The following is a 57,671-nucleotide window of genomic DNA, read 5'->3' on the forward strand; positions in this document are numbered from 1 at the left end:
ACTGTGTGTTTTTGATCACCACCGGTACCGCAGGTATCTATCAAGTCATGAGGATAGTCCAACATGACTGCCTCATCAACCATGGCATTCGCCATGGCTGTCATCTCTTGGACGGTCTCTCCCTTGGCTCGAATCGCCACCAAAAACGCTGATGCAATAATCGGACTGAGCTCTCCATCAAGCAACGAAATCATCGCACTGTATGACTCTTCATAGGTCAAAGATTGACCCGCCATCAAGGTTCCGAGGATATTTTTCCAATCAATTGAAGGACTGGAAGCAGAACTACTAATTTTTGAACCCTGGGACATGAATCCAGACTAACGGTTTTATGCAAGTTGTTCATCCAAACTTTCACGCCATGGCTTATTTGTGCCATGAAAACCAACGTGGAAGGCTCCCAGTTGCCCCAGAGGGCCTTTGGCCAATGGCTAAAGCAGCCAATTGGTGCGATTTTCCGGGAATTTGTCGAGTGGCGGGGAGGAACTTCCCCTCCCCGCTCTCACAGAACCGTGCGTGAACCTCTCAATTCACACGGCTCCTAGCGAACCGACTTTTGGTATTACCCCAAATGACCAGTGAGCCCAAAGATTGGGTTCACGTTCGGCTATTTGAGATAGGTATTTCCAAGCATTTGCTCGTATGCTAAGTCGCCTGTACTTTTTGCGTGCCCATCTAATCAAATAGATATTGATACGTCGGAGGAGTTGGCCTAATCTGGATTTGTAGAAGCGTCCATAGTAGTTGATCCAGCCTAAGATCACCGGGTTGTAAAGCCTGGCGAGTTCGGCTATGGTTTGGCCTGTTTGGAGGTGAATACGAAACCGCCTAAGTTCTCTGCCCATTTCTTCTACCGCTTTATCTGAAGCCGCTGGCAGGAAGTTGTTAAACTGCTGCTTGAACTTATTGCGGGCGTAGCGTGGTGCAAAGGTAAATCCTAGAAAGTCAAAGCGTATTTGTTCGAACTCTCCTTTACGGTTGGAGTCCTTACAATAGACGATTTTGGTCTTTTGTGGATGTAACTCCAACTTGACCTGCGTCATTCTCTGACCTATAGCCTCTAGGATCTCTTCGGCTCGTTTCTTTGTTTTCACATGTACCAAAAGGTCATCCGCGTATCGTTCAAACGGGGCATAGGGTAAGTTCTTTACCATCCATTTGTCAAAAGCGTAATGTAAGAACAGATTCGCCAAAATCGGAGAAATCGCCCCGCCTTATGTGAAGTAAACGATTATGCGAAGTTGAAAAACATACCCGCATTTCACAGGGTATCTACCGGTGCACTAGCTTCGCATAATCGGGTATCAATTCCTCAAAGACCTGTCAAGGAGGCAAGGAGGTCAGCATCGTCCTTCCATTCGAGCAAATCTGGCGAGATCATGTTGGGATACGCCTTTTCGAGAGCTTAGCGTTTCAACTCGGTATCGGCTCGGGCATAAATCTCGGTAGTGGAAATATCTACATGCCCCAAGAATCGAAGACCTAATTCCTCAGTGAACTGCTCGGCTCTTTACTTTCAAGAAACGTTGCCGCCCACATGGTTCCACATGCGGCGATAGTAGTTGGTAGTCGCCTGGGTATAGTGCAGCCGATATAGCTCGGCTTCCAAGTCAGTTGTCAATTGTGAAAATGATTCAGGAATCAATTTAGTGCCTCCTCAATGGACTATGGGATCATAAAGATCTGCCACTCCATTTTGGAACACCATGGCGTTATGCGAAGTAAATCAGACCCAAATACCACCGTGAAATGCGGGTATGTCTTTCAACTTCGCATAATCGTTTACTTCACATAGGGAGGCTTATGCGAAGCTTCGCATAAGCCTCCTTGGGGTAATCCTTGCTCTCGATCTATTAGTTGTCCATCTTTGTTTTGCATTGGAGCTTTCAACCAACGTTTGATGTAGAGAATTATCCATGGCTCTGATACGTGCATAGAGACAGCTTTTAGCAGCAGTTCATGATCTATTGTGTCGAAGAAGGCCTTGATATCTAGATCAATGACCCAATCGTACTTCCAACATCTCTTGCGTGCTTTTTCAATGGCATCATGGGCTGAGCGATTCGGCCTGTAACCATAGGAGTCTTCGTGGAAGACCTCTTCCAATCTTGGCTCTATGTAGGCTTTAGCTACCCCTTGGGCGATGCGATCTTTGACGGTTGGAATACCTAGGATTCTTTTACCGCCATCTGACTTGTCTATCTCGACATATCTAGTTGCCGCTGGAAAATAACTTCCAGAAGCCATTCGATTCCAGAGTTGGTAGAGATTGTTCTTTAGATCCATCTCAAAGACTGAGATGGACTGCTTATCAATCCCTGGTGCTCGCTTTGTGTCTATTGTGATTGGCTTTTGCCTCTTTGTATGCTTTAAGTACGACGTACTTGTCTTTTGTCAAAAGCTTTTTCTTGTCGTGGTCTTGACATTTGATCCCTCCCCCTCAACTTTTACCTTGAGAAGTTGTTCATTTGCCAATTACAACTAGATCTGCTGTTTACTCCATCTCTTTGGCTTACATCCTCATTACAAGGACTTCGTAGCTACTACGGGATGGTCCGCCCCCAATCCATAGGCATTTGGTACTTTCCCTCTTGTTGATCTGCAACTTGTAGGTTTTTCCTCATCTTTGGGCTTAGCCCATGTGGGCTTAGCCAAGAACGTCTAGGACTGGGTTCTCATGTTCCACATAAACGCCTGATGTTAAGCTCACGCCACCTACACGCCGGATGCCCCCATATAGCCAAGGGGAGCACTAATTGGGTTAGTCTCCAAGTTGTCCCGAAAGTTCGACGTCCCTCGGTTTCGACATCATCCATACCAATTTCGAACGCTTCGTCAGTGGTTTGTTTTCACTCGTCTTCTTAACTCATACCTGAAAGAGTCATTGCTCTAACTTTTTTAGTACCGCTTTGGACAACGCTCTTTGAACAACGCTCTTTAGCTAATGCCCCGTGCCATTATCGATAAGGTGGTTTGGAATCTCCTCCCAAAAGGCGATCCCGGAGGGCGTAGTTCCATCATCTATGTAGCATTGCAGTGTGATTGTTATCAGCTTGTAGGTGATTTACAACCTCTTTCATTCATGACGCACGGCGGAGATTGGGCTGACAATTATGACCAAGCGCTTCAAGGCAAGACTGCTTTCGCTACCGACGCTTGAAAAAAAAACGCGCTAGCGGATTCAGGTATTAGGGAGAATCCGGGAGTTACACAAGATAAGGTCTCCTCGCTAGTCGGTGTGGATTTGGGGTAGCGTGAGCCCCCAAAGAAGTGGAGGACCAGTTTCACACCCGGAACGCTTTTAGTTTTGATATTGTCGTCGGGTCAAAGGTCATAGTAGTATTTCAAGCGCATGTCGAAGTGGCCCGATGGTCCTCGGGAACGTCTGCGCCATACGCAATAGCGTTGATGGTTGCGAACCAGACGTCTTAAGCCATCACTTTAGAACCTCGTTCGCCGTCTCGTATCCTTCTTTTCCGCGCAGCCGGAACGCATCGATAATGCAGCGCTCAGGCGTATAGATGCCCATCAAAATTCCTCGGAAAATCTCAATCTCTGTTCGTCCGATCTCGAAGGTACCCACATCGAACGAGTGCCACCGGATTGGTCCGTTGATTGCCGGGTGTCTCTTGCTTCGAGGCAGCGCCAGGTCAATCGTCCTCGGAATCTCGTCTGTCAAGTCGTGTCTAGCGAGAGCTGACTGGAGGCATAGCATCGCTTCGGGACGTAACGCTGCAGCAGCGATGAGGGAAGGATCTGTGTCACTAGCTTCCGTTGCTTGGTAAATACCACGGGCCAACTGCGCGATTTCTCCTTTATCTCGTAAATGGTAAAGCGACTGCCGTGGTAAGCCACTTTTCTTGGCATCGGCGTAGGTGAACCAAGGAAGCTCCTTAAGCTTGCTCGGTAATGAAAATGTGTCGGGTCTCATTGAGTCATCTCCGCGAATAACCGTATACAGATATAATTATCTGTATACGGTTATGTAATAACCTTAGTCGCGTATCAAGTAAGAGGTAACTAGCTAGCCACTCACAAACAGTTTCACCTTGGTACATCCAAGAGTTGAGAAACGAAGTTCGAAAAGGCTTTCTCGAACGACGAGACGTCCAAAAAAGGACTCTGGACCAATCAATCCACAAATACGAAAACCGAGATACCAGATCCTTCAAATCCATGCGATTGCACTTACTGCTTCTTCAAAGACTTGGCCATGGAACAAAACATCTTCAAGAGTCGTCTTAGGGGACATGAGTGCCATGTTGTGAAAAGGAGTCATCAAAATCCCTCGATTTGCCATAAATAGATGCATGTAGGTATCAAGATCCTCATCGGCTGAAGCAGCTGACTCACCACCACTTACTGGAAGCACTGGAGTAAATCGATACTCGCTACGAGCACCCAAAGTAGAAATTGTCCAAGGAAGATCGGCCCCGTCTATGACGCGCTGTACCCCGGATGCAAACTGTGCTGAGAGCGCATTCATTGCCTCCTGGGTTTCCTTGGTAAAGACTTCAAGCAAAGTCGCTCTCGCTGCGGCCAGAGATAGGGCATTCCCCGCCAAAGTGCCTCCTATTCCCCCGGTGTCTACATAGTCCACACCAGTTTGAGAATTAATTCGCTCAGCAACCTCTGTAGTAATCCCAAAAGCACCAAAGGGAACGCCACCTCCTAGAGATTTGCCAATCGTCAAAAAATCAGGATGCAGATCCCATTCTCGGGTACAGCCGCCCCAACCAGCAGAAAAGGTGTGGGTCTCGTCAATTACAACCAACGAACCAACTTCGTGGGCCGCCTCGATCACGCTTTTTACAAAACCATCTTCTGGTAGGACAATGCCTATATTAGTCATGGCGGGTTCCATCAAAATGCATGCAATCTCGCCAGTTGCCAACGCCTTTTTCACGCCATCTAAATCGTTGAACTCAACAGCGACAGTTGTCGAAGATGGATCAACACTTGGTCCAACATTCCCGGCCCGCGATCTAGTAACCCCGTCTTCTAAGACCACAAAGGTTTCATCAACGGTACCGTGATAGCAATAGGAAAAGACCATCACCTTGCCTCGGCCTGTAATCTGCCGCGCCAAACGCACTACAAATCTATTTGCATCCGTAGCAGAGAGGGTGAACTGCCACAAATCCAGTCCAAAGCGCTCTGAGAGGTTCTTGCCTACGAGCACGGAATCGGCACTTGGAAGCATTGTGGTGATACCGCCGAGTAGGCCAATTCTCTGAGTAATTGCGCTAACCGTGGATAACGGGGAATGACCTGCCATGGCCCCAGTATCCCCAAGACAAAAATCAATATATTCGCGGGAATCAACGTCAAAGATCCTATTGGCAGTAGCAGATTTGAAAAAAACCGGGTATCCGCCGATCCACTTATTCATCCAGCTCATTGGCACTCCCCCAAGGAGCACTTTGGATGACTCTTCAAAAAGGGCCCTGGAATTTGCGGTTCTATCGTAGAACTGAACCTCTTGTTCTGCGATCAAGCCCCTCAAATGCTCTCGGTTCAATATACGCTTGGATCCGACCATCTATCTACCTACCATCCCTTTCATCAAACCACAGACCTTTTGAACGCTAGGTCAAAAAGGACAACCCATTTCCAGTTTTACTGGAGAATCTCTGATCAACATAGAGCTAACTCTCGCAGAACATCAAATTAGGCTAACACTTTGGGGGCTTCGAATCTGTTGCCAGACTGACTATTGCGCGATAACAAAGAGGCCTTGACAATTGTGCAAGAGACAAACATTTCAAAGCAAACTCCCCATGGCAATCGAATGGCTCGAACTGCCATCGCCATGAAATCCAAAATACCCTATCGCAGGGCCCCAAAATCGCCAAAACCCCGACTTCGCAAAATTCTCCAGCCATGGTCTTGGGTTAAGAGCCCAGTTACCAATCAGCAAGATAAGGGAGCTTCAGATAACATAGTAGAAACCTCACAGCTCTACAAGATATATTGCTACTGGGATACGATCGATAAAAAAAACGGCGCTTCAAAGAGCCAACCCATTTCGCAAATTACCGCTCCGAAGCTAGCATCGCTCAAAGCCCAACGTACACCTTAAGTTCGCGACGGGCTCTTGCGAGTCGTCTCCTTTGACGAGTATTCAGACCGCCCCAAACCCCTTCTGACTCCCCGCTAGCCAGAGCGAACTCCAAGCAACGATCTTTCACCCTGCAAAGGTTGCAAATAGCCTTGGCTTTGCGCTCTTCCAATTCGTCTTCCGGATAAAAAAGACTCGGCCGTACCCCTTTGCATGCGGCGTTCTCTCGCCACGTTTGGACTTGCATCAACTACCCCCAAAAACGATCCACTGTGCACCCACTAGCGAAAAATGCATCGCACAGCGCAATTCATCATTAACACGATTATGTGACAGATTTCACTCATTGTAAAGAGGCAATCGCAATTAAAACAAATCTTTAACGATAAATGGTTGATTTTTACTATTTGCACGCATTGTTTTCACTAAACGTGAAAGGTCCGTACATTTGCCATCGCCAAACAAGCGAGGCCGCCTTTTCGCCAAGAGTGAAATTAATTACGTATAAAACGAGAAAAACCGCTCAAGAGACCTGCCATTGCGCTAGTTTCGTTGAAAAAGAAAGCCACTTTAAGGAGACTCTAAAGATGAACTACCGGACCCTGGGATCGAGTGGATGCTCAGTTTCAGTACTCTGCTTGGGCACCATGACCTTTGGAAACGAGACCGACGAAAACGAGAGCTTTGCGCAGTTGGATACCTTTATGGAGGCCGGAGGAAACTTTATAGATACAGCCGACGTCTACACACAGGGCCAATCCGAATCGATCATTGGCAGATGGCTGAAAAAGACAACGCCATTCCAACGCGATCAGGTGATAATTGCCACTAAGGGTCGGTTCCCAACGGGAAGCGGACCAAATGATGCTGGTCTCTCCCGTCGTCATTTGACAAAGGCCATCGATGCATCGCTGATGCGCCTTGGATTGGAGACAATAGACCTTTACCAAGTTCACGCCTGGGATCCATGGACACCATTGGAAGAGACTCTTTCGTGCCTCAACGATGCAGTATCAGCTGGGAAAATCAGATACTTCGGCCTGTCAAACTTCACCGGCTGGCAACTTCAAAAGACTGTAGATCTATCTCTAAATCGACATCTCGATACACCTGTGACCCTCCAGCCTCAATATAATTTGCTTGCGAGAGAGATCGAATGGGAAATCATCCCAGCCTGCCTCGAAAATGGAGTTGGTCTTCTTCCTTGGTCCCCGCTAGGTGGCGGATGGCTTACGGGCAAATATAAGAGAGACCAGATCCCAACTGGGTCAACACGCCTTGGTGAAAATCCGAATCGAGGAGTTGAATCATACTATCGACGCTCCAGTCAAGAACGAACCTGGGATGTATTGTCCGCCGTAGAGAAAGCGTCAAAGAACTTTAATGCAACAATGGCACAAGTCTCATTGGCATGGTTGAGAGATCGCCCCTCTGTCAGCTCCGTAATACTTGGCTGTCGAAACGTAGAACAGTTAAATGACAACCTAGGCGCAGGAGATCTTCTCCTTGACAACGATTCAATTGAAGAACTCAATCTAGCAAGTGATCCTGGCGCTAGCGATTACCCATACGGCGGACCCGGTAACGCCCAAAGGTCAAGAAACATCTCTGGAATCAAATAAAAAAAGACTCCGATCTCCAAATTTATCTGCTGAGAATGTTTTGATTAACAGACAACCAATAGCCAAGGCTAAAAAGGCCAAAGTGTGCATTCGTAAAGAGCTATAACCTTCAGCAAACGGCCCTAAAACTAAGTATCTCAGAGATCGTCGGTGTGACGATCTCTGAGATAGCAGTAATGGACAAATGGCATAGTTGTTTTAGCGACCCTCTATCGGAGATCCAAAGCCGAAATAGCGTAGTTTAGCCAATGAAAAATCGTGATTTGATAAAAAATCCCCCAAGGGTAATTATTGCCAATCCTTGACTAGCGAAGATACGCATTGGGGCGATAGGTGTGTCTCGAAATCATAAAAATGGTGACCAGAGCAAACTTTGACGTCGCCTTTAGCAAAGGCATCAGCTTGTTCCTGGGAAAGATTGAATTTAATGTAATGTACCGACGCGGTCATCTCTTGTCGAGTTAGTTGCTCTTTGTGACTTGGATCGGTAGTGGCATTGACTTCATACTCTTGGCCATCGAAGCTTATCTGAAGCTTTACCGACTCCTCAATTCCGACTAGCTTTGGCAACCACTCCATCAATTCCTCCTGAGTTCTAAGCTCCAAAAATAAGGTAGCCGACAACTCATTCTTAGCTGGGATCAAAGGATTGTAAATTGCCAATTCGGTTTCGATCTGATCATCACTAACCATCTTCTCCGCGCGAGCCATCTCTTGAATTTGGAACCTCATAGTCTCGCGGTTCTCAAAAATCAAGGTAAGAAGTGGCCCAACCGAGACACGGCGATCTTTCTTTAGTGAGATAATCTCTTTTCGATATTGATCTCGAACTCTCTCATACTCGCGTAAATCAGCGATGTCGTCCAATGTTAAAAGCTGCATCTATTCTCCAGTTGATATCTTTTGACGCTTATCTTGAATAAATAAAATTATGGAATTATCGCGGTCCAAGCAGATAGTGCCAATAAAAAAGATAGATTCACCTGCTAATCGATCTTCATTCCATAAGCCCGAGCCATTATGACCATTGGGTGGTCGACCTTTTTAGAAAGTTCTTCGGTGATTGCATAGTTGGCCAGGTGGCAGTCGCCCGAAATCGATGTGGCCGGCGTCTTTTCTATCGCACGCGCTAGCCCACCTGCGACCTTCTTAGCGAGTTCGTAGTTCTTCGCACGATATCCCCATGTCCCATCGATCCCTGAGCACTTCATAACCACGGAGATCTTTGCACCAGTCAGCTTCAACATATCTCGACTCTTGAGGCCGATATTTTGAGCCTGAAGGTGACAAGGAGCGTGATAGGTGATGTCTGGGGCAATCTCACCGGGAAATTCAAGGTCAATGGACTCTTTGTCCTGTCGATACTGTTTCATGAAGAACTCAGAGGTGTCATAGGTGGCCTCAGAGACCCTCTTAGCTGCCTCGGTATCCACATAGATTGGATAATCCCTCTTGATCACATATGAACAGGTCGGTTGGGCAACGACGACAGACCGACCAGCTCGAACTTCAGCATCTAGTACCTCAACATTCGCCTTTGCAACTTCTGTAAACTTTTCAACATCACCGCTATGGAGCCAAGGTGCCCCGCAACACTTAGCGCGCTCAGCAACAGTGCAGCCAATCCCATTGTGCTCATAGACCGAGACCACCGCTTTGCCTATTTTGGGATCCATATACTCAATAAAGCAAGTTGGAAAGACTGATGCATCGGCACGTCGATTTGAGACAAAGGGTCTTGGCCTCTTGCGAAACCACGTAGTAAATCTCTCTTTCGCATAGGGTGGCAAGACCCTAGCGGCTGCAATACCTGAACCTTTCTCCATAAGATTTCGGCTGGCGGTTGAATGGACATCTGTCAACTTATTGACAAGTGGCGAGAATGCCACTGAAGCGATTCCGATCAGGTCTGTATTTCCAAGGACCTTATCGGAGACTTTTTCGATGAATGTCTGTTCTCCACGTTCTTTGCGAATCGTCTTAGCTCGCAACATCAGTCTAGGAAAGTCGAGCGCCCATTCGTGAGGAGGCACATATGGACACTTGACATAACATAACTTGCATTGATAACACTCATCTACGACCTGATCGGATTGCGCTCGAGTCATCGCGGCCACGTCACCGTCGTATGAATCTATGAAATTGAATAGTGTCGGGAAAGAAGGACACAGGTGCAAACAAAGGCGACAACCGTGACAGAGGTCAAATACCCTCTCGAGCTCACCACGAAAATCTACTTCATCGTGGTATTTCGGATTCTTTGGATCATAGGTGATGGTCAAGTACATTCTCCAAGATAATCAGACCAGGTCTAGCCGCGAAGGCGGCTAGACCAATGGTCTTTCAAATAGCTGCTACTTTAAGAACTTACAAAAATAAAGCTTATTTAAGCCAGTGACTCAAGTCCCTGAGTAAAACGACCCGCATGGCTCTTTTCTGCCCTTGCAAGTGTCTCAAACCACTCAGAAATCTCGTCAAATCCCTCTTCACGAGCGGTACGCGCAAAGCCTGGATACATCTCGGTATATTCATAGGTCTCACCCTCAATGGCAGACTTTAAGTTGTCTTCGGTAGCCCCAACAGCGACTCCAGTAACTGGGTCACCTACACCATCAGCAAGAAAGTCAAAGTGGCCAAAAGCATGACCCGTTTCGCCATCTGCGACAGCGCGAAAGAGAGATGCAACATCTGGATATCCTTCAACATCTGCCTTTTGTGCAAAATAGAGATAGCGCCTATTTGCTTGGGATTCGCCTGCAAAGGCCTCCTTCAAATTCTCTGAGGTCTTTGTCCCTTTTAGCTCAGCCATTTGCTCAGTTCTCCTAATCTTGTTCAAAACAACTCGAAAGCTGTAGTTAGTTTTATTGCGATATTTAAATTAGATGGTTTAATGAACAATAGCTCAATTGCTCGAAGCATTACTACTACGGCAAGTTTTACAAACTCCACGAACCGTAATTTCAACGCTCTCCACCGAGAAACCGACTCTGTGGGAAAGGACGCCGATGTCTTTTGGAGTTTCAATAGCAACGTCGAAGACACCTTTACACACCGAACATACCATGTGCTGATGTTCTTGATCTAGGTTCGGGTCAAAACGTAAAGCTCCGATCCCTAAATCAATAGCATTCAGCTCACCCATCTCAACGAGCTCACCAAGAGTTTGATAGACGGTCTTTAGCGAGACGGTGGACATCTCAGTTACCAATTCACCAAAGACACTCTCCGCGCTTGGGTGATTTGGGTTCTCAAAAAGAATCTGGAAGATCTTGGCTCTTTGAGGTGTAACTTTTTTTCCAGCAGCTCGAAAAGCATCTGTCAGCTCGGATGGGCTCTTCATCAAGTTGTCTTTCCATCTAATCAACAGTCATTTACGTTCACTAACAAATGTCAATAAATGACCGTTGTTATAACCTGTCGACAAGAGATAAGATTCCTTGGGATAGAAATTTAATTAATTCTCCATGTAATCATTTCGTGCTACGAAGGCCTAAGTCCCTTGAGATTCCCTCGTCCAAATATCTCGATCATGCGGCCCAGACCCGAGTGCGCAACTTCACAAACGATAATCCATACAGATATAAGGACCAGTCCTCAACTCTATCTTCTCCCCATACTTTAAAGCGAACACCACATAGAAGCAAAAGACCAAAGTGCAAAAAACCATGACCAACAAAGTCTGAGTGGGATTACACGAACAGGGCAAAAGAGCAAAAGATTCAGTTGAGCCAAGCCGCAATCAAAGTGACTGAATAACCACTCAGCTACAATAAGGTCTTAGCACCTATCTGGAATTGACATTCGTTCCGTCGTCCATCGACGAATAATCGCCATTGATAACCTCAGTTACGTAGGGACCATTTGAGCAACATGAAAGCCACAGGTGCTATGTTGGACCAACTAGTCGAAGTCGATTCATCGCAGTTTCATATCGAATCAAGCAACTAAGGCGTCTCATGATGGTAAAAGATGAAAATCCAAATCAGGGCCAACTCCAATTTAATCCATCCAAGGGGTATCCCGAAATTAGCTCCCGCTAGGAAAGAATCCTAAGCGATTTGGAAGCAACTCCAAAGAAGACAAACAGCGATGCGCCAAAAGCACAAACACTTCCATATCGATTGCTCCGGGAAAGAGATGCTTTGTAGGCCTTTTTTTTGGGGGGGGCCGATTCGCCATCGCTCAATCTATCCAAAATGAGAGCCGTCGCCACCGAGATAGGCTATTGGCTAAAATAAATGACACTTTACAACTTAGGTAAATAAAACGTCACGTTCGTTTTCGTGTACCTTCTCAGGAAGATACCGACCATCATTTTCAAGATTTGGCATATCTATACCAAAATTGATTTACAATTTAGGCTAGCGCCAAAATCAAAAATCGGAGAGGATACATTGTCTATCACATCGCCAAAGAGGCGCGCATCACTAGATGAATTGTCGAAAAAGAAGTTTGACGTCCTGATAATCGGTGGCGGAATAACTGGTGCGGGTGCACTTTTGGAGGCAGCCTCGCGCGGATATAGCGCAGCACTGATAGAGGCAAGAGATTTTGCCTCCGGCACTTCATCAGCGTCTTCAAAACTGATTCACGGTGGCCTTCGTTACCTAGCTCAAGGCGAAATCGCCCTAGTTTATGAAAATCTTGCCGAACGATCGCGACTACTTTCGAACGCCCCAGAACTGGTCTCAAAGCTTGATTTTGTCTTGCCGATCAGAAAGACCGCCAGCCCTTTTGGTCCCTTTGGGGCCCCAGCCTACATGGCAGCGCTATGGGGATACGACCTAACCGGCGGCTTTCGCATCGGAGCGTTCCACAAGCGCATGGACAAATCGATCGCGAAATCAATGTTTCCTCGCCTTCGCAGTGACAATTTTTCGAGCGCATTTTTATACCATGACGCCTGGGCAGATGATGTAGCCCTTACCCTCGCGGCCATAAATACCGCCAGGACTCGATATTCCGCGACTGCTGCAAACTACGTCGAAGCGATAAGTCCCATCTTTGGAGAAAACAACAAAATCAAAGGCTACCGCGTCCGTGATAATTCACCGGGCTCCAAGGATGAAGGCCAAGAGTTTGAGATAAGCGCCCGGACCATCATAAACGCTTCGGGAGCATGGGCCACCCAGATCATGGCGCAACTAAAAGAGAAACCACCGTTTGAGATACGACCGGCCAAAGGCGTTCACATAGTCTTTTCGCAGAAGGTCCTACCTGCGAAGGTCGCTTACGTCCTGCCGGTTCCAAATGACTCTCGAACGATCTTTCTATTGCCTTGGGGCGATTATACCTACGTTGGAACGACAGACACTGACCTTGGGAAAGAGAGGGTCGAAACCACCATGGACGACGTTGAGTACCTCCTAGGGGCAGTCAACTACTCACTAGACACCCCACTTTCAAAGTCTGACATCACAGGCGCTTGGGTCGGCGTGAGGCCCCTGGTCTCACAACCGAAAGATTCAAAGGCGCTCAGTGAGAGAACCAAAGATCTATCAAGACGCCACAAGGTTGTCACATCACCCGAGGGAATGATCTCTATTACTGGGGGGAAACTCACAACCTATCGAAAGATGGCTTCGGATGCTATCGATGCCTTGGATACAAAAGACGGACGTGCCACAAAGTCAATTTCAAAGCGAATAAAGTTAAGATCACCTGCCCATATCGATCCACAGAGTCCAACGCCAGATTCTGCAAGAAAATCGTTAGTTCCAGGGATCGGATGGGACATCTCTCGGGAAGATATAGTCGCGCTGATAGTCGAGACTGATGCTCTGACGCTCTCGGATATTCTTCTTAGGCGTGTTCGCGTTGGAATTTTGGACCAGCGCGCTGCAATGGAGCTTTCAAAACCGGTCCTAGAAATCCTTGGCGAAATCCTTGAATTGACCAAAGTGGAAAAAGATAACCTATCGATGGCCTTTTCCAACGATCTCGCAAGAGAGTTACCACCTGAAATTCTCGATAGTTCTAAAGCATAAATTGCCCTAGAATCCTTATGCAAAATTAGGGCAACGACAAATTGCATATATTAACGCCGAAATTTACCAATTGGAAGGACTCCTAAAGACGCGATGTTGAATCGACATGAAATTCTTGCCGTGGACATCGGATCGTCCAGCATCAAAGCCTCCATTGTCTTTGATGATCTTCAAGTAGGTGCCGCTTGGTCAACTCCCATATGGCCAAAGACTCCAATACCGAATTTTGTTGAATATGATGGCAAAGAGTTCATCGAGAGCGCCAAAGCTGTCATCTCAAAGGGCCTTACCCATTCTAATTCGATTGATGCCATCTCAATAGCCAATCAAAGAGCGACGACTGCCGTTTGGCGCAGATCGACCGGCCAGTGCGTTGGCCCCATCCTCTCATGGATGGACCTACGCACTGCCCCCCTTTGCATTGCGCTAGCCCAAAATGGTCTACCAATTGCTCCAAATCAAAGTGTCACCAAGGCGGCATATCTGTTTTCGCTTGTAGATCCAGCCGAACACGATGACTTATGCTTCGGGACACTTGATTCCTACTTGATATGGCACCTAACCAATGGAAAGTCATTCGTAACCGATCACACAAACGCTGCAATGACCGGCTTCATCCAAGAGACAGATCTTTCTTGGAGCACCAAGGTCCTTGCGAACGTCGGGATCAATCTTGAATGTCTCCCCAAGATGCTTCCCAGTGCTTCGCACCTAGGGGATGCGACTATTGATGCACGTACTCTACCAATACTTGGAACCATTGGAGATCAACAAGCATCGCTAATTGGCCAAAGTGGATTCAAACCGGGCGACACAAAGATAACCTTTGGGACAGGTACGATGCTTGACCAAAATCAAGGCAAGACTCCCCCGCCAACAACCAGGCGCCTAGAAAACGGCACCTTCCCTGTCGTTGCATATACCCATATGGATCAAGTCAATTGGGCGAGTGAGGCCATAGCACTAGGTTCAGGATCCATCATAAATTGGCTCGTCTCAACTGGAATAATTAAATCGCTTGAAGATGCAAATAACTTTGACAAAAACTTTAGGGATACCTCTAGGACCTATGTTGTTCCAGCAAGCGCGGGCTTTGGCACTCCGGAGTGGGACTTCGGAGCACGCACCTCAATTCAGGGACTCACATTATCGACCGATCGCACGGCACTGCTAGCTGCCACTCTCGATGGCATCGCTCAAATTGCCGCCGACTTAGTGCAAGCGACCGAAAAAGATACCAACCTCCCAATCAACGACCTTCGAGTTGACGGTGGGATGACACTCAATGAGAATTTTCTCGCGCTGGTCGCCAATGCAACGGGTTTGACATTGAACATCTCTCCTATGCGCGAATCTACGACCCTTGGCTCGGCCATACTCGCCCTCTCGCAATTAAATGAGGTTGCAATTGAAGATTACTCTCATCAATTACAACGAGGCTCAGTGATGTTACGCCCACAGATCGAAAGGGAATCCAAGGAATGGATCGACCGACGAGAGAGGTGGAAGGAGTCCAAGGCTAAGAGCCTACGATCGGTTCCAGAGCTAAGCGACGTCTCGTTTTAAATTATCTTGGATCGTCACTTACATTGTCGTGCCGAGATAAAGATTCAGGTTTAGGAATGCAATCGCTTCATTACACGCACAATTATTCGCATAAACTATAACCCCGTGTGTAAAAGGAAAGATCGAGAGATATGACTGTCGTAGGAATCATAGGAGGCGGCCAATTAGCTCAAATGATGGTCCAAGCTGGCATTTCTCTTGGTCTTGATTTCAGGCTCCTAGCACTTGAATCAGATGAATCTGCACCGAACTTTGTACCGCGGACGACGAGAGTGAAAGAATTTACCTTCGAAGAGCTCTCAAAATTTTCCACCGATTGTGATTTGATTACATTTGACCACGAATTAGTGCCAGCTAGCACGCTGCGACAAATTGATGACCATCACACCAAGTTCTTCCCCAGTGCAAATACTTTAGAATTGGCTGCACGTAAATCAGTTTCGCGACGGATGATGGCCGAACACAAGCTGCCTACCCCCAAATTTCACATAGCTCATAACCTCCAAGAATTAACTCTCGCAATTGAAGATCTTGGCGGAATTTGCGTCATAAAATCTTCTCATGGAGGTTACGATGGCCGCGGAATCTTCTATGTAAATAATCGATCTGAATTAGAGTCATTATCCTCGAAGCTACCTCGTGACTTTGAAGTAGTCGTTGAGGAACGACTCGATATAACCCAGGAGATAGCTGTACTAATAGTACGAGCTAGAAGCGGCCAAATGGTCTCATACCCGGTTTTAGATACCTTTCAAATCAATTCAATTTGCCACCATGTATCCGCACCTTCTTCAATCCCAGAAGAACTTATCGACAGAGCCTCTAATCTAGGGTTCCAAATCGCAGAGATGACTGGTGCGGTTGGAATACTCGCCATCGAGATGTTTGTCGTTGGCGATCAGATATTAATCAACGAAATGGCTCCGAGGCCTCACAATAGTGGCCATCTTACAATCGAAGCTTGCGTGACATCGCAATTTGAAAATCATCTGCGAGCCATCTTGGATCTGCCGCTTGGGTCGACCAACCTACGACAAGGGGCGGCGATGGTAAATATCATAGGCAACCAAAACGACCTTCCTTATCAAGTCGATTTGGGAAAACTTACTAAAACTCCAGATATCAAAGTGCATCTCTACGGCAAAACTCCCAGGGATGGACGTAAACTGGGCCACATTACTGCTCTAGGTTCTACCGCCACAGATGCACTCGCAAAGGCAAATCAAGCTATTGCCGACGCACTACAAAACTAAACCGCTTTATGCAAATCAGTCATTTCAGCTTAAGTAAGGTGGAAATCTAGGCCCCATTTATTCGCCTTTTCGAAGATTTGGATCGCAATGGCATGATTGAATCTAACAAAGACTTCGTGCGGTCAAACTCTAAATGAGATCTCTGACGGAATCGAACCTGTTTGGTCAATCGCTGAGATACTGCCGACAACAGTTGCATTACGACCACGCGATTTAGCCCCATACATTGCCCTGTCGGCTGCGAGCAAAACGCTTGGCGGCGCCGCACCCGGTTGCATGCACGCTATACCAGCAGAAAAGGTTACTCTGCCTACGGCCTTCCAGCTAATTCGAACTCTATCCACAAATAGTCTCGCGTCCGACTCGTCGCAATTGCGCAAAATGACAACAAATTCTTCGCCTCCGTAGCGACATGGCAAGTCCTCATTACGAACCTCGCCAAGCAATATGCGACCAAATTCATAGAGCTCGAGATCGCCTTGGGCGTGGCCCAAAGTATCGTTTAATACTTTGAAGTGGTCAAGATCAAAAAAAGCGAGTGAGTCATTGTCACCGAGATTATTCAACTCTCCAAAAAACGCTCGCCTGCTATAGAGCGCGGTAAGCTCATCAAATCGAATCTTAGTGGCTAACTCCTCATTTTCATATTGAGTGGCAATCACCCTGGCCGCCTCGCCCAAAAATGATGAGATCGCCGCAATTAAATCTGCCTCGGGCTTTGGAGCACTTCGCTTCCAATAGATACCAACCGCTCCACTAAGAACAGTCTCGGTGGCGAGCGGCATAAAAAGTGCACTTGAATAGCCGAAGATCTCTACCGCACTTCGGTCCAGATCCGACAATGCAGTATTAGGAACAAAGATCGTCTCTTTGCTTCTAGAGGCTTCAATAAAACCCGACCTACCATCGGAACTCACTAAATTGGAGGTTACAGACTTCGATGTCTCCCGCTCAGGAAAGGAAGTTGCAAACTGTATCGAACCAAACCTCGAGCCTTTCTGCCAGATCGCCAAGACAACGCCAAAAGTTGACAGCAATCCATCGATGTGTTTAGCAACATAGGTCATGGTATCAATAGTTCGCCCCGTTTTAGCAACATCAGAGAATCCGCTCAGAAGCCAATCGTTGATCCGCTTCTTTTGAATCTCATGCGAACGAAGTAATACTAGAGAGAGGGCAACTTCGAGGCCAACCAATTGAGAGATAACGCCAACGGCGAGCCATCTTTGGACTTGCAATCCCGAAAGTAATGGAATTGAAGCAAAAAAAGCAATCGCTGCGTTTACAACGATCAACCTCGGATCCTGCATCAGTCCAATGTATACATAAATCATCAAAATAAGTGGTGGAAGAACAAAAAACCCACCCCTAAAAAGCGGTCCCAGGAGTCCGATCTCGATAAAGGCTGCAATCGAAATCAAAAGATTAACCCTTTGGTCAAGTTTGCGCCACGGTAGCCCCAAAAAAATGCTTCCCACAAATAGACCAACTAGCAAAATAATTAGCGAGAAAGGCTCATTCGCACCAAAATAATCCACCGACGGGAGGAGGCAAAGTCCGATTAAATTCAATGCAATAAGTTGAAGAGCCCCAAAGATGCCAGCCCGCTCGCGGGTCGGAAGATCCATCTTCGAGAGTAGGCCAATATTCCTAGTCAACTTCAATTCAACGACCACCTATACGACAATCGGATAACAGTATCGTATTCAAACTACCAAATTTGAATACCGCAATCTTTCCTTCGGCGACAATCGTTCTAGCCTTAATAATTGACGGAGAAATGACCATCCAAAAGATCCTAAATATATGAGGGTTTCAATCCAAATCATGAATTTGCTCTGTGCGAGTAACATGTTGCGAACCTAGCCGTATTATTTTTGCCATAGACAAATAAAAAAACTACAAGATAAGGATCGATTACGTGAACGAACAAATTAGTGACGTCGTCATAGCAATGGGATCTGGCAGCGATCTTGAAATCATGAAAGTTGCAAAGGATGTACTCGAGGCCTTCGAGGTGTCCTCAACGTTGAGAATTCTGTCAGCCCACCGCACGCCATTTGAGATGCTCGACTTTGCCACAAATGCACGAGCCAAGGGGGTCAAGGTGATAATTGCCGGTGCTGGTGGCGCAGCGCACCTCCCTGGAATGATCGCAGCCGCTACTACATTACCAGTGATAGGCGTTCCGGTTTCACTCAGACGACTCGATGGATTAGATTCTCTATTGTCGATCGTCCAAATGCCAAGAGGTGTCCCAGTGGCTACCGTTGCAATTGACAATGCAACCAATGCGGCAATTCTAGCGCTTCGAATCCTATCTATTGGGGACAAAAAAATCGAGTCGAAGCTCATAGAATACGCCCAATTCAATCGGCAAACCTCACTTGCCAAGGACGCCCAACTGGACCCTAACTAGCAAAAATATGCCTGAATCACGATCTAAAAATCTAAGAAAGTGATTCAGGCATAGCTCAAAGGTTAAGTCTCTTCTCTACATGGACTAGTTATCACTTGAGGACGAACCAGATCCTAATGTAGTTGAAGTTGAGACAGACGATGTTGTCGTACTCGTTGGAACAGTAGTAGTTGTAGACGAAGGCGAATTACCGTGATCAGTCGAATCCTTCTGTTGGTGTTTCGAATGACCATCGCCACCGCTAACCTTGGGCGCATTGTCACACTCAACCTCTTTACCGGCAGGATTCACCACTAACACCGAGCCAGCACTTGAACCGCTGGTTGTCGTCAATGCACCACCACTACCAGAACCAGCACACGACACGATAGGGATCGTGGTTGAGGTAGTCGGTGCTGCGGTGGTTGAGGTAGTCGGTGCTGCGGTGGTTGAGGTAGTCGGTGCTGCGGTGGTTGAGGTAGTCGGTGCTGCGGTGGTTGAGGTAGTCGATGCTGCGGTGGTTGAGGTAGTCGGTGCTGCGGTGGTTGAGGTAGTCGGTGCTGCGGTGGTTGAGGTAGTCGATGCTGCGGTGGTTGAGGTAGTCGATGCTGTGGTGGTTGAGGTAGTCGGTGCTGCGGTAGTTGAGGTAGTCGGTGCTGCGGTGGTTGAGGTAGTCGGTGCTGCGGTGGTTGAGGTAGTACTGCCAGATGGCAATGAGATCCCTATGCTCGCTGCAGTAAGCGACATAGCACCCTGAATTGGTCCTGGCAAAGCACCGGTAGCGGCCGCGGCCGCGGTCGCTGTGACCATAACAGCTGAGGCCCCAGCCAAGACAGCCTTAGTCGTTAAAAATTTCAAGTTCATCTTATTTTCCCTTCAAACGGAGCGTTGATTAGGTCCGTCCCGTCATTAATTTCCATGTTCATCGCAAAAAAAGTGTTCCCCTGGCTATCTAATTGCCATATCGATCCACCATCACACCATCAATGCGCGATACGCCTAGTGAGTTATGTCGTCGATCCTTCACCATCGCCACAAGGAGCAAAAGTCCTTTGTCTAACCTCGCTACTAAAAAGTCATCATTCACAACTGCTTATAGAAACGATGCTTGCGATAGAGGCGTTACAGAAATTAAAAGATTTAACTCCTCTGCAGCATTTACCAACTGCCCTCAAATACCGAAGTCGAACATCAAACAACCGGGAAAACAACTACCAGAACCTCGATGGCTACAAAGCCAAATCAAAAGCCATCGCTGCCATCGACTCAAAGGTACACATTTATTGAGATTCACAGGTCGATCACTCCATTTCGACTCCTAAAGGGTCAGCACTCAGATAACCAGATCGAAAGCTCCAATTAACCTCTGCAAGAACCATGCAAGGCCTCACAACACCCATGTAAGATGCAAACAGAAGCACAGTATTGACTCTCTATCTGTGCAGAATCAAGAGCCATCTTTTGTCTAAACCTGAATCCATAGAAATGGACCAGCTTGAGCCCTTCGGTGTGACTCTGAGTCGGTTTTTCGGAACTGATTTAGGTTTGACGGAGGGTCTATGGTTTAAATCTGGTTTCAGAGTGCCAAATATGACCTAATCCCTTTGTGGTTGAGCCTGTTTGGTCATTTTTGAGATTGTGAAATCTCATTTTGGGTATAGTGACCTAATCCCTTGTCTTCTAGAGCAGTTCCTTCAAGTAATATTCAGTGTGTTAGGTAACCAGATGTTCAGGTGATGGCGATCTCAAACTTTCTGATCCGATCAAGAGCCTCTAAGAACTTATCCTTATAGTGCCAGTGTTCTTCAAGATGCAGTATTACTTTTATAGCTGAACGAGTGATATGTCCTGCGATCTGAAAGTAACACCGTCGAAGCTTTGGTGTGGTGATAACAGTTTCTGTAATAGCACCTATTCGCGCCAGGTTGTGCAGTTGCACCGCGCCAGGTTATGTAGTTACACAAATAACTAACCAAACCAGAGCCAACCAGACCAGAGCTAACCAAACGGCATTAGCGTTCATGTATCTGGATGGAACATGATTCCACCTAGAACCTCCTTTGAGATCCTTGATGACTAGTTCGATCTGGGCATGTGCTCGGTGATCAGCCTCAAGGAAAAGCGTTTCGCCTTGTCGGTCGGTAATAAATGCGTGATAGTCATAGTCTCTAAATAGTGCCAGCTGAGACCCGGGAGTAGGCTTTGTTCTTCCTACGATAAGACGAACGTCTTGTAAATCTTTTGCAAATGCGCAATTTACTGTATTTGACGGTATTTCACTTCTGCTACATCAGCTCCACCTTCAAGCCAATAAGGAATTGAAGTCCATGTTTCTTCTGGTATGGCTGCAATAACCTGCTTCAATCGTTTTGACATCCGTGTTGTAATGCAAAAGCGAGCATTGCCCGCGCTAGCTGCGTCTCTTACGGCTCTTGAGAAGAACCCAGAGTCAAAACGCATGGTTATTTCACCAGTTGCTCCGGCGGCTCTGGCATTGTTGATTACCTGGGTTACAAACTCCCCGGCACCACGAGCGGTATTGGCGTTGCCTTCACGTGTCACTATTCCAAGAATGTCACCTGTTTTACCAACAGCTGCTAGGTGTGGGTGATACCCCCTTACTTTGGTATAACCAAAGTAAGCTCCTTCTTTTTTGTTTCCATATACCTGACATATTGTGGAATCAACATCAATGGTGAGCGGCTCATCACCTGGACCTGCTCCAGCTAGCCAGGCTCGTTTTAGCAACAAAGCCGCAACTCGTTCAACATCTGCGATGTCACTGGTCTCAAAACTACGCAAGAAGACACCAAACCTAGATGGTGCTGGCATTATCTGACCAAGGATAACTTGTGCATTTGGGCTTTCAAGGATTGCAGTGTCATCAATGCAATCACCACCGGCCAAGATAGATGCGACGATAGCCATAGCTTTTCTGCCAACATTTGCTCGTCCAGGACGATCCTCTAGGTCAATGTGTAAATCAAAGAGATCCCTAAGGCCAAGTCTCTCAGCAAGGGTGATAGGGAGTATTAACCCACTGTTGGAAACTGCGTTCGAATCGTCAAAGGTGACTATCAAACACTCTAAAGCACTAGTAGATGCTTGCATCTAAAAGGTGCTCCTTGAACTGATGGATTTGAATTGTATTCAAACATCATTCCACCAGTTCAGAGCACCCTTTCTATGTCTAAATCAAAGTTGAGCGGCTAAATTTTCGGTGGATCCAGGTTAAAGCAGACCAGTTACAAGTCGCCCTCGAGGCCAGAATCTCTATCTGAGTAAGGTATCGATCTCTGCTAAGGAGAGAACTACCGACTGCGCACCCAAGCTGGATTTGGCCCTTACCCAAACGCCTCATCTCAAAATTGACCGATATCTGACGTGGATCCTATTTTCTACATGCCTTGACCTATGAAAACCATGAAATTGCTTTCATTTAGGTAGGAGATATCGAGCAATTAAATTATCAATTCACAGGTGCCTAATAACCATTACCTTTCCCCTAGGTTCCATGGGATGCTTCTCGGTCTCCATTTGGTCCTACCTACAAATCAGGAGGGGGGGGAAGCGAGCAAGCGGTGCCAAATCATCAACTTGGATCAACATAGAACCCTTGAGAGATTATGAGATGAATTACTGCGGCTCCCCAACCATAGCAACCACGCCTGGAACTCTCGCGCCGTAAAGTTCGCGCAAACGCGAAAGACCTCTGTGAGAGATGACCCGAACATTTTCAGGAGACCTGCCTATCACAACCGCCACCTCGTCAACACTCATACCAATCAAATAGCGCATGAAAACTACTTCGGCAAGTGCCGGTGGAAGAAACCGCTGGAGCACCTGGATCAGTTCGCCGTCTCCAATCCGATCAATCTCTAAGCTATCATTAGAGATTGTATCTACCTGGGTTTCAATCCTTGAGATGAGGCGTGACCCACGAATACCTGCTCTGCGGTAGTCGGTCACCTTGTTCTTTGCAACTGTTAGTAGATAGTTTCTAAAAGAATTCGAGGTACCTTCAAAACCCTTGACCGAGCGGGAAACTGAAATCCAAACGTCCTGAGAGATATCGTCAGCCAAGGTGGGGGCTACTACAGCTAAATATTTCACTAGCATTGGATTAAACCACTTCCAAAGTTGGGCTAATGAATCAACATCACCCTCTTTGGAGCCACTCAATATTTGGCTGAAATCGTAATCCGTTACCATTAATCATCACTATAATACTACTTATCGTGATGATAAGCTAGGTAGGCCAAAGATAAGAAGGTTCTAATATCACTCTAAGTAATCTCGTACACGTATCTCATCTTTCCCATTACGGAGAAATATCAACTGACCCAAAAGTACCAGCCCTTCCAGAGGCGCTACGGTCAAACTCCGGCCTAAATTCAATGACACTACTGATACGACAAAGCGCTATCCTTAGCCGGATCTCTTAGCCATTGATGCCAGCCATTGATAAAACGCCTAAAAGGTTGAAAATTGAATGTGCTCTCCTTTGGATCTCTCGAAAACTCGGGCTCTAGGGACTTACGAATGATTGATTAAAGCTTTCGGCGCCTTTCAATCTTTCATCTCATCTGATTGCAAATCAAGTCAGAAAGTAACTAGCGAGGTAAATCCAAGTCGTAACTAGCCATACTTTGCAAAACCATCACTTGAAATCTTTAAAGCAATTTCAATGCGCTTCATAAACTCAGGTTGAAACTTTCGTTCGCATGACTGAGACAGCGAATGGCACATTATCGCGATCGTTTAGGTACCTAGAAATATCCAAAGTTGCTTCTGCGACAAATCTATCGAACTATCAACTTCGCATCTCTCTAAATCCTTGTACCAATGATAAAAATATAGAATCAGTGCTTCGACGAAATAAAGAAAATCCCGAACTAGAGTATCTAGGGCAGAGTTAACCGGGTAGTCGCGAGCATTGTTATGCTTGAGGAAGGTCGGGGCTTCACAGGGCAAGGTGCTCAATTAGAGGCAGGGTGACCTGACGGAAAGTGCAACAGAAAGTATACCGCACAATCGATCGTGCAACTTGTACCAACAAACTAAACGATCGATCTGTAAGGGTGAAACGGTGCGGTAAGAGCGCACCAGCGTTTTGAGCAATCAAAGCGGCTATGTAAACCCCACCCGAAGCAAGATCATATTGGAACTAGTGGCGGCCCGTCGCGATGAATAAAAACTTCGTCGAGTTCCGGGTAGATCGCTTAGATGGATGGCTACCGCGAATCTCACGATTCAAACAGAACCCCGCCTACAGGTTAACTCTGCACCAACAGCCATCGAATGGCCTCTTTTTACAAATCTGGTGAGCTTGTGTTACCAATGGTGGAACCGGGCCCTCTAAAGCCTAAAAAACGCGCCACCTAAAAGGATTACCCTCTTGGTGGTAGCAGAATCCGACCGCAATCCTCACAAAAATGAACTTCGGAGCTAAATCTCCGAATCCTATCACCGAGACTCGAAGATAGCCGGAGACGACATCCAGAGCAACTTCCATCGACGACATAGGCAACCTTGTCTATGACCGAAGACGGCACTCTATTGATCAATGCGATAACCTCGGGCATAGCCTTAATCTTGGCCTGAGTCAGCTCCTCCTGCAAGAGCCCATCCTGCAAAGCCACATCCCGTCGCAACTCCTCTAGCTTATCTCTTGCAACAATTGCCTCCTGAGCCAATTCCTTGACCATAGTTTCTAATTTTGATCGATCCCTCGCGAGCTCCTCGAGCCGCTCAATCATTCCCAGTTCTGCACCCGTATACTCAAGAACTTTGGCTTCCAAGTTGGCAACCTCGAGTCGAAGGGCAGGAAGGGATTTATAATCAAGGTTCTGTCCACCGTCAAGACGTTGACGAGAGACCTTTAGGGATGTAGAAAAGCGGTCCAACTCCCTCTCGAGCATCTTTCGCTCCTCTTCGAGAGCACTCTCTTCCTCAACCAAAATCTCAGCTTTTACTTTAAGTTTTTTATAGTTTTGAGCCTTAGATCTATAATCGGAAGCCTCTGGGCCGTTGGAAATACGCAAATTATTTCGATGGGCGCGGCTAGCCAAATCAGAAATAAGGTAGAGACCCTCGATATCCTCAGCACTCAAAGAAAAACTTTTTGAACTCATACTTTAGCGACCTCATCAATATACGCTTACCTATCACCCTAACCATTGCAACGCTAGAACCACACCACTGATAACCACGCTAAAACTCCGTCTAGTTCAAAGGCTACAAAAAGTTATCATTACTAACCAGGTTGCGACGACGAAGGACTTACCGCAGTTGTCGCAGTTGTCGGAGGTGTAACCGCAGTTGTCGCAGTTGTCGGAGGTGTAACCGCAGTTGTCGCAGTTGTCGGAGGTGTAACCGCAGTTGTCGTGGAAGTTGTCGCAGTTGTCGTGGGGGGAACAACAGCGCTTGTGGTTGTCGACGAAACGGGTTGCGAAGTTGTAATAGTGGTTGGCAAAGTCGTTGTAGTGCCAACTGGCGAGGTAATCGCGCCTGGCGAATCAATCGGTACAATGAACTTAGAAGGCGGTATCCAAGCAGGGTTGACGTATGGGAATTGAACCACAGGATAAGAAGCCAATGCTGAAGTCATATAATCGTGCCAAATCCGCGCTGGATAGGTTCCTCCGTAAACAGGTGCTCCACCAACATCAAACATCGGCACAGACCCAGCAGGATCTCCCATCCAAACCGTCGTAACCAGCTGAGGCGTAAAGCCATCAAACCATCCGTCGGTAAAATTATCGGTCGTGCCAGTCTTTCCCGCTGACGGCCGCCCATAGAGGCGTGCTGCAGTTCCAGTTCCTCTAATAACGACCTGCTGAAGAATTTGATCTTCAACCGCGACAATTCTCGCAGAAAGAACTCGTCGAGAGGAAACCACCGGGCTATAAACATTGGCGCCGGAATAATCTTTTATCGAAGTTACAAACCTTGCCGGATGCAGGTATCCACCATTTGCTAAGACGCTATAGGCAGTCGCCATTTCAAGCGGAGTTACATTTTCAGAGCCGATCACAACCGAAGGAACTGCTGAGAGAGGAGTGGTTACACCCATCACCTTTGCAGTATTGATAACATTTTGAAGGCCAATTTTGACACCAAGCCGAACGTAAGCACAGTTAACTGAATTAGCTGTCGCATCCGTTATTGTCATAAGGCCGTATCCAGGTTCGGCATTGGAGACAATGTAAGGAAAGGGCTTCGTATTCGGAACAGTGAATTTACAAGGACCCGTACCGTCAATAATATCATTAGGACTATAGCCCTGCTCAAGAGCTGCAGCTAAAGTAAAAATCTTAAATGACGATCCTGGCTGCCGACCAGTCCCTCCGCGTCCGGTCGCAACATTGTAGCCTCCACTTCCCTTAGTGGGATTTCCGCTCACCATAGCAACCACGTTGCCATTTGAAGGATTCATCGAGATCATTGCAGAGGTGAACTTCCCATTTGTATTCGGTAGGACTCTTGCAACAGCACTATTGGCAGCGGCTTGATCTGTCGAATTAAGTGTTGTTTTAATTACGTAGCCATCGTTTGCAAGTGCCGCATATCTTTGGGTGGGATCGCTTCCTAGAAAACTGTACTTAGCTCCGGTCTCAATGCGGTATATAACTTCTGTAACAAAAGAAGATGGGGAACTAAAGACCAAACGGTGCGAAACCGTAGGAAGCGGCTCTGCCTTAGCAGCAACATCCTGAGCCTTGGTTATCGTTCCATATTGAAGCATCTGATCAATCGCAAGGTTACGTCGGAAAAGAGCATATTTAGGATAATAAAACGGATCATAGCCACTGGGATTTTCAATCAAAGCGGCAAGTAAAGCCGACTGAGCGATATCAAGCTTGTTCATAGGCAGACCGAAATAGGTCTCAGATGCAGCTGATATCCCGTAAGCACCTTCACCGAAATAGATGGTGTTGAGATAGCGCTGAAAGATCTGGTTCTTAGACATGACGCCTTGTAGACGATAGGAGAGTATTGCTTCTTGGAATTTCCGCGAAAGTGTACGCTGTGGAGTCAAAATTGCATTTTTGACTAGCTGCTGGGTAATAGTGGACCCACCTTGCAGTCCTCCACCACCCGAAAAATCCGCAATCAAAGCCCGTCCTATGGAGCGAATATCCAACGCTCCGTGTTGGTAAAAAGTGTGGTCCTCAACGTCCAAAATTGCCGAGCGAACCAAAGGCGGTACCTGTGCCAAGGTCACCGGAGTTCGATATTGCCCATTTTGAACTTCATAAAGCAGATTCCCTTTTGAATCGAGAATCTTAGAGGGAACAGAAAGAGGTCTTAGGACCAACGGAGATGAAAACGTTCCTGGCTCTTTCAAGATCGAAAGGTTACCTACTGCCGGAATTAGCAAAACAGCTGCCGCACCCAACAAAACACCACCGACTAGCAGCGCGAAAATATACTTGAGAACCCTAAAGCCCATATAATCTTTTAAACCCCAATAGATAGCTGACACCAACGAAAAGGCGAGATTCGAGATCAGAGCCCCATCTTCGTCGGTAGGTTGGGCTAAAATCTAAGCCGAACGGTCGAAACCAATCATATCGCCAAATTGCAAATCATAGGCATCGCCGTTCTCAGCTCATACTCAAATTCTCTTGACTCATTCTCAGAAACCAAATCGACAGCTTCACAAAAAGCGGATTCTCACCATCGAGATAGACTTTCCACACCCGAAAAAGATCGTGCTCAATCAGGCACAATTGGAACTATCACGCAAAGCAATCTTGGCAATTAAACGATTCAACTGACAAAGTTCCATGAACAAATCGCACGAGCCCTAAAACAGTAAAAACCTCGTTTTGAATTTAGATGCGAAGGCACCAAATTAGAAGGAGCGACTTAGCTCATTGCAATACCATCCAACAAAGGACACCAATCCGAGCTTACTCGCACCGAATCAAGACAACCACTTGGGGCTCGCTACTGCTACTCTCCAGCTGAGCACTCTTGAACGAAGTTTACTATAATGCCTATATGACGAGGTTAGTGCCTATTGGGGTGCCAGCACAGGAGCTTGGGGTACACCCCATGACGCTACGGAGATGACAAGCAGAAGGACGTATCGATCCTCCTATACGCACACAAGGAGACAGAAGGCGTTATGACCTATCTAAGCTTCGTGCTATTACTCCTCATAAAGCTCCATCCACCAGAGCTACTATCGCCTATGCCCGCGTGTCAACCAACGCTCAAAAAGACGACTTGGTTCGCCATGTGGCTCTCCTAGAGAGCTATTGCGCCGCAAACGGGTGGAGCTATGAGATCATCTCCGATGTAGGGTCAGGACTCAACTACCATAAGCGTGGACTAAAAGTGCTTATCTCTTGGATTTGCTCCGGCGAGGTTGGGCGGCTGGTGCTCAGTCACAAGGACAGACTGCTTCGTTTTGGGTCAGAGCTTGTTTTGTCTCTTTGTGAGCATTTTGGAGTCGAAGTAATCATTATCAACGCTAGCGAGGATTCAACCTTTGAAGAAGATCTGACAAACGATGTCATTGAAATCGTAACCGTCTTCTCGGGCTGGCTATATGGATCGCGTAACCATAAAAACAAAAAGGTTATGGAACGGCTTCAAGAGGTGGCCAAAGAGGTAACTCCATGATCCGATCTCCGAGCCTCACTCTATGGTTAGCATTATGAAGCGCACGGTACGTCTAGCCACGTTGCCACTGAACAAGAACAAGTATGACGAGACGCGCTCTGTGATTGGGCACTATAGCGACGCAAAGCGCGTCTTTGTAGCTCATCTGCGCCAGACTAGCCTATGGAGGCTGCTTGATAGAAGCAAAAGCTTTCGTGACTATGCAAAGGCACAGGGCTTATACCCAGAGGGCATCAACGTCCATTTGGTAGACCAAGCTGCCTTTGACGCCGTGGATACCTGTATTCGCCACATCGAGTCCTGCTTTGTAAGAGCTAACGTCAAGGCAAGGGTGTGGAGACGCTTCACAGACGAAGATGAGAGGCATTATGCCTATGCTTGTCTAACGAGATACTCGGCTATTGGCCAAATCATGGGTGGCGGCGTGCCAGAGATCTCCACTGTGACTACCTCCCCCGAAACGGGTGCAAAGATAGCCTCGTACTTACATCGCGTCATTCGAGATGCACTCGATGGTAGCTGGCCAACCGTTATCAAGTCTCACTCTATGTCTTTGGACTCTACCTTGTATTCAGTGGTCGACAACGACACAGCTAAAGGCAAGACCAGACGCTATGTCAAAGTTGTCAGCTCAACTCGCAACAAACGCATCTCGCTACCCCTGTCTGGCATTTCTCGTGTGTCGGGGAATGTCAGGGTCGTACTTGATGAAGAGAACAAGCGGGCCTTCATTCACGTTAGCTACGACGTTGCAGCTCTAGCCAAGGCCACCGGCCCCGCTGTATCGCTCGACTGGGGAATCACCGAGGTCTGCACTGATGACTCGGGAGTTCATCATGGCGACGAGTATGGCCGAGCGCTTAGTTCCATGGCTAAGCGCAGGCATAAGACCGCCAAGGCAAGGAACAAACTTCACGCTCTATCAAAGAGAGATGCTGGCTCCAGAAGAACCAAGCACATCTCACGAAATAACCTAGGGACCAAGAAACAAAAAGCTCGACTCAGGCGTGCAAAGGCACAACTACAGACAATTTCGGGCGCTGCAATCAAAGAAGTGGTCTACGGAGAGGGCAATCGCACCAGAGCTAATGGACGAGCTCCCCAACATCCATCACAACGGCCAAAAGAAATCATCACCGAAGATCTGTCTCACCTAGGGGGTAAGGCTAAGTCTAAGAAGATATCTCGACTCTGCTCATCGTGGGCAAGGGACGAGAACCAAGAACGCATTATGGTACATGCGCATGTCGGAGGTTCCGGCATTAAAACGGTCAACGCGGCCTACACCAGCCAAACATCTCCTAATCCAACGTGTGGGTATGTCTCTTTCGACAACCGAAGCGGGGATGTGTTTCACTGTCGTAACCCTTATTGGGATTGCAATTGGCAGGGCGATGCAGATCACGTAGCCTCCATGAACATCAAATCAAGGATCCAAGATCACCAGATCGACCGGTTCACTCCCTACACGGAAGTGAGAAAGATTCTTGACGCGAGGTTCCCACGCTAAATGGAAAGCCGGAACATCCTCGAAGATGCCAAGGATAGCGCTCACGGCAGGACTCCAAGGATACCACGACAACGCGAGTTGGACGTGGGAGGTGTGCAACCACCGACTCGCCCTAGTTCTGTCCCCGTGGATGGGGCAGAACACGCAAAGGCGTCTGGAGAGCGAAAACAAAAGAGGTGCATATGAATGTATATGTATTTCGGAGCGGCAACGGCAAGGTCCAACCAGGTTCAATAACCAAATATAGAAACCAACGGCCAGAAGAAACGCTTATAAATCGCCAGCAGAAGACGGAATCTAAATACATACAAAAGGCGCCAAGCATAAGGCGCCTTTTGTATTACAAACGTATTTATAAACTTTAATAATCTCCCCTAGGGACGTAGCCTCCACGTCCTAGCGAGTAGCTAGATTCAAAATCTAAACTCTCATCGACGCCGCCACGGACCTCGGTCACCCAATCGAGTCGACCCTTGATTATTCGCTCTATTCCCGCCTGTAGGGTTACAGATGAGATTGCACAAGATGAGCAACTACCTTGGAGCTGTACCTCAACGACTCCCGCCTCAACGTCAACACTAACTAGAGCTAAATCGCCACCGTCTGCTTGAACAGCCGGGCGGATCATCTCTATGAGTTCAAAGACGTCTCGAGTTCTATCATTATCCTGAAAGGTGCTTTGATCTATAGTCACGAAAACATCTTAGTCCACCCGAGCAATTGTTACTATCGCTATAGGAGTAATTGACCAAGAGATTCCATATCCAAAGATGGGACTAATGGTCCGAGTGCAGGCGTTCTATCGCACCATCTAACTCAACTTGAGCAGCTGCTTTGTTTGAGAATCCCTCAATGGTGGCAAACTTTTTAGGTTCCAAATCCTTATAGTGTGCAAAGAAGTGGCTTATTTCGTCCTTCAAAAAAGAAGAGACATCTTCGATGTCGTGGATGTGATCAAACCTTGGATCACCATCAATGACACAAATCAGTTTGATGTCGCGCCCTTTTTCATCGGACATCACAAACGTGCCGACTGCTCTAGCCTTGAGGTGACACCCTGGCACCAACTCCGCATCTAATACTAACAACGCATCCAAGGGATCGCCATCTTCACCCAAGGTCCCCTCGATATATCCGTAGTTGAGAGGGTATGCCATAGGCGTGAACAGAACCCGATCCAACCAAACCGCATTGGTTTCATGGTCGATCTCATACTTATTTTTGGAACCCTTTGGAACCTCAATCACAACTTCGAAACTCATAGAAACTCCTTGACTCAAAGTTACTGGATGCACGGCTATGACATCACAAACAACTTGATCTCAACTGCTATAAAACCGCAGCTACAATACCACAGCTATTTTCAGGTAGCCATAGTGATACGTCGAAAAATCCGATCGCGCAAAGATACAAACTAGGCTCCTATTTCCCAAATACCGCAATCTTTGATTAGATTTCTCATACTATTTGCAACAAAATTCATAGCGCATAGCCTCGACTTGAAACCGCATAGCCGAGATTCAAGCAAATAATTTAGAAAAATCTCAGAGCATCAGAGCTCTCGGTGTTTCACAGCAAAATCAAAAACTTCAAAGCTTGACGACACGTCCACCCCGATGACTATCGATCGGCGCCAAATACTCCCCGGACTCTATCGCTATATCGCGCTCTGTAACCTCTGCCAAAGTCGAAGCGGCCAATCCATCCCTAAAGGAGCTCAATGCGCCCTTCCAAGAGTCATGGAGTGGACAAACTTTTTCCCAATAACAAGGTCCGTCACCCATCGCGCACCGATCAGAGTGAATATCGCCTTCGCCGGCTTCAATCACCTCTAAAAGCGAGATCTCAGTGGGTGGCCGAGATAGCCAATACCCTCCACTTCGACCAGCTCTTGAGATAGCAATGCCAGCTCTAACTAGGTCAGCAAGAACTTGAGGAGTAAAACTCACTGGAATAACAGCAAATTCCGAAATTTCTCGAATTTTTTTTGGAGTTCCATCGACATACGCTCGCGATAGACAAATAGCAGCTCGCAGTACATAATCACCCCTTCTCGATAGCGTCACATTCAAAATTAACTCCCAATTTTTCACAATCTGACTTGACATTTATATTCTACAGTGACAAACTTTACGTTTAGTACTTTACTAAAGGTACATAACATTACAAAAGCACAATAGGGGGTGCAGATCGATGACTTACGTCACTGATCCAAAAACGAAGGCTATGCCCTTCAAGGATGAGGATGATCCTCGAAAAAACGTTACCAGTGAGGGACGGCTCGACCCAGTCGCAGTCGCGATTCGGCTGCGACCAAAGGTCGAGACCGACATGGCATCTCACTTCGCTCCTAGCGATCCAAAGCTAGACCTCAGTCGCACAAAGCCAGTCAAAGCTATCCTCAAGAAGCGTTGGCTCCAATTCGCACTGATCGTTCCAAACCAGCTCATCTTCTGGTTGGTTATCTTTTCCGGCTTGATCGGGACCGTAGTACCAGGATTAAACTTCGCAACCGCAATTACATGGTACATCTGGTTCTGCATCGTATTCGTCCTTATGGTCGTCGTAGGACGAGCTTGGTGTGTTATGTGTCCCTTCGGCGGCTTCGGCGAATGGATACAACGTAAGACCTTCTTCAAGAAGACCCAGAAATCACTAGGCTTTGGCCTCAAGTATCCAAAGAAGCTAGCTGCTTACGGATTGGTCTCCTCAGCGGTCAGCTTCTTGGTACTAACCTATATTGAAGAGTTCTTCAATATAGCTGGTCCAGGAGCACCCCATGACACTGCATACATGGTCCTTGGCATCGTAGCATTCGCAACAATAACCTTCCTGGTCTTCGAACGTCGTACCTTCTGCCGCTATCTTTGCCCACTATCAGCCCTAATTGGTTCCGTCGGATCGATGGGATCGATCGCAGGCTTCCGCACAAAGGATCGTAACGCTTGCCAGTCTTGCTCAACCAAGTCCTGCATGCGAGGCGGCGAAGAGGGATACGGATGCCCATGGTACACTTGGGTCGGCAGCGCGGACTCCAACTCACTTTGTGGTCTTTGCACCGAATGCTACAAGTCTTGCCCAACTGACAACATTGGCCTCTATGCACAAGCTCCTCTCACCTCAGTAATCCAACCGAACAAAAAGAGAATGGACATCGCCGTTGTAAGCGCTATTCTTCTGGGACTCGTCGTCTTCCAGCAAGTAAATGCACTCAGCATGTTCACATCGTTGGACGATTGGCTAAATAAGCAAACCCACTTCCCACAATATCCAAATCCAATCGATTACGTAGGCTTCATTGCTCTCTTCGCCTTGGTTCCTGTTGCAATCTACAAAGTAGGCGCAATTCTCTTCTCTAAGGGAACGATCGCCACTACTGACGGCACCTTCATGACCAAGAGAAGCGAATTCAGAAATTGGTTCATCTCTGGCTCATACGCCCTGCTCCCAGCCATTGGTGCTGACTACTTCGCTCGTCAGCTTCCAAAGTTCTTCAAGCATGCAACCAGAATCGTCCCAGCAGTTGCTCACCCATTCGGTGGCACCGCAAAGGCACTCTACAACTACCGACTTCTTTCGGACTCCCACATCGTGATGGTTCAAGTCGCAATCATGATCATTGGAACTCTAGCGTCTCTTTATGCAGCCGCGAAGATCTCCAAGAGGGATCTCGTCTTGACCAACAAGGGTTCAAAGGTCGCATACGCCTACTTTGCGGTAGCAATCCTCGCAATGTCCATCCCAATGACCTTGCTCTACATACCAATGCACGCCGCAAACTAAATGCATCAGGGCTGATCGAGTTCGCCTCTTGGTCAAACAACATCAGCCCTACAGAATTGATTCGATTTTACATCTGCTCCACGCTAACAAAGATAAAAAGCCGGAGCCATCAAGGAGTTCTACAAGATGACAACTACCTTCAATCCAACTAAGATTTCAAAAAACCACAGCGAAGCCCCAGAGGTCCCCACACTAGGAAGCGAACTTCTCATCGAAGTCCTAACTGATCGATGTGCGGGCTGTCAGGAATGCCTTATTCGCTGCCCAACGGGAGCCATTGGCCTAGACACCGACAACTGGATCGTCACTGTCGATTCAGCACTTTGCGTAGGATGCGGACAGTGCGAGCGCACTTGCCCGTTTTCAGCAATTACAATCGACGGAACGCCAAAGGTTGCACCAAGCGAGCGCCATTACCTTCAGAACCGAGCCATACCCGCTATCGCCCCTTGGGAAGAGACCAGATCCGGCTTCTCTAACCTCGAAGCTGTTCTCGCCGAGGCATCACGATGCCTAAGCTGTCCCGATCCAACATGCGTTCGCGGATGCCCAGCGCACAATGATATTCCAGCAATGATTGCCTCGATCCGAGAGGGCAACCTAGATCAAGCTAGATCAATATTCGAAGCCACTACCCATCTTGGATCGATCTGCTCACGAGTTTGCAATCAAGCTGTCCAATGCGAGGGAGCTTGCTCGTGGAAACTAGCTGGTAATGAGCCGGTGGCAATTGGCCTTCTTGAACGTTTCGTCTTCGACAATAGCGAGATCCATGCTCCACATATCGAAGCTTCCTCTTCGATGAAGGTCGCAGTAGTTGGTTCCGGTCCTGCAGGAATGTCTGCGGCATGGGAATTCGTTGAAGCCGGAGCTGAAGTTACGGTCTATGAGGCCGACCCAATTCCAGGCGGACTATTGAACCATGGCATCCCGGAATTTACTCTTCCAAGTGAAAAAGTTAGTGAAGTTTGGAAGTCTCTAAGCGACGCAGGCGTGAAGGTTGAACTAAATCACCGCGTTAGCCAAGACGATCTTCAAGACTTTACCGAAAAGCTAGATGCAATCGTCCTAGCAAATGGAGCATCATCACCGATAAGGCCCTCAGTCCAAGGGTTGGACAGGCCGAACGTAATCGATGCTATGGCCTTTCTTGCAGCTTATGGCGAAAAGCTTGGCGCACATAACGACACCAATGCCATTGAAGGAAAGAAGATCCTCGTCATCGGAGCTGGCAACACAGCAATGGATGTTGGACGAATTGCAATCCGCTTCGGAGCTATTCCGACTTGTGTTGAATGGGTAACTGAATCGTTCGCTCGTGTTAGAAGTGACGAGCTCGAAGAGGCACGACATGAAGGGGTATCCGTCCGGTTCAACACTACCGCTACATTGATAACCGACGGAAAAGCTACTTTGGTGACAACCCAACAGAGCGATCCAAAGGTACTACCTAAGCTGATTCCGGGAACCGAAGAGATCGTCGATGCGGATATCGTCGTTCTGGCACTTGGATATCGTCTTGGAAGCGAATTCGGACAACTTGCACCACAGGCACCTTTTAGAGCCAGCGAATCCACAAAGCCTGACGACAACTGGATCACTAGTGGTATCTTCTCCGGTAACCATAACCACAATCGGTCGATAGCCGATCTGTCTTGGAAGCGAGAAGTCGCCGTTGCCGCCGCTCGAAGCCCCTATGCTGCAAACGTATTTGTAGTAGGAGACGCCCTAGTTGGGCCGTCCAGTGTAGTCGAGGCAATGGCTTCCGGAAGAGAAGCTGCACGCGCTTCAATCAGAGCACATGCTAGCAAAAAATAGCAACGAGGCGCGCGTTACATCCCAATACTAAAACAGGGAGGATGCCAATACGAAAGAAAAATCAATCAAAAAGCTAGATCTTAATAATTACCTTATGAAAGATCAGATCACCTTCGACTAAGGAAGTGATCATAAAGTTTCTCCCTTCGACTGCATGAACCCTGCACCCCCAGTGCCATGCTTCGAAGGGAGATCTTTTATTATCTACATGATACATAGATATCGCCGAAAACGGGATGCACATTTAATAAAACTATTCCCAAGTGGACTTTCACTAGTCCTATGCCCCTGGCAAGTCAGTATAGAAATACTACTCTCCCACAAGGGAAAATACCGAAATGGTTAGCTAATGGTGATTTGGCCGACGTTCCCAATACCAATTTGAAGTCCCCGAACCCTTGCCGAACAAATGACCAATTGCTTTGCCAAGCCTAGGTGCAGTGACATTCACCGTTCATTTATCCAGGCCAACGCGTTATAAACTCCCGGTCGTGCGATGTTAAATCGGAGGCAATGACCAAATCAGAAGATGACCTAATACCTGATGGAATAATTCGCGCCCTACCGGAAGAAATATTGTCTGTGGTCATTAATGGCCATCCAGTGGTAGTCACACTAAAGAAAACCACTCTTAGTGACGATATTCAACTAGGCGTTAAAATCATCTTTACAGGAACGGGTAATGAAATGGTAAAATGCAAGAACCTAGAGAATGCACTTCATTCCACTAAAGATCAGCACATCACCAATAGTGACTTAATTAAAGAGAAGGCCGCCTATGATTCGCAGACCACGGAAACGGCACAGCATCTCGTATACCTAGAGACCCAAATCGCCAAGAATTCACTAGAGAGACATGCTCCAGATATCAAAGGCGCAGTCGATCTTTTAGCCTTTGCGAGCGAGCCCACCACAGCCAAGATACTCCCCTTCCCACAAAAAGCACCGCCTAAAGACGATCCCAACTTGGCCCCGGGTCCACCACTACTCACTGAGATTATAGATTTTCAAAGCCGCTCCCAGATAGCACTGCTGAATCGAGCAAGGAATGGAGCTGTCGGATCAAACATAATCCCGGAAACGGCTGACATCGAACTCTTCAAGCTTCACGAGCTTCGATCACTGCGAACAATGCGCTTTTCAAACTCAAACATATCAATCGAAACTTCGATCGCCAATCGTCAATCGAAACAATACGCAAGATCCCAACGCCAAGACGACGAACCCGATCAATCACAGAGACGCTCGATGAGCCATTTAAGGTACAGCCAAGGGCCGAATCTCTCTCGGAAATTTAAAGCTAGTGTTGTGGATACCGACAAACTATGAAATGCTACGAACTCTGGGACACCGATTGCGACCTTAACCTCTCCCGAGAGCACCACTATCGGTGTCGAATGCAAGCCCATTCAACCGATGACGTCATCAATCGTTGCTTAGATGCTGGCTTTACCCCAAACGAAGTAAAAGAAGTACTTTCAATCAATGCTGATATACCTCCCGATAACCGAGTGTATGAATTCCTCACCACGTTCTCTCAAGGACGGGCTGCGCTGGAATCCACCAGAAAAAAGAAGGAGATAGACCTAGAAGCACTAGCTCGGATCAATAATGCTAAATACCTTTGCGAAATAGCGTCCAATCGTTATAACACCGTCGAAACGCTCAATTTCCTGGCACAATCACCTCATCGCGCGGTACGAGTAGCCGTTGCAGGCAACCCAAACACGCCACCTGAAACGCTAGTGGAACTTTATCTCGAATCAACACCCGAACTGCGTGGCTTTTTAGCTGAAAATCCAGCCACTCCTAAAAAGTATCTAGAGAAGATTTTCAAACGTGACAAGGGTTCAGCCGAACGGCGACTGGCAAAAAACCCCTCTGTTCCCGGCGAGATTCTAGAAGCGATTATTGCTACCGAAACAGCCGACACCAGAATAACGATCGCAAACAACCCCGGCGCGGAACTTCAACTTCAATTTAAGCTCGCCGAAGATGCTGACTGGAGAGTTAGGTATGCCTTAGGGAGATCGGTCTTTGCAAAAAATGAGGTCATTGTCAAACTCGCCACCGATCCATTAGCCTCTGTGAGATCCGCGATCGCCTTGAACCCGCGCACCCCACATCCTACAATGCTCCAATTGCTAGAGGAGGAGGATTACGTGGTACGGTACCGTCTAGCCCAAAACTCGGCTCTACCTCTACCAATATTTACAAAAATCATTGACGATCGCGATTCCTCAGTGCGAAGGATATCGACTACAAATAGCCACTCCCCTTTTTATTACATACCTGAAGAAATGGCTGATGCGATAGAGAACCAACCGAACTATGCATGGGTATCTTTTCTCTCAAATGAACAAATTCCAGAATCAATTCGACATCAATTAAGAAACACAAATGTGCCCCAAACCGACGTAGCTATTAATGAATTTTCCCATAGCCATCCGAGCAATATCGCTCTCTTTGCTGAATTAATTGCTCGCAATAAATACAAAACGAGCTTACATGTGAAATTTACTTTAACTGGATTACTGTGTCGACATCCTAAACTAACCGATGAGATTGAAGAGTTGACCATTAGCATTCTCGAAGAGTGTGACTACTCTGAATCGATCCGACTACATTTGCGCCAAATACTCATATCGAACTTCCATGGAGAGCACAATGTCATTCAAGCTTTGCTGCGTCGCACCGTCGCTGCATAAAATCTCAAGTCTTTATCAAGAGCTAAAAAGCAGGTCGTCTTGATACTCGAAGATGACCCCAATCTGATCCCAGAGTTAGAGTTGCACTGCTTGAAAAAGATCATTTAGACAAAATCGATCTACAAATTAAATTCGAGAGCTCCGGTAATCTAGAGTCATTAGATGGACTTCGATCTAAATGAATCTCAACTTCTCTTTCGCTCTCGAGTAAAAGCGTTCGTAGACAAAAAGGTAATTCCGAACGCTCGAAAACTTGAGCAGAGTAGAACATATCCTGAAGATCTCGTTCTGGAGATGGCCGAGATGGGCCTCTTTGGAATGACTATCCCCCAAAGCTATGGCGGACTTGGCCTTGACTGTGTGTCGATGGCTATCGTCTTTGAAGAACTTTCACGTGGATGGATGGGACTAGCTGGGGTGCTAGGGACCCATAGCCTATCGAGCGCAATGATCTCCAAATTTGGAACGCCTAAGCAAAAAGAGAGATACCTACCCAAGCTAGCCAGCGGTGAAAAAAGGACAGGAATCGGACTCAGCGAAGCGAATGCAGGCTCCGACCTCCAAGCGATCAATACAACTGCGGTAAAAGTCGACGGAGGCTACATAATTAATGGCTCCAAGATGTGGATAACGAATGCGCGCCACGCAAATCCCCTACCAATCCTCGTAAAGACCGACCCCAAAGCGACACCTAGGCACCTCGGGATGTCTATATTTCTCATAGAGACACCAGCCAAGGGATTCTCAATAGTCAGAGACATCGACAAGCTGGGATACATTGGCCCTGAAACCTGTGAAATTGCAATTGAAGATCTCTTTGTAAGCGACTCTCAACTGCTAGGTGAAGATACTGGCCATGGTCTGAGCCAAGCGCTTTGGGCGTTACAACTTGGGCGTATAAATGTTGCGGCGCGCGGAATTGGTCTTTCACAACGCGCTTACGACGAGGCCCTCAAATACTCAAACGACAGAAGCGCCTTTGGCTCACCCATCTCCGATTTCCAACTTATTGGGGCTAAGCTCGCCGAAATGGCCATGAACATTCAGGCCGGAAGATTACTTACCTACTGGGCGAGCGAAGCAGTCGATCGGGACCTTCGACTCGACCAACCACCAGCAATGGCAAAGCTATTCGCCTCAGAACTCGCTTTATCGACCTCACTCGAATCGATGCGTATCCACGGTGGATATGGATACTCCACGGACTTCGAAGTAGAGAGACTCTATCGCGACGCCCCTTTATTAGCCATAGGAGAAGGAACAAACGAGATATTAAAGACGGTAATTGCAAAGTCGATCAATCGGGACTACCGAAATAAAAACCGAAGATAGTACTACCAATCCAGAGAAATATCTCAAACATGCCTATGATTAACGATCCGACTTCCATCAGAGCATGAGCAATCAATTAGCCTTGTTAACTTTTTATACTATCGAAAAAGGGCTAATTAAAAAACCAGCTTGGCGTAACTATCTACCTTGAAATTTCGGCGAACGCTTTTCAACGAAAGCCGTGATAGCTTCCTTGGTATCTAAACTTTTGAAATTAATGGCCTGGGATTTAGCCTCGGAATCAAGGGCGCCGACCATGGTTGAGTCGAATGAATCGTTCAAAAGTGATTTGATCAAAGAGAGCGCAATAGGAGGTCCCTGAGCCAGCCGAAGGGCCCAATCACGAACGAAAGAATCGATTTCGTCTTCGTCGATCAATTGGTTCAACAGCCCCATTGAAAACGCCTCTTGGGCACTCAGGATATCACCGAAAAAGGCCAACTCCTTCGCCTTATGCAGTCCTATAAGTCGAGGAAGCAAAAAAGACCCGCCGAAATCAATCGAGAGCCCCCGCTTCACAAAGATCTCCGAGAAGCGAGCTTGAGGGGAGGCTACTATCAAGTCGCAGCCGAGGGCCATATTGCACCCCGCACCCGCAGCTATTCCAGTAACTTTAGCGATAGTGGGCTTAGAAAAACGATGTAGCATGAGGGCGACATCGTTAATCTCCCTCATTCGGGCCATTCCATCACCACCGACGAGCTCGCCGCCAGAGAGATCAGCACCGGAACAAAAGGCACCGCCCGCACCTGTTATCACCAGGACTTTGGCTGTAACATCTGATTCTAGGGCGACAAGAGTCTTACGCAATTCCATCCACATTTGATTGTTGATCGCGTTCTTCTTCTCAGGGCGGTTGAGAATCAGCTCAACCACACCTTCATTGTCTCGGCTTGTCAAAATAGTTTCCATAACCCACAAAGGATAACACAAGGAACCGTCGAGGGCTTAAAAATTAATCAAATGAGACCCAATTATCCCCCGCACCCAAATAGACCCGGAAATCAATCCTTCCTCAAACCTCGCCCAGTCACCGCCAAAGTTAATTACCAACGCGATATAAATCCATCAACTGCCGTTTCCGAGATGAAGCTAGAAAAATATCATTCATTCTCAAAAACGACAAATTACTTTGTTAGATTTAAGTTGGCCGAACTAGTGATCGACCTTGTGAGCTAATTTTTGGAGGAAAAGCACTTATATGCGAAGCGAAATAAAGGGAACCACGATGCCCGTTCTCGAGATGTGGCTTGATTCCGGCGAATCGATAATCTCAACACACGGCGAGCTCTCCTGGATGACTCCCAACATGACAATGAACACTACATCCGGGCTAGGCGGAGGAGGAAAAGGACTTCTTGCTGGTATAAAGAGGGTGGCCGGAGGTGGATCCCTCTTTGTAACCAAATATAGTGCCGCCAATGGCCCAGGAAGCGTCGCCTTTGCGGCCAAAATGCCGGGCCATATCTTTCCAGTCGAGATTACCCAAGGGGCAGGATACTTAGTACATCGACATGGCTGGCTCTGCGCCACACCCGGAATCACTCCGACCATCGGCCTTCAACAATCTTTTAGGGCGGGCCTCTACGGGCGAGATGGCTTTGTGTTGCAACGTCTTGAGGGCAGCGGTACCGCTTGGATCGAGCTATCTGGGGAGACAATCACATACGACCTCCAACCCGGACAGAGTCTGCTAGTCCATCCTGGCCATGTGGGGATGTTTCAAGATACAGTCGCCTTCCAGATGACAACCATCCAAGGACTCTCCAACATCTTCTTCGGTGGCGACGGATACCATCTAGTAGCACTGACCGGACCCGGCAAAATCTGGTTACAGTCCATGCCACTTCCAATCTTGGCCCATTCGCTGCAACCCTATATAGCTCCGCCTCAGTCATAAATGACAATAACCCCTAATAAAACCCTAATAAAAGAAGTCGAACCGTACGCTAAAAAACTACCTTGAAAATTACACCATTGCTGGGCGTGAGGGACCTTGCTTAGCTACGAGCGGAATCGATCCACCTTGGGGGCAACGTCCCAAGAAAAGCCGGGGCTTTTCTTGGGACGTTTCAAAGAACAACCAGTATTTTTATATTTGCAGTAAATAGATCACTGGTACACCAAGTCGTCAATAAAGCTAAAGAATTTCTAAATCGCCAGCGTCGCCAAGGCCAAAACACGACCTTCTCATTTAGAAGCTAGAACAAGGAAGCTACCGGGACCGAAGAGTTGTGACCACCTCGACTTAACGCAGACTCCAAACAAAACACATGCGAAATTATTTGGCTTTCTGCCTCAAATACCAAATCATCGACCGTCACCACCCCTTTTATCTCACCAAGGAACAGCAGATATCATGGACTCGCAATTCAATCATGCAAGCGCTATCTATCTGTTTGAGATGTGGATACCATTGCTTGTCCGTAGTCCATCCCTGCCTAAATGGTAATTTAAAACAAAGCCAAGATTACAAAGCGAAATCCAAGAAGCGAACTTTTTAAAGTGGGTATCTAAATCCTCGATATCTGCCTAGATAGCTCCAAACCACACGCAAAGGCAACTATCGACAACAAGAACAACCGCCCGCCTCCTCAAATCCTAAACCACACGTTGCAATCTCCAAAACCACACGTTGCAATCTGAGATGAAGCTAGAAAACGTTTAATTCAACCCCCTTGGACCTAGACTGTTGAAGTTGTCTTAAGGAACCTTAGGCAAAAGAGGAAAGGCCTCCCTCAGTGCTCGAACGCAACATCGGACCGATCGGAAGGATAGTTGATCCATCAACAAATCAACTCTCACAGTGTCGCAAAGTTCAGCCTTTTCAAGCGTCCAAAATCTACCTTTGTCCCGCATGTAGCTATGAGATTGGCCATGGCATCGGCCACTTTGTAGTAGTTCCCGACTTTGATCCCACACAGCGTCGTCACTGGCACGAAAGTTGTCTCAAACGGGCGCTTTCGCAAAAGATAGCCACTTCAAACAGGTCAAAGGGGCGGAAGCGCAAAAAGACTAAAAAGCAAAGGCACGACCAAGGCCACGACGAAAATCATCAATCAAATCATCAATAGATTCAATTCCGACGCTTACTCTAATCAATCCTTCACTCACTCGTTTTCCATCTTGTCTAGCTCGTCTTTCCACTTGAGTCTCCACCCCTCCCAAGCTCGTGGAATTAAGAGCGATCTCTAAACTCTCACAAAACAACTCAGCCCTATATGGGTTGGGACCCAAGTCAAACGAGAACATGCCACCACCAAATCGCATCTGTCTCTTAGCGATCTCAATTGACGATTCGTCGCCCAGAAATGGGTGGTTCACCGATATGACCTGGCTTTGAGCGGCCAAAAAGCTGGCCAACGATAGAGAATTGCCCGAAGCTCTCTCTATCCGCAGACCTAGGGTCCGGACTCCCCTTAATATTAAAAACGCCTCCATTGGGCCAAGGATTGCCCCATTTAGGGTCCGAAGGGTGACCAAGGATCCGTGCCACTCTCGATCTTTGGTGACAACCACGCCACCTAGGACATCTGAATGGCCAGAGAGATATTTAGTCGCGGAATGCACCACGACGTCCGCCCCTAACTCAAGGGGATTTGTGGAGATCGGTGTCGCAAAGGTGTTATCGACACACAGGCGCCCGCCAACTAAATGAGTACTAGAGGCGATGGCCTCAATGTCATAGATCGACATCAAAGGATTAGTGGGCGTCTCCATCCATACAATATCAACGCCACTACTAGCTTCAATAGCATCACAGAAGCCCTTGGTTGAGGAAGCGTCAACGCCCTTATAGAGAATCTGGCCTGATCGAAATCTGGCCTCGAACTGATTAATAGTTCCCGTGTAGGAGCCGAGCAACGCAAGCACGCTGATTGGGCGATGAAATAAAAAGCTAAGCGAATCGATGACGCCGCTACAGGCCGCCAGCCCGGAAGCAAACGCGACTGCCTTACCCTCTTCTAATCCCCCTACCACCTCTTCAAGGGCCTCTACGGCCTCTTGAGAAGAGCGTGAGTAGATTCGCTCTCCCCCAGCTATATAGGTGCTTGAAAATACGGGAGAGACATTTAGGGGAGATCCGGGATATTGCTGTGGGCGCCCCAAATGAACGCTCTTGGTGTTCTTTGCCTGTTCCATTAAAGCCCCGAATCAGTCGTCATATGGCAATTATGACTAAGAGCTTAATGGCGACAAGTCAAGCAACGGACCTCAATGAATCGCCTCTTTCTTGGGAAGCTCTTCCACATTGACATCTTTAAAACTAATTACCGAAACGGACTCGACGAAACGAACCGGCCTATACATATCCCACACCCAAGCGTCTTTCAATTTGACCTCGATATGCATTGCCGAACCAGATACGACCGGAAAAATCGAGACTTCATTTGCTAGGTAAAACCGTCTGTCTGTCTCTACAACATATTTAAACATAGGCAAAACAGCTCTGTACTCTTGGTACAGAGCTAGCTCTACTTCAGACTCAAACTTTTCTAGTTCCTCAGCACTCATATCTCTTCCTCAATGTCAGATCGGATTGGCTCACTAGCGATCCTAGTGTCATTCCAAAAATTCATGAAAAGACAATCGAGACTCGCCAACACAACTGAGCGCCATAGCGCCATCGAGTTGGACGTTTGAATTAAAGGAGTCTTCCTTTAGGAGCATCAATATCTCCCAAGGGATATTAATCGCGCTTCTCTTTGATCTTGGCAGCCTTACCAATTCGATCACGAAGGTAAAAGAGCTTAGCGCGACGAACGTCACCTCTCGAAACCAACTCAATCTTAGCAATAATTGGAGAGTGAAGAGGAAAAGTCCTCTCGACACCCACGCCGAAACTTACCTTACGAACCGTGAAGGTCTCATGGACGCTTCCGCCTCTTTTGGAGATAACAACACCTTGAAAGACCTGAACACGCTCGCGGCTTCCCTCTACAACTCGAACGTGTACTTTGACCGTATCCCCTTGGGAAAATTTGGGCCTATCAGCCTTTAGGCTATCAACATCGATTAAATCGGTCGGCTTCACTACGTCTCTCCTGACTAAATTAGCGACAATCAATCATAATCGCTCGAAAAACTTTATACCGCCAAAACACCACCAAGCGATGATGCGGTGAACGACACAGAGTAAACATCCTAGTCGAGATGGGGTAGAAGATCCGGCCTCTTTGACCGAGTGCGCTCTAAAGCGCTCTCCTTGCGCCACCTAGCAACCTCGGCGTGGTTACCACCCAAGAGCACCTCTGGAACCGAAAGGTCTCGAAAATGCTCCGGACGTGTGTATTGCGGATATTCAACTTGATTATTACAAAAGCTCTCTTCGTAGAGAGACTCATGGTTTCCAAGGACGTTTGGAAGAAGTCGCGCGGCAGCCTCGATGGTTGCCATGGCTGCAACTTCACCCCCTGCCAAAACAAAATTTCCCAAAGAGATCGCCCCATCCACCAAATGCTCTTCAACCCGAGCATCGACCCCTTCATAGCGGCCACAAAGCAAGGAGAAACCTTCCAATTCGCTGAGTTCACGAGCAAAACCTTGATCTAACGGCCTTCCCCATGGAGCCATCAAAAATAGGGGCCTAGGAGGTTTAGTCTCTTCTATTGCCTCAAAGATCGGCTCCGGTCGCATAACCATTCCCGCTCCCCCGCCATATGGGAGATCGTCAACGCTCCTATGACGATCATGGGTAAAGTCACGAATATCTATACATGAAAGCTCTAGCGCACCAGAGTCTTGAGCTCTACCAAGGATCGAAACTGAACAATAGTCCTCGATGACTTTGGGAAAGATCGAAAATACCACTACCTTCAAACGTGCTCCTTCTAATTCACTCTCGACGATCGATCTGTTGGACCGCAACCATCTTTGGCCTACATCAGATAATTAGAGTCCAACATTTCCAAAAGCAAAGAAAACCTAGTTCAACCTTGGGGCTCAGAACTAGACGGGTAATCCACAAATAGCCCCTCTGGCGCCTCTATGTAAATCTTTGATGAAGCAGCGTCAAATCGACTTACAAATACAAGTGGCACAAGCGCTCCACTGGCAAGAGAGAGCAGATCGCTGGCGGGGTTCTCGATAACTTCAATCACCACACCCCGATCTATGCCATCTTGGTCTAAGACGCTAGATCCAATCAACTTATGAATCCAAAGCGCTTCATCGTCTTCGATGGGCTCTCCGTAAATCATCATCCCCGAAAGTAATTCGGCGCGATTTCGGTCGCTATAACCCTCAAAGCCGATCAAGATACGGTCATGATGAACCTTTGACGACGCCACGATTAACCATTGTCCGCCAACGAAGAGTCGCGCACCGACTTGCCTACGTTCTTTCCGATTGGAGACAAACGATACCGAAACCTCACCTTTTATCCCATGAGGGCGATGAATTCTACCTATTTCTAAAAGGTCATCAGTAATTTTGAACTCCTTCACATTCGACGTAGACCTAGCTCGACGGCTAGCAACGAATAACCAACTTCTCGTTCCTACCCATACGACAATAGGGCCTTAGTATTAATTTTCTCGTTGAGCATGCATGGCGCCATGAAAATCAAGCATGCTCCCAGAGATATATAGCCCGGCCGTAAGGAAACGACCGGGCTATATATAATCACTTTATAATCACTTAGCTGATTAAAACTCTTAGCTACATTGTTTGACCAACAAAGACTAGCTAATTACTCGCTTCAACAATCTCTATAAAGGCGTCACAGCCGTCTTTGGCAGCGGCGGCACGAACGACTGCTCTTATTGCTCCGGCGATCTTACCATGGCGACCAATCACGCGTCCCATATCAGACTTATCTACGTGGAGGGTCAATTTAACTTTTCCGCTCCCTTCGATCGTCTCGCTAACCGAAACACGATCGCTCCTTTGAGTGAGTGAAGCGCCAAGATAATCTAAAACGCGTAAAGCAGTGGGAGCTCCTGTAGTGGCTCCATCACCCTCGCCCGCCTGGATAGTCTCATTCGACTCCGAGCTTGAATCATAGTCAACCACTAGTTAGAACCGCCCTTGAACTGATCCCAAGTTCCACTAATTTCAAGAAGCTTGCGAACGCGCTCGGTAGGCTGGGCACCTTGTCGGAGCCACTTGAGAGCCTTCTCAGAGTCGATCTTTATATCTGCTGGTGAGCTAGGACCGGTGCCATCAGCCTCGACTACGACTTTGGTAACGGGATTGTAAGTACCCAACACTTCGATGAAACGACCATCACGAGGAGACCTCGCATCGGCAGCAATTACACGGTAAGTTGGGCGCTTCTTTTTTCCCATACGGACTAGACGTAGTTTTACAGACACAAAATCTCCTAAAAAATATTCGACACACACGAGAGAGAAATTTTGTCCTCGAGCAATTGGAAGTGTCGACTAATTACAGCCTCTAAATTCTAGAGTCCTTCGGCACACTTTGGTGCACTTTATCTCTTTATCTCTTTGCGCGCCTCTTTTTGGCACCCTTTGAGGCAATATTTTTTTTCGTTGGACTCGGTCCGCCGAGGCCCATCTGTCGCATCATCTTTTGCATATCTCTGAACTGCTTCAACAAATTGGAGACCGCAGTAGGGGTACTTCCAGATCCTTTGGCAATTCGATTGCGCCGGCTTGCATCAATTAGGCCGGGGTCACGTCGCTCTTGATGGGTCATCGACGAAATGATCGCCTCAATCTTGGTCAGTTCGCCCTCGTCGATATCAGCATCCTTGATCTCCTTTGGAATACCCGGCAACATAGAGATGATTCCCTTCAGAGGGCCCATCTTCTTGACTTGCTGCATCTGTTCCATAAAGTCTTCAAGATCGAACTTGCCCGCCTGAATCTTTTTAGCACCGCGCTCGGCTACATCTTTATCCAGATTTCGTTCGGCCTTTTCGATAAGGGTTAGGACGTCGCCCATACCTAGGATTCGATTTGCCATCCGATCTGGATAAAAGCTGTCGAAATCTTCCAGCTTCTCGCCTATAGAAGAAAAAGCGATCTTCTTACCAGTAACTTCAACTACAGATAGTGCAGCTCCACCTCGAGCGTCACCATCTAACTTGGTCAAAATGGTACCCGAGAGATTTACCGCCTCGGCAAAGGCGTTTGCCGTATTTAGCGCATCCTGACCAGTCATAGCATCGATCACCAAAAAGACATAATCCGGAGAGACGGCGTCTTCGATTGCCACCATTTCAGCCATCAAATCTGCATCGACCGCTAAGCGGCCAGCAGTGTCAACTATCAGGATATCTCGGCCCAGGGACTTAGCTCGGTTTAGACCCGCACGTGCCACCTCAATGGGTGAAGTTGTCTCAGAAAAAAAGTCCACCTTGGCGCTCTCGGACAAGATTCGCAATTGCTCAACAGCGGCAGGGCGAGCAAGGTCCGCACCCACTAAAAGTGGATGTCTACCTTGGCGGCGCAGATGAAGTGCCAACTTAGCAGCAGCAGTGGTCTTACCAGAACCCTGAAGTCCGACCAACATAATTACCGTTGGAGGCGACGATGCGAAGGTGAGTCTAAAGGCATCACCACCAAGAGTCGCCTTCAGCTCCTCATTCACCAACTTCACAATCTGCTGTGCCGGAGTAAGTGCTCGGGACGTCGCCTCTGAGACCGCAGCCTCGCGAATGCGACTTGTGAACTTGCGAACCACCTCCAAGTTGACGTCCGCCTCTAGAAGCGCTAAACGAATCTCTTTGAGTGCCGCTTCAATGTCCACAACCGAAAGGCGGCCTTTGCGCCGCATCTTCGTTACTACGCCCTCGAGACGCTCGGAAAGATTATCAAACATCTTCTAAGATCTCCCTGATACCTAGCTCGACAGCCATGGCAGTCGATCAAATCACCTAATCAGCATAAATGGTATTTAGTCACGCTACCTTTTAATGCTCGATTTCTATAACCTCCAAAACAGTCTCGCTAACCCAAAAGCACTCAATTCACATTTGAAGCACTGCAAAAAATGCCGATTTGGTCGATTTCATCATCGTCGCGGGCCACATAGGCCCAGTTGAAAAAATTGAGTGGAGAAGGCTCAAAGGTACTATCAACATTTCCTAAGTAAAAGTCCTTGGCAGAGGAAGTTCCTTGACCTTTTAAAAGTGCCATAGAGCAGTGAGGTCAAACTAAGTTTGCAATGGCTCGGCACGATTCGACAGCCATAGATGACCTCATTTCTAGATTTCTAGCTCGGACACCTCAAATAGACCATATCTACAATTTGCACCGTTGACCTTTGCAGCTATATGACAAAATGGTTCTATCGACCCCAACCCATCTTTCCAAAAATCAAACCATTCTCCCAGCTATTTGAGTATGTGGTCTTACGTTGGGACACTACAAATGCGTCGCAATGGTCTTTATCCGTTTAAGGGGATCACTAACTCCTAAGAGACGGTAGATCTCTTTGTGAACCGGCTCAGAAACACCACTAGTGCGGATGTGATAGACAACGCCTTTATCTGATGTAAGAACTATGGTGGCTCGGCGGTGACTGTTGAGTTGCTCTTTAATGGTTGACCATCTTCTCTTATCGTTATTTTGCCTCAAGGTCAGCTCAATAGCACTAAGGAGGTGATAGGCAAGTACTGAGATGAAGAGGTGAGCAGCAGTTCGGCTAGCTAGTTGATGATAGACCGGTCGAAGTCCAAGATCACTCTTGAGGGATCTAAAGGCATCTTCTACTTTAGTGAGAGTCGTATAGATATTCCAGATCTCACCTGCATCTAGCTCGCTATGGCTGGTGTCTATGACGTAGGCTCCTTGGAGATTATCATCTTTGGCTTTAGTGGGTTTTTCTGTAATAGTGAGATTGATTACTTTGTCAAAGCGTCTCTTTTTGATGATCTTGCCATGGTCTTGATGATATTCAAGGGATATCTCGTATTTGGAAGCAATACTTGGGTACTTGGCCTTGATGCGTCCGATACGCTCTGAGACAACTGTGGTCTTAGATATAGAACCCTTTGTGATTGAGGTATTCAACGAAGTGATATCTACTAAGAATCTCTCGTTAGCTTGACTAGAGATCGCTGATTCCTTCTTGGATCTCCCCAAAGAACGACACAACACCACGGTTGTGGTGTTGTTGTTGGAGGAAGAGGAGGAGATGGAGGTGGAAGAGGAGGAGATGGAGGTGGCGTTAGTATCAGTGTCGGTGCTGTCGCTGATATTGTTGCCGGTGGCACCATTACGGATATAGTCGTCAGTGTCGGTGCTACTGTCGCTCTTGATGATTTTGGTGTCATCGGTGCCGGTATTCTTGCCGGTGACACCATTACGGATATAGTCGTCAGTGCCGGTGCTGCTGTCGCTGTTGCTGATACTGTTGCTAGTGTTGCCGGAGGTGGTGTAACTGTTATTGTCGTCAGTGCCGGTGTCTTCTTCTAGCGTTTGCACTTGTCCTTGTACTTGTGTTTTCACTTGTCCTTGTACTTGTGTTCTCACTCGCCCGTGTGGCTTTTGTGGTTCCACTTGTAGCTTTTTCACCAGTACTGGGGATCCTTGGGCATCGTAGATCTCGGTGAAGCCTTCCATCTCCATGAAATGGCTTCGATAGAGGCTCTTTTTGTTAGCTCTCTCAATTACTACGTAGTTGAGATTGCGCTTAATAAGAAGTTCTAGGTTTGCCTTGGTAGCAATTCCCCTATCCATCACAATGGTAGGAACAACATCCCCAAAGAGAGATCCATCCGATAGAGACTCCAAGGCATCAAGTACGCTAATGAGAGTTCTAGGCTCAGAGGTATTGCCCTCATGTATCTCTGAGTAGATGGGTAGTCCCCTGTGATCAACAAGTAGTGCTAGAGAAACTAATGTGCAATCAAAACGCTTCTCTTTGGAATGTCCATGTTTAGCTAGGGAGTTCCCCTTAGTAGAACCTTCGAAGTAGGTGTTGGTTAGATCAAAGAGAAAGAGCCTGGTATTCGTCCTAAAGAGATCAGAGCTAGCTCTATAGAGTGCTGGCTCTATGACGCCTTTAGCGTCATAGAGCTTATCTGCAATTGCATAGACCTTATCCTTGTGAAACTTAGAGAGATCGATACCACATATCTCAGGTAGTGAAGAGTTGGAGTTGATATACGAATAGGTCTTTCGATCAGATCCAGGATGAATAAGACGAGCTATTATCGTTGCCTTGGCAATACCAAGGGATTCACCCGATAGACCTGCACTCTCTAGGATCTTATCGAAGCTAAGAGCTTCATAGAACGAGTTTCCTATGAGTTCTGGACCGATACTTCTACTATTGATAGTCTTAGCACTAGAGAGATCCACCATCTCAAGGTCAGCCTCAGTAGCTCTTGTTTCTTTAGCGGCTGCAACTTCGGAACGAATTGCATACTTAGTGATTGCTAGATCTGCGTATCTGGCAATAATAGGATCTGATTCAAAGAGTGAGGTTACTCCAGAGAGTCCCAGGTAATAGCATTGGCAATTGCATTGGCCAGAGCTGGCCACAATGACTTATCCAGGTCCAGTTCGGTCAAGGTCATTACTATACGTTGACGGGGACCTTTTTCACAGCGGTAGGACTCAACGAGTTGGTACTTACTGTAGCTAACGCCGGTCTTTTTATTAACTGTTGGAGTTTCACGGATAAACACAACAAGACAATAGCACCATGTCAGAGCTAATGCAAGTCATAATCAAAACTACTCAAAAATTAGGACACTACATTCGCGACCCAAAAAGACCTAATACCCATCTACCAGGGCATCTATAAATGACACAAGCCGAAAATCCTCAAAAATCAACTCAAAAGGGGCCAATTGGGGCGATTTTTCGGGAAATCTGCGAAAGATGGGCCAACGCAGGAACATCTCAAAGGTGTCTAGATAAACCTTTTAGGAAACAATTCGTCGACCAATGGTATCAAATTAGCACCGGGCCAGGCCAACCGAGGACAAAGGAAGATAAAGACAGAAAAGGTCACGGCTAAAGAGAGGATAAATCCAGCTGAAGTAGCGATTTAAAACCATCTCAGCCCCAAAAAATATCCAATCAAAACAGCGCTCCATATGATTCTGTCTTTAGATCTTGAGCGTGCCATTAGATCTTGAGCGTGCCATTAGATCTTGAGCGTGCCATTGGATCCTGGGCCTACATGTAGAGATAAATGCACAAATCTCGAACTCAGTAGCTATCTTGCTTGGAGCAGAGCCACGTTTTCAACTTTACCAACCATAACAAGATCTTTTAGAAATTTGGCATGACCATCCAAAATTGTTCAAGCTCTTCGAAATTTTAATAGCCCTTGAAATTGTTAACTTACAGTGATACACCCATATCCCCCAAAGTGGTATGAAAGGCTAATATTTTGATCTCCCAGGCACAAGGCATCGCCCGTCTGACCGCACATCTTCAAGAATTTCTAGGTGCTTGGCCACCTTCGGCTGAAGGGATCGAGGTAATAGGCTCGCCCATGAGAACATTACCAGGTTGGGACGGGACCGTCGCTAAATACGTTGGAGTAGTTCAAGGCAATGGGGCCGGAGTGTTGTCGGTACCGCCTTCCCAACTCGAGAGGTTCAAAGATGCGCTCAATATTGCTGTTGAAAGACACGGTGCCCCTGATGCCCTAAAGCACCTGCCCGAATACCTTGAGCTTGGTGACATTACTTACTTTAGCGGTATCTTTAGGTTCACCTACTCTCCAATTGAATTTCCATCGTCTGGGAGATGGTTCGACTATCTCGATCCGATAGTTCCCACCTGGCTGAAACCTTTTAAGAGTGAAGTCCTTTTAGCCCTTGACGAGGATGGAGACTATATCGCTGGCGTAGGGGTCAAGCACCACGGAAACTATGGCCGTGAGATCTCAGTAGTAACCGAAGAAAGAGCACAAGGTCGCGGCTTAGCTAAGGCATTGGTATCCCAATGCGCACGCAAAATTATCGACGATGGATACGTTCCCACCTATCTGCATTCCCCTCTAAACCTCGCATCGTCAGCCGTCGCTAGAGCCGTTGGATTCAATGATTTAGGGTGGAGGATAATCGGTCTGAGGGCCGTTTAGTTAATGTTTAGGGCGAAGTGCAAATCAATTTATCCTTCATGATTCGCCCTTTGATTTGAAACGTCAAATTAGCCACATCGACTCGTGAAAGTCAAAGTGGCTCCTAGTGTCCCCTCTCATAAGTTCCCTGAGTTCTAGTTCCCCAGATACTTTGCCATCGATGCGAATATCTCGTCAGCTGTCTTTACCCACCTAAATGGTGTTGGGTCTTGGTTCCAGCGCTCTGCCCAGGTGTTGATCGAAGCAACGAGTTGCTTTTGTGACTTATGGGTGGATCTGTGGAGCATTTTGGTAGTCAGTTCCGAGAACCATCTCTCAACCAGGTTCATCCACGAGGAGTAGGTGGGTGTAAAATGGAAGTGGAATCTGGGGTTTTTTATGAGCCAGGCCCGTACAGCATCGGTTTTATGCGTTGCATAATTGTCCAGGATGACGTGGACTTCGAGTTCTTTTGGAACTTCTTTTTTCACCTGATCCAAAAAGGCTATGAACTCGATCGCCCGATGAGCCTTTGTGGTGTTGGTGATCACCTTGCCAGAGGCAACATCAAGTGCTGCAAAGAGATTTGTTGTGCCGTTGCGTTTGTAGTCATGTGTTTGCCGCTCTGGAACAAAAGGTCTCATGGGAAGCAGTGGCTGGGTTCTATCCAACGCCTGGATCTGTGTCTTTTCGTCAATACATAGTACCAGTGCAGCATCAGGGGGATTGAGATAGATCCCAGTTATGTCGCGGACTTTTCGGTAAAGGCCGGATCGGTACTGATGTTGAAGTATCCCAAGACATGGGGCTTGAGGCCAAAGGTTCTCCAGATACGTGAGATGCTCGCTGGTGATACCCCGATCCGCTTGGACATTGAAGACGTCGACCACTGGGTAGCAAGCGGGGGCTCTTCTTCCAAAGTGATCCTTAGAATCTCGGCGATCTTTTCGTCATCAATGCTTCTCGGTTTTCCACTTCTCGGTGCGTCATCGAGAAGTTCCACTCCGTAGTTGATAAAACGCCGCTTCCATTTGCATACCGTCTCTGTAGATATCTGAAGTCTTTGCGCGATCTCGTTGGTTCCAACCCCTTCGTTACTCCATAGGGCAATGCTGGCCCTTGCCACCTGTCCTATGGGAGCTGTGGACTTTCTTACCACTGCTTCTAATTCGCTACGTTCTTTGGGACTGAGCGGAACCACCGAAGCTTGTCGTCCAGATCTCTTCTTGGGCGGCTTGCTCTGGTTGGCATCAATGTTTGGCTCCTCTGAAATGGTGTGACTTTGCATCGTTCTCCCTTGCAAGGTTATGTCCTTACCAAGGAGAACAACCTTAGAAGGGATTAATTCCTCAGTTTCAGGGAAATTATGAGAGGGGACACTAGCCATGAGCTCAAAATCAAATTTGACCCCCGATGCCGCCTCGCTTAGAGATATTATTGATTGGCTGCTATGGCCAACTTGGAAGTGGTGAATACCGAAACCAAATTCTAAAGGTTGCATTAGGTGCCCCGAAGCGATCACTACAATAATTACGATACTAAAAGGCAAATTATGGAGTCAATAATAACAAATACCGGAATTCTAGAGGACGCTAAGTCCATCGCGACGGAGATGATAGATCTCCGAAGAACGATTCATTCCAATCCAGAACTTGGACTCCATCTGCCCGAAACTCAGCAATTAATCTTGAAGTATCTCGAGAACCTTGGCTTCGATATAACGCTTGGCAAAAATAGTTCTTCTATTATTGCAATCCTAAAAGGTGATCAGCCAGGACCATCTACCCTACTACGGGCAGATATGGATGCATTACCCATGCCTGAGGATACAGGCCTTGGCTATGCCTCTAAAATTCCCAATAGAATGCACGCCTGTGGCCATGACGCACACGTCGCAATGCTTTGTGGAGCCGCAAAGATATTGGCTCTTCGAAAAAGTGAGTTACGAGGACGAGCGGTTCTAATGTTCCAACCAGGAGAAGAAGGCTACGGTGGAGCGGCTGTGATGATTGAAGAGGGGCTCATCAACGACTTTGGCACTATCGATCGAGCCTTCGCAATCCACATAACGCCAGTGATTCCTAGAGGGATTATCGCAATAAAATCAGGTACCTTGATGGCATCTGCGGATGAATTCTCGATAGAGGTGATTGGAAAAGGTGGCCACGCATCAATGCCTTCGGATGCAGTTGACCCAATTCCTGTGATGTGCGAGATCGTCTTAGCTCTTCAGTCCATGGTTACTCGCCGCATTCCGGCATTCGATCCCGCAGTTCTGACGGTATCCAAGATAGAAGCTGGAACCACCTCTAACGTAATACCCGAGAAGGCAACCGCTCTTGGGACGCTGAGAGCGGTCTCTGAAAACACGAGGCTAAGTGCGATCGAACTGATCGAAAGAGTCGTGATCAATATCGCCAAAGCACACGGATGTGAAGCCCTCTTGCAACTCCATCACGGGAGTTACCCGGTAACGATAAACAACGAGGTTGAAACCCAGAGAACTGCCGGAATAACAAGAGAGCTACTTGGTCAAAATTCCCTGGTAATGATGCCAACACCAGTCATGGGAGCAGAAGATTGGTCATTTGTTCTTCAAAACCTTCCAGGTGCCATGGCCTTTTTAGGAGCAGCCCCTCCTGGAGTGGCAATGCCGGCTCCGAATCACTCAAACAAAATGATCATCGACGAAGATGCAATGGCCATAGGAGCAGCCCTTTACGCCGCTATGGCACTCTAGCCAAACCAAGCACTTTGGCCCTTTGGCCGATTTTCATTACCAACCGTCATATACTGTTTATTAGTGGCTTCTTCCAACTCAATGGGAGTGGCCACTTTTTTTCTTTTTTTATCCTCTTGCCCAACTCTGTCATCTCAAAGGTCTTCTTTGGATCCCATTTAGCTGGTAACCATCTCAAAAATCAACGCTGGCAAAATAATATCTGGTTGATCTCAAGTTATGCTCAAATGGCGCCGAAATGCTCTAGACACAAGGTAGAAAGTTATCTTCCTAACTGGTGATGATCAATACTGAACTGAAGATCCCAAACGGGATAAAAGTCATGTTTTGATCGCAATAAGAAACGACGACTAGAAAATCAAGGGCTCGTGAGCCATCGATGTTGGTTTTCGAATCGCCGAGTTCACGGATGACAAAATAGGGGTTGGTCCATTTTGAGGCAATTTCAGGAATTGCGGGTTGGTCAACGACTCGCAATCGGTTCAATAATTCTAGGTTTACTCTTCTTGGTTGTGGGGGGATTCGCAATAAATACCACGTCAAGTGGATCATCGACCATAAACCAACTAACAAAACTAGCCATAAGCAGCAAGACCACCTCAGATCTAGAGCAGATTGCCACCCAAATCGCTCTCGCGGAAAACTCAGTAGCATATGACTTTGCCTCCAACTCTGTGGCTAGCGGTGACATCGCGAGCTACAAGCAGGCAGTTGCTCAATTCGCTGCATTGGATAAAGCTCTCACCGCAAGCACTCTATCGAATCCAAATAGGAAACTTTTGACTCAAGCAACGTCGGGCTTTGACACCTACGTCTCAATGTCTAACCAGATCAATTCTCTTTTATCCACCCATAACGCAGCGAACACTAATAAAGCGGGCAAGATAATTGCAAACTTAGCCTTTGGATCCATGGCTACTCCACTAAATAAGGTGGTCACCTCGGTGGACAACAACTTTCTAGCGGCGTCAAATGGAGCCTCGTCTTCGACAACCCTTCGGCAAGAGATACTCATATCACTCATTGCGATCGCACTTTTGGCCTCAGTCCTAATCTCGCGCAAGACTGCTCGATCGATAACAGTTCCATTGAATGATCTCGTAGGATCGCTCGGCAAGGCAGCACAGGGCGATTTGACTGTCAGCGCAAACTATCAATCCAAAGACGAAATAGGTAGTTTATCGGTTGCCCTCAACACCTTTATAACGAAGGTAAAGGGTGCCATAACGGAGATGTCGGCCACCTCATCCACTTTGGCTAACTCTTCCATAAGGCTTACCAAAACATCTGACGAACTCTCAACGTCGGTCGAAGGTACGCTTGATCGAACCAACAACGTAAGCCGAGCCGCCGAGAAGGTATCCACTAACGTTACCCAAGTCGCTTCTAGCACTGAAGAACTTCGAAGTTCGATTGACGAAATCGCACGAGGCGCCGCCGAAGCTGCTCGCGTAGCAGGAACAGCCGTCGGAACTGCCGAGGTAGCCGTAGCTTCAATGTCCAAACTCTCTGAGAGCTCTTCCAAGGTTGATGAAGTTGTCAAAGTTATCAATGCAATTGCCGAACAGACCAACCTGCTCGCTTTGAACGCTGCCATCGAAGCAGCTAGGGCCGGTGAGGCTGGAAAGGGATTTGCTGTCGTCGCCTCCGAGGTAAAGGATCTTGCCAAAGAGACCTCTGAAGCAACCCACAAGATTGCAAACCGTATCTCTGAGATGCAAGAAGATACTGACCAAGCCATCGAAGCAATAAATGCTATCGCCGGCGTGATCGCAAAGATAAACGATCTACAGACCTCGATAGCATCAGCAGTAGAAGAACAATCGGCAACAACTCAAGAGATTGGAAGGTCGGTCTCTATTGCAGCAGACGGTTCCGGTCAGATTGCCCACCGTCTTGAAGAAGTCGTAAGCATTGCACGCTCAAATACCGACAATGCCTCGGCTACAAAAGAAGCAGCTCAGGACCTCTCTAGGTTTTCAGATAGCCTGATTCAATTGGTTGGACGATTCAGATTGGGTGGACCAACAAACCAAACAACCCAAAAATCCGCCCCCAAGCAAAAAGCACATCGCTCGCGATTTGCTCCAAAAGAAGATAAGGAATCCTCCAACCACAACCTCGAGACCAAAAGATAGAAGGCTAGTAGGAGCCAACTATCTCCTTTTGTGAGACAAGATTCAAAAAGATCAAAAACCCGGAGGTCAACCAATGGCCTCCGGGCTTTTTGCAATAGCAGCCCAATTTTGCGAGTAAATTCA

49 protein-coding genes, 1 other RNA gene and 2 pseudogenes (1 of these 52 only partly in view) are annotated in these 57,671 nt (G+C 47.3%); 21 read left to right on the forward strand and 31 right to left on the reverse strand.

From position 1 onward, the window contains the following. From trpD to ACIDITHRIX25_RS75350, 6 genes are all read right to left on the reverse strand, one after another. On the reverse strand, positions 1-311 hold the start of the coding sequence (gene trpD, locus ACIDITHRIX25_RS75325) for an anthranilate phosphoribosyltransferase (RefSeq protein WP_052605603.1). It extends 763 nt beyond the left edge of the window; the window shows 311 of its 1,074 coding nt (coding positions 1-311); it begins with the start codon at positions 309-311; the stop codon falls past the left edge of the window. 219 nt (positions 312-530) lie between these two features. Beyond that, positions 531-1,205, reverse strand: a complete 675-nt coding sequence (locus ACIDITHRIX25_RS75330) for a group II intron maturase-specific domain-containing protein (protein ID WP_349632151.1) — start codon at positions 1,203-1,205, stop codon at positions 531-533. A gap of 577 nt (positions 1,206-1,782) precedes the next feature. Further along, on the reverse strand, positions 1,783-2,286 hold the full coding sequence (locus ACIDITHRIX25_RS75335; RefSeq protein WP_201732875.1) for a reverse transcriptase domain-containing protein: 504 nt from the start codon (positions 2,284-2,286) through the stop codon (positions 1,783-1,785). A gap of 1,150 nt (positions 2,287-3,436) precedes the next feature. Then, positions 3,437-3,931, reverse strand: a complete 495-nt coding sequence (locus tag ACIDITHRIX25_RS75340; RefSeq protein WP_052606695.1) for a type IV toxin-antitoxin system AbiEi family antitoxin domain-containing protein — start codon at positions 3,929-3,931, stop codon at positions 3,437-3,439. A 237-nt stretch (positions 3,932-4,168) separates the two neighbouring features. After that, entirely contained in the window at positions 4,169-5,542 is a 1,374-nt protein-coding gene (locus ACIDITHRIX25_RS75345; protein ID WP_082058796.1) for a transaminase, read from the reverse strand. A 517-nt stretch (positions 5,543-6,059) separates the two neighbouring features. Next, entirely contained in the window at positions 6,060-6,308 is a 249-nt protein-coding gene (locus ACIDITHRIX25_RS75350) for a WhiB family transcriptional regulator (RefSeq protein WP_082058797.1), read from the reverse strand. A gap of 340 nt (positions 6,309-6,648) precedes the next feature. Here ACIDITHRIX25_RS75350 and ACIDITHRIX25_RS75355 point away from each other — a divergent pair, with 340 nt between their 5' ends. Then, positions 6,649-7,683, forward strand: coding sequence for an aldo/keto reductase (locus ACIDITHRIX25_RS75355; RefSeq protein ID WP_052606697.1), 1,035 nt, complete (start codon positions 6,649-6,651; stop codon positions 7,681-7,683). A 288-nt stretch (positions 7,684-7,971) separates the two neighbouring features. Here ACIDITHRIX25_RS75355 and ACIDITHRIX25_RS75360 read toward each other — a convergent pair whose 3' ends face one another. The 4 genes from ACIDITHRIX25_RS75360 to ACIDITHRIX25_RS75375 all read right to left on the reverse strand — a co-directional run bounded on the left by ACIDITHRIX25_RS75360 (position 7,972) and on the right by ACIDITHRIX25_RS75375 (position 11,023). Then, positions 7,972-8,565, reverse strand: a complete 594-nt coding sequence (locus ACIDITHRIX25_RS75360; protein WP_052606698.1) for a DUF3501 family protein — start codon at positions 8,563-8,565, stop codon at positions 7,972-7,974. A 104-nt stretch (positions 8,566-8,669) separates the two neighbouring features. Continuing rightward, positions 8,670-9,965: a heterodisulfide reductase-related iron-sulfur binding cluster gene (locus ACIDITHRIX25_RS75365; RefSeq protein WP_052606699.1), complete on the reverse strand. Its 1,296-nt coding sequence runs from the start codon at positions 9,963-9,965 to the stop codon at positions 8,670-8,672. 104 nt (positions 9,966-10,069) lie between these two features. Continuing rightward, entirely contained in the window at positions 10,070-10,492 is a 423-nt protein-coding gene (locus ACIDITHRIX25_RS75370; protein WP_052606700.1) for a rubrerythrin family protein, read from the reverse strand. A gap of 93 nt (positions 10,493-10,585) precedes the next feature. Beyond that, a complete protein-coding gene (locus tag ACIDITHRIX25_RS75375; protein ID WP_052606701.1) occupies positions 10,586-11,023 on the reverse strand; it encodes a Fur family transcriptional regulator in 438 nt (145 codons plus the stop codon). 1,054 nt (positions 11,024-12,077) lie between these two features. Between ACIDITHRIX25_RS75375 and ACIDITHRIX25_RS75380 the strand changes: the two genes are divergently transcribed. The 3 genes from ACIDITHRIX25_RS75380 to ACIDITHRIX25_RS75390 all read left to right on the forward strand — a co-directional run bounded on the left by ACIDITHRIX25_RS75380 (position 12,078) and on the right by ACIDITHRIX25_RS75390 (position 16,489). Next, the gene (locus ACIDITHRIX25_RS75380; RefSeq protein WP_160291886.1) at positions 12,078-13,670 is read left to right on the forward strand and encodes a glycerol-3-phosphate dehydrogenase/oxidase; all 1,593 of its coding nucleotides are present in this window, start codon (positions 12,078-12,080) and stop codon (positions 13,668-13,670) included. Positions 13,671-13,763: 93 nt separating this feature from the next. Continuing rightward, complete coding sequence (locus ACIDITHRIX25_RS75385; RefSeq protein ID WP_052606703.1) at positions 13,764-15,236, forward strand: FGGY family carbohydrate kinase; 1,473 nt, start codon at positions 13,764-13,766, stop codon at positions 15,234-15,236. A gap of 131 nt (positions 15,237-15,367) precedes the next feature. Next, a complete protein-coding gene (locus tag ACIDITHRIX25_RS75390) occupies positions 15,368-16,489 on the forward strand; it encodes a 5-(carboxyamino)imidazole ribonucleotide synthase (protein ID WP_201732876.1) in 1,122 nt (373 codons plus the stop codon). A gap of 122 nt (positions 16,490-16,611) precedes the next feature. On the opposite strand, the gene ACIDITHRIX25_RS75395 is transcribed toward ACIDITHRIX25_RS75390, so the two are convergent. Then, positions 16,612-18,153, reverse strand: coding sequence for a GGDEF domain-containing protein (locus ACIDITHRIX25_RS75395; protein ID WP_201732877.1), 1,542 nt, complete (start codon positions 18,151-18,153; stop codon positions 16,612-16,614). Positions 18,154-18,443: 290 nt separating this feature from the next. Between ACIDITHRIX25_RS75395 and purE the strand changes: the two genes are divergently transcribed. From purE to ACIDITHRIX25_RS75410, 3 genes are all read left to right on the forward strand, one after another. Then, positions 18,444-18,908, forward strand: coding sequence for a 5-(carboxyamino)imidazole ribonucleotide mutase (gene purE, locus ACIDITHRIX25_RS75400; RefSeq protein ID WP_201732966.1), 465 nt, complete (start codon positions 18,444-18,446; stop codon positions 18,906-18,908). A gap of 256 nt (positions 18,909-19,164) precedes the next feature. Next, complete coding sequence (locus ACIDITHRIX25_RS75405; protein WP_249685660.1) at positions 19,165-19,644, forward strand: hypothetical protein; 480 nt, start codon at positions 19,165-19,167, stop codon at positions 19,642-19,644. A gap of 245 nt (positions 19,645-19,889) precedes the next feature. Beyond that, complete coding sequence (locus ACIDITHRIX25_RS75410; protein ID WP_152626125.1) at positions 19,890-20,174, forward strand: hypothetical protein; 285 nt, start codon at positions 19,890-19,892, stop codon at positions 20,172-20,174. A 442-nt stretch (positions 20,175-20,616) separates the two neighbouring features. On the opposite strand, the gene ACIDITHRIX25_RS75415 is transcribed toward ACIDITHRIX25_RS75410, so the two are convergent. From ACIDITHRIX25_RS75415 to ACIDITHRIX25_RS75425, 3 genes are all read right to left on the reverse strand, one after another. Then, entirely contained in the window at positions 20,617-20,826 is a 210-nt protein-coding gene (locus ACIDITHRIX25_RS75415) for a hypothetical protein (protein WP_201732879.1), read from the reverse strand. 317 nt (positions 20,827-21,143) lie between these two features. Then, the gene (locus tag ACIDITHRIX25_RS75420; protein WP_201732880.1) at positions 21,144-21,998 is read right to left on the reverse strand and encodes a transposase; all 855 of its coding nucleotides are present in this window, start codon (positions 21,996-21,998) and stop codon (positions 21,144-21,146) included. 525 nt (positions 21,999-22,523) lie between these two features. After that, positions 22,524-23,099 carry an RNA polymerase sigma factor gene (locus tag ACIDITHRIX25_RS75425; RefSeq protein WP_201732881.1) on the reverse strand — a complete coding sequence of 192 codons (576 nt, stop codon included), beginning with the start codon at positions 23,097-23,099 and terminating at the stop codon, positions 22,524-22,526. Positions 23,100-23,798: 699 nt separating this feature from the next. Between ACIDITHRIX25_RS75425 and rnpB the strand changes: the two genes are divergently transcribed. Beyond that, an RNA gene (rnpB, locus tag ACIDITHRIX25_RS75430) (RNase P RNA component class A) lies at positions 23,799-24,175 on the forward strand. A 102-nt stretch (positions 24,176-24,277) separates the two neighbouring features. Here rnpB and ACIDITHRIX25_RS75435 read toward each other — a convergent pair. Beyond that, positions 24,278-25,021 carry a C4-type zinc ribbon domain-containing protein gene (locus tag ACIDITHRIX25_RS75435; RefSeq protein WP_201732882.1) on the reverse strand — a complete coding sequence of 248 codons (744 nt, stop codon included), beginning with the start codon at positions 25,019-25,021 and terminating at the stop codon, positions 24,278-24,280. 122 nt (positions 25,022-25,143) lie between these two features. Next, entirely contained in the window at positions 25,144-27,342 is a 2,199-nt protein-coding gene (locus ACIDITHRIX25_RS75440) for a transglycosylase domain-containing protein (RefSeq protein WP_201732883.1), read from the reverse strand. A gap of 554 nt (positions 27,343-27,896) precedes the next feature. On the opposite strand from ACIDITHRIX25_RS75440, the pseudogene ACIDITHRIX25_RS75445 reads away from it, so the two are divergent. The 3 genes and pseudogenes from ACIDITHRIX25_RS75445 to ACIDITHRIX25_RS75455 all read left to right on the forward strand — a co-directional run bounded on the left by ACIDITHRIX25_RS75445 (position 27,897) and on the right by ACIDITHRIX25_RS75455 (position 30,219). Next, positions 27,897-28,523, forward strand: a pseudogene (locus ACIDITHRIX25_RS75445) (IS607 family transposase). Between the two features lie 34 nt (positions 28,524-28,557). After that, the gene (locus tag ACIDITHRIX25_RS75450) at positions 28,558-30,033 is read left to right on the forward strand and encodes a zinc ribbon domain-containing protein (RefSeq protein ID WP_201732884.1); all 1,476 of its coding nucleotides are present in this window, start codon (positions 28,558-28,560) and stop codon (positions 30,031-30,033) included. Further along, entirely contained in the window at positions 30,034-30,219 is a 186-nt protein-coding gene (locus ACIDITHRIX25_RS75455) for a hypothetical protein (protein WP_201731836.1), read from the forward strand. It abuts the gene before it with no gap. Between the two features lie 175 nt (positions 30,220-30,394). On the opposite strand, the gene ACIDITHRIX25_RS75460 is transcribed toward ACIDITHRIX25_RS75455, so the two are convergent. The 3 genes from ACIDITHRIX25_RS75460 to ACIDITHRIX25_RS75470 form a co-directional block, all read right to left on the reverse strand. Further along, complete coding sequence (locus tag ACIDITHRIX25_RS75460; protein WP_349632138.1) at positions 30,395-30,727, reverse strand: NifU family protein; 333 nt, start codon at positions 30,725-30,727, stop codon at positions 30,395-30,397. Between the two features lie 82 nt (positions 30,728-30,809). After that, entirely contained in the window at positions 30,810-31,295 is a 486-nt protein-coding gene (locus ACIDITHRIX25_RS75465; protein WP_052606426.1) for an inorganic diphosphatase, read from the reverse strand. A 327-nt stretch (positions 31,296-31,622) separates the two neighbouring features. After that, the gene (locus ACIDITHRIX25_RS75470; protein ID WP_052606425.1) at positions 31,623-32,141 is read right to left on the reverse strand and encodes an RrF2 family transcriptional regulator; all 519 of its coding nucleotides are present in this window, start codon (positions 32,139-32,141) and stop codon (positions 31,623-31,625) included. An 85-nt stretch (positions 32,142-32,226) separates the two neighbouring features. Here ACIDITHRIX25_RS75470 and ACIDITHRIX25_RS75475 point away from each other — a divergent pair, with 85 nt between their 5' ends. The 5 genes from ACIDITHRIX25_RS75475 (at position 32,227) to ACIDITHRIX25_RS75495 (ending at position 39,674) form a co-directional block, all read left to right on the forward strand. After that, complete coding sequence (locus tag ACIDITHRIX25_RS75475) at positions 32,227-33,816, forward strand: 4Fe-4S binding protein (RefSeq protein ID WP_201732885.1); 1,590 nt, start codon at positions 32,227-32,229, stop codon at positions 33,814-33,816. Positions 33,817-33,942: 126 nt separating this feature from the next. Further along, positions 33,943-35,634 (forward strand): FAD-dependent oxidoreductase, encoded by a 1,692-nt coding sequence (locus ACIDITHRIX25_RS75480; protein WP_201732886.1) that lies wholly within the window; start codon positions 33,943-33,945, stop codon positions 35,632-35,634. A gap of 513 nt (positions 35,635-36,147) precedes the next feature. Then, positions 36,148-36,963 (forward strand): hypothetical protein, encoded by an 816-nt coding sequence (locus ACIDITHRIX25_RS75485; RefSeq protein WP_201732887.1) that lies wholly within the window; start codon positions 36,148-36,150, stop codon positions 36,961-36,963. Beyond that, positions 36,960-38,342: a hypothetical protein gene (locus ACIDITHRIX25_RS75490; RefSeq protein ID WP_201732888.1), complete on the forward strand. Its 1,383-nt coding sequence runs from the start codon at positions 36,960-36,962 to the stop codon at positions 38,340-38,342. The genes ACIDITHRIX25_RS75485 and ACIDITHRIX25_RS75490 overlap by 4 nt, the downstream gene beginning before the upstream one ends. Positions 38,343-38,504: 162 nt before the next feature. Then, on the forward strand, positions 38,505-39,674 hold the full coding sequence (locus tag ACIDITHRIX25_RS75495) for an acyl-CoA dehydrogenase family protein (RefSeq protein WP_201732889.1): 1,170 nt from the start codon (positions 38,505-38,507) through the stop codon (positions 39,672-39,674). Between the two features lie 138 nt (positions 39,675-39,812). On the opposite strand, the gene ACIDITHRIX25_RS75500 is transcribed toward ACIDITHRIX25_RS75495, so the two are convergent. Further along, the gene (locus tag ACIDITHRIX25_RS75500) at positions 39,813-40,586 is read right to left on the reverse strand and encodes an enoyl-CoA hydratase/isomerase family protein (RefSeq protein WP_052606419.1); all 774 of its coding nucleotides are present in this window, start codon (positions 40,584-40,586) and stop codon (positions 39,813-39,815) included. Positions 40,587-40,875: 289 nt separating this feature from the next. Between ACIDITHRIX25_RS75500 and ACIDITHRIX25_RS75505 the strand changes: the two genes are divergently transcribed. Next, entirely contained in the window at positions 40,876-41,574 is a 699-nt protein-coding gene (locus tag ACIDITHRIX25_RS75505; RefSeq protein WP_052606417.1) for an AIM24 family protein, read from the forward strand. An 841-nt stretch (positions 41,575-42,415) separates the two neighbouring features. Then, complete coding sequence (locus tag ACIDITHRIX25_RS000000104285) at positions 42,416-42,748, forward strand: Rv1322 family protein (protein ID WP_502756202.1); 333 nt, start codon at positions 42,416-42,418, stop codon at positions 42,746-42,748. On the opposite strand, the gene ACIDITHRIX25_RS75510 is transcribed toward ACIDITHRIX25_RS000000104285, so the two are convergent. The 10 genes from ACIDITHRIX25_RS75510 to ACIDITHRIX25_RS75555 all read right to left on the reverse strand — a co-directional run bounded on the left by ACIDITHRIX25_RS75510 (position 42,690) and on the right by ACIDITHRIX25_RS75555 (position 51,279). Next, positions 42,690-43,817 (reverse strand): trans-sulfuration enzyme family protein, encoded by a 1,128-nt coding sequence (locus tag ACIDITHRIX25_RS75510; RefSeq protein ID WP_201732890.1) that lies wholly within the window; start codon positions 43,815-43,817, stop codon positions 42,690-42,692. The two genes, ACIDITHRIX25_RS000000104285 and ACIDITHRIX25_RS75510, sit on opposite strands and share 59 nt — an antisense overlap. Positions 43,818-43,889: 72 nt before the next feature. Beyond that, on the reverse strand, positions 43,890-44,189 hold the full coding sequence (locus ACIDITHRIX25_RS75515) for a DUF2469 family protein (RefSeq protein WP_201732891.1): 300 nt from the start codon (positions 44,187-44,189) through the stop codon (positions 43,890-43,892). A 175-nt stretch (positions 44,190-44,364) separates the two neighbouring features. Further along, positions 44,365-44,709 (reverse strand): 50S ribosomal protein L19, encoded by a 345-nt coding sequence (rplS, locus tag ACIDITHRIX25_RS75520; RefSeq protein WP_052606414.1) that lies wholly within the window; start codon positions 44,707-44,709, stop codon positions 44,365-44,367. 110 nt (positions 44,710-44,819) lie between these two features. Further along, a complete protein-coding gene (trmD, locus tag ACIDITHRIX25_RS75525) occupies positions 44,820-45,494 on the reverse strand; it encodes a tRNA (guanosine(37)-N1)-methyltransferase TrmD (RefSeq protein WP_201732892.1) in 675 nt (224 codons plus the stop codon). Between the two features lie 110 nt (positions 45,495-45,604). After that, positions 45,605-46,120, reverse strand: a complete 516-nt coding sequence (rimM, locus tag ACIDITHRIX25_RS75530) for a ribosome maturation factor RimM (RefSeq protein ID WP_052606413.1) — start codon at positions 46,118-46,120, stop codon at positions 45,605-45,607. 241 nt (positions 46,121-46,361) lie between these two features. Continuing rightward, positions 46,362-46,688, reverse strand: a complete 327-nt coding sequence (locus ACIDITHRIX25_RS75535) for a KH domain-containing protein (protein WP_052606412.1) — start codon at positions 46,686-46,688, stop codon at positions 46,362-46,364. After that, positions 46,688-46,990, reverse strand: coding sequence for a 30S ribosomal protein S16 (gene rpsP / locus ACIDITHRIX25_RS75540; RefSeq protein WP_052606411.1), 303 nt, complete (start codon positions 46,988-46,990; stop codon positions 46,688-46,690). The genes ACIDITHRIX25_RS75535 and rpsP overlap by 1 nt, the downstream gene beginning before the upstream one ends. A 127-nt stretch (positions 46,991-47,117) precedes the next feature. After that, entirely contained in the window at positions 47,118-48,464 is a 1,347-nt protein-coding gene (ffh, locus tag ACIDITHRIX25_RS75545; RefSeq protein ID WP_201732893.1) for a signal recognition particle protein, read from the reverse strand. Positions 48,465-49,009: 545 nt separating this feature from the next. Continuing rightward, on the reverse strand, positions 49,010-51,133 hold the full coding sequence (locus ACIDITHRIX25_RS75550) for an IS1634 family transposase (RefSeq protein ID WP_201732894.1): 2,124 nt from the start codon (positions 51,131-51,133) through the stop codon (positions 49,010-49,012). Continuing rightward, on the reverse strand, positions 51,076-51,279 hold the full coding sequence (locus tag ACIDITHRIX25_RS75555; protein WP_201732276.1) for an IS1634 family transposase N-terminal domain-related protein: 204 nt from the start codon (positions 51,277-51,279) through the stop codon (positions 51,076-51,078). The genes ACIDITHRIX25_RS75550 and ACIDITHRIX25_RS75555 overlap by 58 nt, the downstream gene beginning before the upstream one ends. Positions 51,280-51,992: 713 nt before the next feature. On the opposite strand from ACIDITHRIX25_RS75555, the gene ACIDITHRIX25_RS75560 reads away from it, so the two are divergent. Further along, a complete protein-coding gene (locus ACIDITHRIX25_RS75560) occupies positions 51,993-52,691 on the forward strand; it encodes a GNAT family N-acetyltransferase (RefSeq protein WP_201732895.1) in 699 nt (232 codons plus the stop codon). Positions 52,692-52,825: 134 nt separating this feature from the next. Here the strand turns inward: ACIDITHRIX25_RS75560 and ACIDITHRIX25_RS75565 are convergent. Beyond that, positions 52,826-53,925 (reverse strand): annotated as a pseudogene (locus ACIDITHRIX25_RS75565) (IS630 family transposase). A gap of 297 nt (positions 53,926-54,222) precedes the next feature. On the opposite strand from ACIDITHRIX25_RS75565, the gene ACIDITHRIX25_RS75570 reads away from it, so the two are divergent. Together ACIDITHRIX25_RS75570 and ACIDITHRIX25_RS75575 are read left to right on the forward strand one after the other, a co-directional pair. Continuing rightward, positions 54,223-55,410 carry a M20 metallopeptidase family protein gene (locus ACIDITHRIX25_RS75570; protein WP_201732896.1) on the forward strand — a complete coding sequence of 396 codons (1,188 nt, stop codon included), beginning with the start codon at positions 54,223-54,225 and terminating at the stop codon, positions 55,408-55,410. A gap of 434 nt (positions 55,411-55,844) precedes the next feature. Continuing rightward, positions 55,845-57,548 carry a methyl-accepting chemotaxis protein gene (locus ACIDITHRIX25_RS75575; protein ID WP_201732897.1) on the forward strand — a complete coding sequence of 568 codons (1,704 nt, stop codon included), beginning with the start codon at positions 55,845-55,847 and terminating at the stop codon, positions 57,546-57,548. The last annotated feature ends 123 nt before the right edge of the window (positions 57,549-57,671 follow it).

The organism is Acidithrix sp. C25 (genome assembly GCF_904848545.2).

Excerpts from the sequence above, each read along its gene's own strand:
- ACIDITHRIX25_RS75335 (WP_201732875.1), bottom strand. The coding sequence starts at position 2,286 with ATGGATCTAAAGAACAATCTCTACCAACTCTGGAATCGAATGGCTTCT.
- ACIDITHRIX25_RS75340 (WP_052606695.1), bottom strand. The coding sequence starts at position 3,931 with ATGAGACCCGACACATTTTCATTACCGAGCAAGCTTAAGGAGCTTCCT.
- ACIDITHRIX25_RS75345 (WP_082058796.1), bottom strand. The coding sequence starts at position 5,542 with ATGGTCGGATCCAAGCGTATATTGAACCGAGAGCATTTGAGGGGCTTG.
- ACIDITHRIX25_RS75350 (WP_082058797.1), bottom strand. The coding sequence starts at position 6,308 with ATGCAAGTCCAAACGTGGCGAGAGAACGCCGCATGCAAAGGGGTACGG.
- ACIDITHRIX25_RS75355 (WP_052606697.1), top strand. The coding sequence starts at position 6,649 with ATGAACTACCGGACCCTGGGATCGAGTGGATGCTCAGTTTCAGTACTC.
- ACIDITHRIX25_RS75360 (WP_052606698.1), bottom strand. The coding sequence starts at position 8,565 with ATGCAGCTTTTAACATTGGACGACATCGCTGATTTACGCGAGTATGAG.
- ACIDITHRIX25_RS75370 (WP_052606700.1), bottom strand. The coding sequence starts at position 10,492 with ATGGCTGAGCTAAAAGGGACAAAGACCTCAGAGAATTTGAAGGAGGCC.
- ACIDITHRIX25_RS75375 (WP_052606701.1), bottom strand. The coding sequence starts at position 11,023 with ATGAAGAGCCCATCCGAGCTGACAGATGCTTTTCGAGCTGCTGGAAAA.
- ACIDITHRIX25_RS75385 (WP_052606703.1), top strand. The coding sequence starts at position 13,764 with ATGTTGAATCGACATGAAATTCTTGCCGTGGACATCGGATCGTCCAGC.
- ACIDITHRIX25_RS75390 (WP_201732876.1), top strand. The coding sequence starts at position 15,368 with ATGACTGTCGTAGGAATCATAGGAGGCGGCCAATTAGCTCAAATGATG.
- purE (WP_201732966.1), top strand. The coding sequence starts at position 18,444 with ATGGGATCTGGCAGCGATCTTGAAATCATGAAAGTTGCAAAGGATGTA.
- ACIDITHRIX25_RS75420 (WP_201732880.1), bottom strand. The coding sequence starts at position 21,998 with ATGCAAGCATCTACTAGTGCTTTAGAGTGTTTGATAGTCACCTTTGAC.
- ACIDITHRIX25_RS75425 (WP_201732881.1), bottom strand. The coding sequence starts at position 23,099 with ATGGTAACGGATTACGATTTCAGCCAAATATTGAGTGGCTCCAAAGAG.
- ACIDITHRIX25_RS75435 (WP_201732882.1), bottom strand. The coding sequence starts at position 25,021 with ATGAGTTCAAAAAGTTTTTCTTTGAGTGCTGAGGATATCGAGGGTCTC.
- ACIDITHRIX25_RS75440 (WP_201732883.1), bottom strand. The coding sequence starts at position 27,342 with ATGGGCTTTAGGGTTCTCAAGTATATTTTCGCGCTGCTAGTCGGTGGT.
- ACIDITHRIX25_RS75450 (WP_201732884.1), top strand. The coding sequence starts at position 28,558 with ATGAAGCGCACGGTACGTCTAGCCACGTTGCCACTGAACAAGAACAAG.
- ACIDITHRIX25_RS75455 (WP_201731836.1), top strand. The coding sequence starts at position 30,034 with ATGGAAAGCCGGAACATCCTCGAAGATGCCAAGGATAGCGCTCACGGC.
- ACIDITHRIX25_RS75465 (WP_052606426.1), bottom strand. The coding sequence starts at position 31,295 with ATGAGTTTCGAAGTTGTGATTGAGGTTCCAAAGGGTTCCAAAAATAAG.
- ACIDITHRIX25_RS75470 (WP_052606425.1), bottom strand. The coding sequence starts at position 32,141 with ATGTCAAGTCAGATTGTGAAAAATTGGGAGTTAATTTTGAATGTGACG.
- ACIDITHRIX25_RS75475 (WP_201732885.1), top strand. The coding sequence starts at position 32,227 with ATGACTTACGTCACTGATCCAAAAACGAAGGCTATGCCCTTCAAGGAT.
- ACIDITHRIX25_RS75480 (WP_201732886.1), top strand. The coding sequence starts at position 33,943 with ATGACAACTACCTTCAATCCAACTAAGATTTCAAAAAACCACAGCGAA.
- ACIDITHRIX25_RS75485 (WP_201732887.1), top strand. The coding sequence starts at position 36,148 with ATGACCAAATCAGAAGATGACCTAATACCTGATGGAATAATTCGCGCC.
- ACIDITHRIX25_RS75490 (WP_201732888.1), top strand. The coding sequence starts at position 36,960 with ATGAAATGCTACGAACTCTGGGACACCGATTGCGACCTTAACCTCTCC.
- ACIDITHRIX25_RS75495 (WP_201732889.1), top strand. The coding sequence starts at position 38,505 with ATGGACTTCGATCTAAATGAATCTCAACTTCTCTTTCGCTCTCGAGTA.
- ACIDITHRIX25_RS75500 (WP_052606419.1), bottom strand. The coding sequence starts at position 40,586 with ATGGAAACTATTTTGACAAGCCGAGACAATGAAGGTGTGGTTGAGCTG.
- ACIDITHRIX25_RS75505 (WP_052606417.1), top strand. The coding sequence starts at position 40,876 with ATGCGAAGCGAAATAAAGGGAACCACGATGCCCGTTCTCGAGATGTGG.
- ACIDITHRIX25_RS75510 (WP_201732890.1), bottom strand. The coding sequence starts at position 43,817 with ATGGAACAGGCAAAGAACACCAAGAGCGTTCATTTGGGGCGCCCACAG.
- ACIDITHRIX25_RS75515 (WP_201732891.1), bottom strand. The coding sequence starts at position 44,189 with ATGAGTGCTGAGGAACTAGAAAAGTTTGAGTCTGAAGTAGAGCTAGCT.
- ffh (WP_201732893.1), bottom strand. The coding sequence starts at position 48,464 with ATGTTTGATAATCTTTCCGAGCGTCTCGAGGGCGTAGTAACGAAGATG.
- ACIDITHRIX25_RS75570 (WP_201732896.1), top strand. The coding sequence starts at position 54,223 with ATGGAGTCAATAATAACAAATACCGGAATTCTAGAGGACGCTAAGTCC.